The organism is Anaerolineales bacterium (genome assembly GCA_016928575.1).
Lineage (GTDB): Bacteria > Chloroflexota > Anaerolineae > Anaerolineales > RBG-16-64-43 > JAFGKK01.
On sequence record JAFGKK010000024.1, the window covers coordinates 1 to 57,562 of the forward strand.

General features: G+C 63.7%; 56 protein-coding genes. 44 read left to right on the top strand and 12 right to left on the bottom strand.

The window, feature by feature from the left end:
* The 25 genes from JW929_03735 to JW929_03855 form a co-directional block, all read left to right on the top strand.
* On the top strand, positions 1-1,060 hold a 1,060-nt coding region (locus tag JW929_03735; GenBank protein MBN1438498.1), incomplete at its 5' end, for an ATP-binding protein.
* A 196-nt stretch (positions 1,061-1,256) separates the two neighbouring features.
* Positions 1,257-2,333, top strand: a complete 1,077-nt coding sequence (locus tag JW929_03740; protein ID MBN1438499.1) for a hypothetical protein — start codon at positions 1,257-1,259, stop codon at positions 2,331-2,333.
* A gap of 168 nt (positions 2,334-2,501) precedes the next feature.
* The gene (locus JW929_03745; GenBank protein MBN1438500.1) at positions 2,502-2,657 is read left to right on the top strand and encodes a hypothetical protein; all 156 of its coding nucleotides are present in this window, start codon (positions 2,502-2,504) and stop codon (positions 2,655-2,657) included.
* A 60-nt stretch (positions 2,658-2,717) separates the two neighbouring features.
* Positions 2,718-3,221 (top strand): hypothetical protein, encoded by a 504-nt coding sequence (locus tag JW929_03750; protein MBN1438501.1) that lies wholly within the window; start codon positions 2,718-2,720, stop codon positions 3,219-3,221.
* A 341-nt stretch (positions 3,222-3,562) separates the two neighbouring features.
* Positions 3,563-4,702, top strand: a complete 1,140-nt coding sequence (locus JW929_03755) for an MFS transporter (GenBank protein MBN1438502.1) — start codon at positions 3,563-3,565, stop codon at positions 4,700-4,702.
* Between the two features lie 503 nt (positions 4,703-5,205).
* On the top strand, positions 5,206-5,976 hold the full coding sequence (locus tag JW929_03760) for an ABC transporter ATP-binding protein (protein ID MBN1438503.1): 771 nt from the start codon (positions 5,206-5,208) through the stop codon (positions 5,974-5,976).
* Positions 5,973-7,796: a hypothetical protein gene (locus JW929_03765; GenBank protein MBN1438504.1), complete on the top strand. Its 1,824-nt coding sequence runs from the start codon at positions 5,973-5,975 to the stop codon at positions 7,794-7,796. The genes JW929_03760 and JW929_03765 overlap by 4 nt, the downstream gene beginning before the upstream one ends.
* A 216-nt stretch (positions 7,797-8,012) precedes the next feature.
* A complete protein-coding gene (locus JW929_03770) occupies positions 8,013-8,510 on the top strand; it encodes a cysteine hydrolase (protein ID MBN1438505.1) in 498 nt (165 codons plus the stop codon).
* Positions 8,511-8,589: 79 nt separating this feature from the next.
* Positions 8,590-9,618 (top strand): glycosyltransferase, encoded by a 1,029-nt coding sequence (locus JW929_03775; protein ID MBN1438506.1) that lies wholly within the window; start codon positions 8,590-8,592, stop codon positions 9,616-9,618.
* Positions 9,546-9,869, top strand: coding sequence for a hypothetical protein (locus tag JW929_03780; GenBank protein MBN1438507.1), 324 nt, complete (start codon positions 9,546-9,548; stop codon positions 9,867-9,869). Before JW929_03775 ends, JW929_03780 begins: the two co-directional genes overlap by 73 nt.
* A gap of 278 nt (positions 9,870-10,147) precedes the next feature.
* Positions 10,148-10,936 (top strand): SDR family oxidoreductase, encoded by a 789-nt coding sequence (locus JW929_03785; GenBank protein MBN1438508.1) that lies wholly within the window; start codon positions 10,148-10,150, stop codon positions 10,934-10,936.
* 492 nt (positions 10,937-11,428) lie between these two features.
* Positions 11,429-12,658, top strand: a complete 1,230-nt coding sequence (locus tag JW929_03790) for a PLP-dependent aminotransferase family protein (protein ID MBN1438509.1) — start codon at positions 11,429-11,431, stop codon at positions 12,656-12,658.
* A 325-nt stretch (positions 12,659-12,983) separates the two neighbouring features.
* A complete protein-coding gene (locus JW929_03795) occupies positions 12,984-14,210 on the top strand; it encodes an ABC transporter substrate-binding protein (GenBank protein ID MBN1438510.1) in 1,227 nt (408 codons plus the stop codon).
* A gap of 130 nt (positions 14,211-14,340) precedes the next feature.
* Entirely contained in the window at positions 14,341-15,357 is a 1,017-nt protein-coding gene (locus tag JW929_03800) for a branched-chain amino acid ABC transporter permease (GenBank protein ID MBN1438511.1), read from the top strand.
* Positions 15,354-16,454 (top strand): branched-chain amino acid ABC transporter permease, encoded by a 1,101-nt coding sequence (locus JW929_03805; GenBank protein MBN1438512.1) that lies wholly within the window; start codon positions 15,354-15,356, stop codon positions 16,452-16,454. Before JW929_03800 ends, JW929_03805 begins: the two co-directional genes overlap by 4 nt.
* A complete protein-coding gene (locus JW929_03810) occupies positions 16,451-17,236 on the top strand; it encodes an ABC transporter ATP-binding protein (GenBank protein ID MBN1438513.1) in 786 nt (261 codons plus the stop codon). The genes JW929_03805 and JW929_03810 overlap by 4 nt, the downstream gene beginning before the upstream one ends.
* Entirely contained in the window at positions 17,230-17,943 is a 714-nt protein-coding gene (locus JW929_03815) for an ABC transporter ATP-binding protein (protein MBN1438514.1), read from the top strand. The genes JW929_03810 and JW929_03815 overlap by 7 nt, the downstream gene beginning before the upstream one ends.
* Before the next feature lie 226 nt (positions 17,944-18,169).
* Positions 18,170-18,817, top strand: coding sequence for a CBS domain-containing protein (locus tag JW929_03820; protein ID MBN1438515.1), 648 nt, complete (start codon positions 18,170-18,172; stop codon positions 18,815-18,817).
* A gap of 99 nt (positions 18,818-18,916) precedes the next feature.
* A complete protein-coding gene (locus tag JW929_03825) occupies positions 18,917-20,245 on the top strand; it encodes a phenylacetate--CoA ligase (protein MBN1438516.1) in 1,329 nt (442 codons plus the stop codon).
* A 220-nt stretch (positions 20,246-20,465) separates the two neighbouring features.
* Positions 20,466-20,885, top strand: coding sequence for a hydroxyphenylacetyl-CoA thioesterase PaaI (paaI, locus tag JW929_03830; protein MBN1438517.1), 420 nt, complete (start codon positions 20,466-20,468; stop codon positions 20,883-20,885).
* A 126-nt stretch (positions 20,886-21,011) separates the two neighbouring features.
* Positions 21,012-22,625: an indolepyruvate ferredoxin oxidoreductase subunit alpha gene (locus JW929_03835; protein MBN1438518.1), complete on the top strand. Its 1,614-nt coding sequence runs from the start codon at positions 21,012-21,014 to the stop codon at positions 22,623-22,625.
* Positions 22,626-22,647: 22 nt separating this feature from the next.
* On the top strand, positions 22,648-23,124 hold the full coding sequence (locus JW929_03840; protein MBN1438519.1) for a 2-oxoacid:acceptor oxidoreductase family protein: 477 nt from the start codon (positions 22,648-22,650) through the stop codon (positions 23,122-23,124).
* Between the two features lie 65 nt (positions 23,125-23,189).
* A complete protein-coding gene (locus tag JW929_03845) occupies positions 23,190-24,524 on the top strand; it encodes a phenylacetate--CoA ligase (protein ID MBN1438520.1) in 1,335 nt (444 codons plus the stop codon).
* A gap of 141 nt (positions 24,525-24,665) precedes the next feature.
* Entirely contained in the window at positions 24,666-25,097 is a 432-nt protein-coding gene (locus tag JW929_03850; GenBank protein MBN1438521.1) for an ACT domain-containing protein, read from the top strand.
* Between the two features lie 228 nt (positions 25,098-25,325).
* On the top strand, positions 25,326-25,727 hold the full coding sequence (locus JW929_03855; GenBank protein MBN1438522.1) for a PPOX class F420-dependent oxidoreductase: 402 nt from the start codon (positions 25,326-25,328) through the stop codon (positions 25,725-25,727).
* Between the two features lie 137 nt (positions 25,728-25,864).
* Here the strand turns inward: JW929_03855 and JW929_03860 are convergent, their stop codons facing one another.
* The 4 genes from JW929_03860 to JW929_03875 form a co-directional block, all read right to left on the bottom strand.
* On the bottom strand, positions 25,865-26,593 hold the full coding sequence (locus JW929_03860; GenBank protein MBN1438523.1) for a hypothetical protein: 729 nt from the start codon (positions 26,591-26,593) through the stop codon (positions 25,865-25,867).
* 175 nt (positions 26,594-26,768) lie between these two features.
* Positions 26,769-27,980 (bottom strand): hypothetical protein, encoded by a 1,212-nt coding sequence (locus JW929_03865; GenBank protein MBN1438524.1) that lies wholly within the window; start codon positions 27,978-27,980, stop codon positions 26,769-26,771.
* A gap of 19 nt (positions 27,981-27,999) precedes the next feature.
* Positions 28,000-28,881: a hypothetical protein gene (locus tag JW929_03870; protein MBN1438525.1), complete on the bottom strand. Its 882-nt coding sequence runs from the start codon at positions 28,879-28,881 to the stop codon at positions 28,000-28,002.
* 67 nt (positions 28,882-28,948) lie between these two features.
* The gene (locus JW929_03875) at positions 28,949-29,122 is read right to left on the bottom strand and encodes a hypothetical protein (protein ID MBN1438526.1); all 174 of its coding nucleotides are present in this window, start codon (positions 29,120-29,122) and stop codon (positions 28,949-28,951) included.
* On the opposite strand from JW929_03875, the gene JW929_03880 reads away from it, so the two are divergent.
* The gene (locus tag JW929_03880; protein MBN1438527.1) at positions 29,121-29,999 is read left to right on the top strand and encodes an SGNH/GDSL hydrolase family protein; all 879 of its coding nucleotides are present in this window, start codon (positions 29,121-29,123) and stop codon (positions 29,997-29,999) included. The genes JW929_03875 and JW929_03880 overlap by 2 nt on opposite strands.
* Before the next feature lie 70 nt (positions 30,000-30,069).
* On the opposite strand, the gene JW929_03885 is transcribed toward JW929_03880, so the two are convergent.
* On the bottom strand, positions 30,070-31,971 hold the full coding sequence (locus JW929_03885; protein ID MBN1438528.1) for an ABC transporter ATP-binding protein: 1,902 nt from the start codon (positions 31,969-31,971) through the stop codon (positions 30,070-30,072).
* A 114-nt stretch (positions 31,972-32,085) separates the two neighbouring features.
* Between JW929_03885 and JW929_03890 the strand changes: the two genes are divergently transcribed.
* From JW929_03890 to JW929_03925, 8 genes are all read left to right on the top strand, one after another.
* Positions 32,086-32,835: an SH3 domain-containing protein gene (locus JW929_03890; protein ID MBN1438529.1), complete on the top strand. Its 750-nt coding sequence runs from the start codon at positions 32,086-32,088 to the stop codon at positions 32,833-32,835.
* Positions 32,836-32,957: 122 nt separating this feature from the next.
* Positions 32,958-33,437, top strand: coding sequence for a hypothetical protein (locus JW929_03895; GenBank protein ID MBN1438530.1), 480 nt, complete (start codon positions 32,958-32,960; stop codon positions 33,435-33,437).
* Positions 33,438-33,519: 82 nt separating this feature from the next.
* Positions 33,520-33,663: a hypothetical protein gene (locus JW929_03900; protein MBN1438531.1), complete on the top strand. Its 144-nt coding sequence runs from the start codon at positions 33,520-33,522 to the stop codon at positions 33,661-33,663.
* A 347-nt stretch (positions 33,664-34,010) separates the two neighbouring features.
* Positions 34,011-35,516 (top strand): PQQ-binding-like beta-propeller repeat protein, encoded by a 1,506-nt coding sequence (locus JW929_03905; protein ID MBN1438532.1) that lies wholly within the window; start codon positions 34,011-34,013, stop codon positions 35,514-35,516.
* Between the two features lie 24 nt (positions 35,517-35,540).
* Positions 35,541-35,975 carry a GNAT family N-acetyltransferase gene (locus JW929_03910; GenBank protein MBN1438533.1) on the top strand — a complete coding sequence of 145 codons (435 nt, stop codon included), beginning with the start codon at positions 35,541-35,543 and terminating at the stop codon, positions 35,973-35,975.
* A 489-nt stretch (positions 35,976-36,464) separates the two neighbouring features.
* On the top strand, positions 36,465-37,331 hold the full coding sequence (locus JW929_03915) for a hypothetical protein (protein ID MBN1438534.1): 867 nt from the start codon (positions 36,465-36,467) through the stop codon (positions 37,329-37,331).
* Between the two features lie 73 nt (positions 37,332-37,404).
* Positions 37,405-37,938, top strand: coding sequence for a sigma-70 family RNA polymerase sigma factor (locus JW929_03920; protein ID MBN1438535.1), 534 nt, complete (start codon positions 37,405-37,407; stop codon positions 37,936-37,938).
* Positions 37,935-38,633, top strand: a complete 699-nt coding sequence (locus tag JW929_03925; protein ID MBN1438536.1) for a hypothetical protein — start codon at positions 37,935-37,937, stop codon at positions 38,631-38,633. Before JW929_03920 ends, JW929_03925 begins: the two co-directional genes overlap by 4 nt.
* A gap of 38 nt (positions 38,634-38,671) precedes the next feature.
* Here the strand turns inward: JW929_03925 and JW929_03930 are convergent, their stop codons facing one another.
* Positions 38,672-39,694, bottom strand: coding sequence for a hypothetical protein (locus JW929_03930; GenBank protein MBN1438537.1), 1,023 nt, complete (start codon positions 39,692-39,694; stop codon positions 38,672-38,674).
* Between the two features lie 248 nt (positions 39,695-39,942).
* Positions 39,943-41,016: a CAP domain-containing protein gene (locus JW929_03935; protein ID MBN1438538.1), complete on the bottom strand. Its 1,074-nt coding sequence runs from the start codon at positions 41,014-41,016 to the stop codon at positions 39,943-39,945.
* A gap of 373 nt (positions 41,017-41,389) precedes the next feature.
* Between JW929_03935 and JW929_03940 the strand changes: the two genes are divergently transcribed.
* The 6 genes from JW929_03940 to msrA all read left to right on the top strand — a co-directional run bounded on the left by JW929_03940 (position 41,390) and on the right by msrA (position 45,482).
* Entirely contained in the window at positions 41,390-41,896 is a 507-nt protein-coding gene (locus JW929_03940) for a DinB family protein (GenBank protein ID MBN1438539.1), read from the top strand.
* A 344-nt stretch (positions 41,897-42,240) separates the two neighbouring features.
* Positions 42,241-42,693: a peroxiredoxin gene (locus JW929_03945; protein MBN1438540.1), complete on the top strand. Its 453-nt coding sequence runs from the start codon at positions 42,241-42,243 to the stop codon at positions 42,691-42,693.
* Between the two features lie 249 nt (positions 42,694-42,942).
* The gene (locus tag JW929_03950; protein MBN1438541.1) at positions 42,943-43,338 is read left to right on the top strand and encodes a VOC family protein; all 396 of its coding nucleotides are present in this window, start codon (positions 42,943-42,945) and stop codon (positions 43,336-43,338) included.
* 23 nt (positions 43,339-43,361) lie between these two features.
* Positions 43,362-43,805, top strand: coding sequence for a GNAT family N-acetyltransferase (locus JW929_03955; protein MBN1438542.1), 444 nt, complete (start codon positions 43,362-43,364; stop codon positions 43,803-43,805).
* A gap of 151 nt (positions 43,806-43,956) precedes the next feature.
* Positions 43,957-44,769, top strand: a complete 813-nt coding sequence (locus JW929_03960; protein ID MBN1438543.1) for a class I SAM-dependent methyltransferase — start codon at positions 43,957-43,959, stop codon at positions 44,767-44,769.
* 158 nt (positions 44,770-44,927) lie between these two features.
* Positions 44,928-45,482: a peptide-methionine (S)-S-oxide reductase MsrA gene (gene msrA / locus JW929_03965; GenBank protein MBN1438544.1), complete on the top strand. Its 555-nt coding sequence runs from the start codon at positions 44,928-44,930 to the stop codon at positions 45,480-45,482.
* Positions 45,483-45,859: 377 nt separating this feature from the next.
* On the opposite strand, the gene JW929_03970 is transcribed toward msrA, so the two are convergent.
* The gene (locus JW929_03970; protein MBN1438545.1) at positions 45,860-48,238 is read right to left on the bottom strand and encodes a lytic transglycosylase domain-containing protein; all 2,379 of its coding nucleotides are present in this window, start codon (positions 48,236-48,238) and stop codon (positions 45,860-45,862) included.
* A 430-nt stretch (positions 48,239-48,668) separates the two neighbouring features.
* On the opposite strand from JW929_03970, the gene JW929_03975 reads away from it, so the two are divergent.
* The 3 genes from JW929_03975 to JW929_03985 all read left to right on the top strand — a co-directional run bounded on the left by JW929_03975 (position 48,669) and on the right by JW929_03985 (position 52,842).
* Positions 48,669-49,625 (top strand): carbohydrate kinase family protein, encoded by a 957-nt coding sequence (locus JW929_03975; protein ID MBN1438546.1) that lies wholly within the window; start codon positions 48,669-48,671, stop codon positions 49,623-49,625.
* Between the two features lie 135 nt (positions 49,626-49,760).
* Entirely contained in the window at positions 49,761-51,023 is a 1,263-nt protein-coding gene (locus JW929_03980) for an adenosylhomocysteinase (protein ID MBN1438547.1), read from the top strand.
* 283 nt (positions 51,024-51,306) lie between these two features.
* Positions 51,307-52,842, top strand: coding sequence for a glycosyltransferase family 39 protein (locus JW929_03985; protein MBN1438548.1), 1,536 nt, complete (start codon positions 51,307-51,309; stop codon positions 52,840-52,842).
* Between the two features lie 156 nt (positions 52,843-52,998).
* Here JW929_03985 and JW929_03990 read toward each other — a convergent pair whose 3' ends face one another.
* The 4 genes from JW929_03990 to JW929_04005 form a co-directional block, all read right to left on the bottom strand.
* Positions 52,999-54,111, bottom strand: a complete 1,113-nt coding sequence (locus JW929_03990; GenBank protein MBN1438549.1) for a hypothetical protein — start codon at positions 54,109-54,111, stop codon at positions 52,999-53,001.
* A gap of 57 nt (positions 54,112-54,168) precedes the next feature.
* On the bottom strand, positions 54,169-55,212 hold the full coding sequence (locus tag JW929_03995; protein ID MBN1438550.1) for a hypothetical protein: 1,044 nt from the start codon (positions 55,210-55,212) through the stop codon (positions 54,169-54,171).
* A 220-nt stretch (positions 55,213-55,432) separates the two neighbouring features.
* Positions 55,433-56,572: a hypothetical protein gene (locus JW929_04000; protein ID MBN1438551.1), complete on the bottom strand. Its 1,140-nt coding sequence runs from the start codon at positions 56,570-56,572 to the stop codon at positions 55,433-55,435.
* A gap of 12 nt (positions 56,573-56,584) precedes the next feature.
* A complete protein-coding gene (locus tag JW929_04005) occupies positions 56,585-57,367 on the bottom strand; it encodes a hypothetical protein (protein ID MBN1438552.1) in 783 nt (260 codons plus the stop codon).
* Here JW929_04005 and JW929_04010 point away from each other — a divergent pair.
* Positions 57,366-57,562: hypothetical protein (locus tag JW929_04010; protein MBN1438553.1), on the top strand; the 197-nt coding region annotated here is incomplete at its 3' end. The two genes, JW929_04005 and JW929_04010, sit on opposite strands and share 2 nt — an antisense overlap.

A 57,562-nucleotide genomic window follows, 5' to 3' on the forward strand; every position in this document is an offset into this window, starting at 1 on the left:
CCTGCTGGCGGGCCTGATCCGCTCGCAGATCGCCTCGTGCCTGATCTTCGACATGCACAACGATTACGGCTGGGCGGTGCGCGACGAGGCCGGGCGGGAATTCAAAGGCCTGCGCCAGCTGTTCGACGCGCGCGTCGTCACCTTCACCCTGGATCCGGAAACCTCGCGCCACCGCGGAAGCAAGGTGGACGGCATCCTGCAGATCGGTTTGGAGGAGATCGAACCGGAAGACATCGAGTTGATCGCCCAACTGCTGCCGCTGAACGAGGTCCAGGTCGGTTCGCTGCACATGCTGCGCCGAAAGCTCGGGAGAAAATGGATCGCGCGGCTCCTAAAGGAGGAGGCGGACGCGGACCTGCAGGAACTGGTGGCCAGCGAGCGCATCCTCCCCTCCACCCTCGGCGCGATCCAGCGCAAGTTCGAATTGTTCCGCCGGCTCGGGTTTTTGCAGGAGAAGGCGCCGGATAAGGATCCGGTGGAGGAGATCTTCGCCACGCTCGACCAGGGGATCAGCGTGGTGTTGGAGTTCGGCCGGCACGGGAACCGGCTGGAAGCCTATATGCTGGTGGCCAACTACCTCACCCGGCGGATCCACGAGCGCTACGTGGAGCGCAAGAACCGCGCCGCGGGCGGCGCCGCCGCCGAGCCGAAGCCGCTGGCGATCGTGATCGAGGAAGCCCACAAATTCCTCGACCCAGCCCTGGCCCGCTTCACGATCTTCGGCGCGATCGCGCGCGAGATGCGCAAGTACAACGTCACCCTGCTGGTGGTGGACCAGCGCCCCTCGGCGATCGACGAGGAGGTGATGAGCCAGATCGGAACGCGCGTCACCTGCCTTTTAGACAACGAGGCCGACGTGAAGGCGGTGCTTTCGGGGGTTTCGGGCGCCGGCGGCCTGCGCGAGGTGCTGGCGCGGCTGGATACGCGCCAGCAGGCGCTGATCCTCGGGCACGCGGTGCCGATGCCGGTGGTGGTGCGCACCCGCGATTACGACTCCAAGCTCTACGCCGAGCTGGCCGGGATTCAGAAGAAGCCGAAGGGGCTGTATCCGGAATCCTGATCCCGGCGCCCTTCCCCCCGGGTTCATTCGGCAGAGGCCATAAGAGAACGGGGGAAAGGCGATTCCATCAAAGAATTCGGATCGAATAGATGGGGCGCGAATCAGCACCGATGATTTTCCATGGAGGAACGGTCGCCAAGGGCCATTTGCCGGCCGGCGCCGTCAACCCGCAAGCAATGCTTCCAAGGCCTTAACCATGAAAAAATCCGTTGCCGCAATCATCCGCAGGATCGGCGCTTCCCGCAATGCGGCACCTTTCGCCGTCGCGGCCGCAGCCGTATTGCTCAGCCTTGCGACCGTCGCCTGGCAGGCGCGCAGCCTGGGCTTGCCTTATCTGGAAGAGTATCTTCAGATCGAACGCCACACCGCCGTGATCCAGGGCACAGCGGGCAATCCCTGGCAGTACCGCGTGTTGTCGGAATACATCTCCGAGGGTTTGATTCGGTTGTTTCAAGGGGTCGGCGTCCCGCACGCCGTCGCCGCCGCGTTCATCTTCCTGCGCGTGCTTCAGAACATCCTGATCTTTCTCGCCGCGTTTGCGTATTATCGGGCCGTCGGCCTTCCCGCGGCGCACGGGTTCGCGGGTCTCGGCATGCTTTCCTGGAGCATGTTGACCTCGCTGTACAACAGCGATCTTTCCTTTAATACCTACTTCGACGTTTTATTTTTCTTGCTGGCCGGCCTCGCCATTCTCGGCCAGAAACCGCTGTGGATCCTTCCGCTGTCGGTGCTGGCGGCGTTCAACCGCGAAACCGGGGTGCTGATCCCGCTCATGCTGATGGCGGTCCAGCTGCGGCGCGCACCGGGAAAGCAACGGAACGCGGCCCTGGGGGTGGGCGCGCTGTCGCTGGCGATAAACCTGGCCGTGTTTTTCGGCTTGCGGATTGTATACGGACCCCAGGAGATGGTGTTGAGTTTCGTAGGCCTGTCTCCCGGCGCGGAGGTCTTGTCATACAACCTGTTGCGGCCATTGACTTGGGTGATCCTGATCAATATGACGGGAATCGCGCCGTTGCTGGCGCCGTTCTCCTACCCCGGCTGGCGCCCAGAGTTGAAAACCTGCTTTTGGGTCGTGGTTCCAATCTGGCTATTCGTCCATGCAGTTGCCAGCATCATGGCGGAATGCCGGGTTTTCCTGGTTCCGCAGGCGATGTTCTTCATTCCGGGCGCGCTGCTGGTGTTGCACTCTTCCGGCAATCCCCCTCCGGCGCCCGCAGACCGGTTCGCGCCGAATCGGCCGGAACCCACAAGCGGGTTAAGGGGCCGCGTTTGAAGCTGATATAGAAATCCCGCCGCAATGACGCGAGGCCTCGAAGGGATGTTGGGCATGGTTCTTGTCAATACTTCTGCTTTTCTTGCGTCCTTGCGGTAAAAAGGCTTCCCAATGAAATCCGACCGCAAAGCCTGGAACCGATAGCAGACACTCATCCGCCGGATTCTGATGAAGGAAAAAGACTACCGCAAGGCGCTGTCGCTGCTGGTCGAGCACCACGCCGCGGTGCACGCCGCCGGACTCGGAGGACGCTGGTCGTATCAGGAGGACCTCCTCGGTCCGCTGAGCGAAGCCCAATACCGGTTTGTTCCGAAAGCCGGCTAAGGGGTCATCCGGAAAATCTGGCACATTACCCGGATCGAAGACCTGACCATCAACCTGTTGTTGGCCGTCGCCAAACGGTTGATCCTGGACGGCGAGTGGCTGAAGCGGCTCGGAATCCGGCATACGGATTGCGGGAACGGCATGCCGCAATCCAACGCGGCGCGGATGAGCCGGACGAAAAACATCGGGGCGCTGCTGGCTTACCGGAGGATCTTCGGCCGGCGCACGCAAAGCATCCTGCGGCGGTTGAACCCCGAAGCATTGTGGGAGAAACCCGCGCCGGAGCGAGTGGCGCGGATCGTAAAGGAGAAAGGGGTGCGTAAAAACTCGGCCTGGCTGTTGAAGTTCTGGAGCGGAAACCCGTCCGCCGACATCCTGCTGATGCCGATTACGCGCCATCCGTTCGTCCACCTCAACGAAATCGGGCGGATGATGCCGGCGCTGAAGAGAATTCCAGGGCCTCTCTCCGCCAAGCCCGCCTTCGGCACGCGCGGGCTGAGGGCAGGGCGGCCGCAGAGCATCCGCAAAGGGGTACCCGTACCGCCGGCGGCCGACAAACCCTGAAGGCCGCCGGACAGCCCCGCAAGGGCGAATAGAGAACGCCGGTTTTCCGCAAGCGAAATCGGGTTGGCGAAGGAAGCCCGGCGGACGCGCTGCACAAACAGCGCTCCTCGGATATTTGCTTCGTCACCCGGATGGAATTGCCCCGCCTCCTTCGCGCCCCGGTCCGGTTTACGGCCGCGCCCGCAGGAAGCCGCTCCGCGCGAGGCGCAAGCCGAAATGGGGCGTTGAGCGCGCGCGTCGCGGCAAGACCCGGCCATCCCCAAAACAATGCCAATCGGGTTATGATAATCCCCGGTTCAGGAGGCCTTATTAAAACATTCCGGTCGGCCCTTTTCTATTTCTTGTTTTTCGGGGGATACGCCTCGGCCTTTCCCTACATCGTCGTCTATTACCAGGGATTGGGATTCTCCGGCGCGGAAATCGGCCTGCTGACCGGCGCCGTCCCCCTGGTCACGTTCTTCAGCGCTCCGTTCTGGACCAGGCTTGCGGATTCCACGGGCCGCCACCGGCGGATCATGACTCTCACCATCGCCGGAGCCGTCCTCTCCGTCTGTTTGATCCCGCTCCTGCGTTCGTTCGCCCCGATCCTCGTCTGCGGACTGAGCCTGAGTTTCTTCATGGCTCCGGTCTCCTCCTTCGCCGACAACTCCACCATGCAAACCCTGGGCGAAAAGCGGGAGCTCTTCGGCCGCGTCCGCCTGGGCGGGTCGGTCGGTTTTGCGCTCATGGCGGCGGTGGCGGGCGCCGTCGTTCAGACCACCGGTTTGCGGACGGCGTTTTGGATCGCCGGATTCCTGTACTTGCTGGGCTTGCTGGTCAGCCAAAAATTCGATCACGGTTCTTCGGCCGCCAAACCCGGCGCACGCCACGGCCCCGGCGCCCTTCTGCGCGATCCGCGCTGGATCATCTTCCTCGGAATCGCGTTCGCAGGCGGCCTGGCGCTGACCGCCGTCAACAACTACCTCTTCCCGCTGATGAAGGAGCTGGGCGCGAAGGAATCCGTCATGGGAATCGCGCTGAGCATCGGAACCGTCCTGGAGTTTCCCATCCTTTTTTTCAGCAACCGCCTGATCCGTTTTTTCAAGCCCTACGGACTTTTTTTGCTCTCGATGGTGTTCACCGGGGCGCGCCTGCTTCTGCTGGGGTGGAACACCTCGCCCGAGCTCGTCCTGCTGATCCAGCTCTTGAACGGACTCTCCTTCCCGGTGATGATCATCGCGGGCGTGGCCTACGCTCACGAACGGGCCCCCGCAGGATACACGGCCACCGCCCAGGGAATGTTCAGCGCGACGGTGTTCGGGATCGGCTGCGCGGCCGGCGGCTTCCTCGGCGGACCGCTTCTGGAGACGCTCGGCGGACGCGGATTGTTTTTGGTCTACGGCGCGATCACCACGGTGATCCTTGCGGCCGGGGCGCTTCTCGGCCGAATGCTCCCTGCGCGAAGGCCCGCCGCCGGCTCCGCAATCGGAAGAATTCCCTGACGCGGGCGGAGGCCTTTCTACTCGTCGTTCCAACCGGCGTGCCCCAAAAACCCGCAATCCCCCCGGAATCGCACCGCAAGGGATCGGATCCGCCCCGGCGATTGGAGTACACTGTCTTGAGGAACGGCGGAGAACCGTCGGGGAATCCAAAGCAAGGCCAAACAACCACAGCTTCAACCCGGCGATCCTCATGCCGGCACCCGCTCTCGGCTTTTTTCGCCGGGGGCGGATGATGGGGGGGAAGAATTGGGCGGTTTTTTTTGTAAGTTCTTCAATACCGGCAACAGGCTGAGCAGACATAAAAGAGGAAAACTTTATATAGGAGTCGGCCGTATGTAGTACAGTAAGCGCCTAATCCGCCGTTGCGGAGCTTTCAAGAAGCCCGGCGGCGGTCGCGATCCTCACAACAAACGCCGTGCGGCCGCTTCTTCCGGTCTCCGGCGGGGCGGTTTCCGGGCCTGATCCCAAGCCGGCCGTTGGTTTTTCACAGGAGCGAGGTTTTCATGGATGCATCTTCCCCCCTGATCCAGACCAGCCATTTGGTGAAGAAGTTCGGCGAGAAAACCGCCGTCAACGACGTTTCCTTCGCCGTCCACGGCGGCGAGGTGTTTGGATTCCTCGGGCCCAACGGCGCCGGCAAGACCACCACCATTAAAGCGATCGTCGGCCTCCTGCAGCCCACCTCCGGCACGGTGACCGTGGCGGGATACGACGTGCAACTGCAGCCGACGCAGGCCAAAGCGGCGATCGGCTACGTCCCCGACACGCCCAACCTGTATATGAAGCTTTCGGCCCGGGAACTCCTGCGATTCGTAGGCGACCTCTACGAGCTGCCGCAGGCCAAAGTCCGGGAGCGGATCGACGAACTGCTGCGGCTGTTCGACCTGGCCGATGCCGGCAACGACCTGATCGACTCCTACAGCCACGGCATGAAGCAGAAGGCGGCCCTGGCCGCGGCGCTGATCCACGATCCGAAGGTGCTGGTCCTCGACGAACCGACGGTCGGACTGGATCCGAAATCCGCGCGATTGATCAAGGACATGCTGCGCCAGCTGGCCGACCGCGGCGCGGCGGTGTTCCTCTCCACCCACATCCTCGAGATCGCCGAGCGGATGTGCGACCGGATCGGCATCATCGACCGCGGAAATCTCGCGGCGGTGGGGACGATGGACGAACTGCGGGCTTTGGGCAAAGGCGAGCGCAGCCTGGAGGACATCTTCCTCGCCGTGACCGGCGGGGCCGAGGAGGCCGAGATCGCCGAGGTGCTGAAATGACGGCCGTCCGTCCCGCCGGCTGGAAGGAGCCCTTCCATCCCGAGCATTCCCTGTGGCACCATGTGTGGCGCCTGCTGGGCCTGCAGGTCCGGATTTCCTGGAGCACGTTCCGCGCCGCGAAATTGCGCCGCAAGATCGGCACGGTCGCCCTGGCTGTGGTGATTCTGGTTTTCGCCGGCGGCGTCTTTGCCTTGAGCTGGTTCCTGCTCAGCCTGCTGCGCTCCCCCGAGCTTGCCGAAGTGCTCGCCGAGCAGAACCAGCCTTCGATGGCGCCCTTTTTGGAAAGCGTGCCCGTCCTGATCCTGGCCGGCGCCTTTGCGGGGATCCTGATCACCAGCTTTGGCGTCCTGCTTTCGGCCCTATATCTCTCCGGCGATTTGGATTTCCTGCTCTCGGCGCCGGTGCCGATCCGGGCCGTGTTCGTGGCCAAGCAGCTGCAGGCGATCCTGCCCAACTTCGGCTTCATCGCCCTGTTCGGCCTGCCGATCCTTTTCGGACTCGGCGCGGCGGGAGGCTACAACTTCCTCTATTATCCGTTGGCGGTGATCGTCCTGGCGCTGCTGGCGTTGGCCGCGGCGGGGATCGGCAGCCTGCTGGTGATGGGCGTATGCCGGATCTTCCCCGCCCGGCGGGTGGCCGAAATCCTCGGCGCGATCGGCGCGACGTTCTCGATCCTGTGCTCGCAATCCGGCAACTTCGTGAACGCCATGAACCTGGAGGAGCAAAACCTCGGCCCGCAGCAGATCCCGATCGGCGCCATCACCCGCTTCAATTCCCCTTGGATCCCGCTTTCCTGGGCCGGGCGCGGATTGGTCGATCTCGGCGAAGGACGTTGGCTGGGCGCGGCCCTGTTCCTGGGGCTGACCATCACGCTGACCGTCGGCCTGTTCCTGCTTTCGCTGGCCGCCGCCGAGCGGCTGTATTACAGCGGTTGGGCGAGCATGCAGGCCGGCGGCCGCAAGAAGCGCGCGGCGAAAGCCCGTTCCCCTCAAGCGGGGAAGGCGCCCTCCGCCCCGGCAAAGGCCGGCGCCGCCGCATCCTTCCTGGCGGAATTTATCCCGCAGCCCGTGCTGGGAATCTTTCAGAAGGATTTTCTCACCCTGCGCCGCGATCCGCGCAACATGGGCCAGCTGATCACCCCGATCATCGTCGCCGTCGTCTACATGTTCGTCATCTTCCGCCCCGGCAGCCCGGCGCTGGAAGGCCAAGGCGAAGCTCCAGCGTGGTTCATGCAATTAATCGAAACCGCGATGTATTACGGGAACGCCGCGATTGCGCTGTTCGTGGGCTGGTCGCTGATCTCGCGGTTGGGGATGATGGGATTTTCCCAGGAGGGCCGAAATTACTGGATGCTGAAGACGGCGCCGGTGGGGGCCGCCGTGCTGCTCGGCGCGAAGTTCCTGGTAGCCTATCTGCCCGGCTTGGTCCTCGGCGTGCTGACGATGGCGGTGATCACGCTCGTGCGCGGCGGATCGATCCCGCTGCTGCTGTTCGGCCTGGCGGTGGTGGCGCTGGCGGACACCGGAGCGGCCGGAATCAACGTGGCCTTCGGCGTAACCGGCGCGAACCTGACCTGGGAAGATCCGCGCCGGATGAACGCCGGCTGGTCAGGCTGTTTCGGGATGCTGTTCAGTTTTCTGTACCTGGGAATCGTTGCGGCATTGTACTTCGGGCCGCCCCTTCTGCTTTCGGCCTTCGGCCTGCCCGATTTGGTCGGCTATGCGGCAGGCATCCTGTTGGGAGGCGCCTTTAGCCTGGGATGCACTGTTATTCCTCTGCGGTTGGTCGCCGGCCGTGTGGCGCGGATCGGGAACACCTGATCGGATATCGGGACGTTAAAAGGGGGGAGAGTTACTAAGTAGCCCCAACGCTTCTTACGGGCGCTGGGAACCCCCCGGCCGATATCGCGGTCGGCCGGCGCTGAATCCCCGCGCCTTTTAAACACCCCGGCAGAGCCCCATCCGCTCGCGGCCTTTGCGATATACTCGACCAATCCCGAAGGAAATTCCTTCGCCGTCCGCTCAACGGGAGGTGCGATGAAACCCGCCTTGCTCGTCATCGACGTGCAGAAAAAGTTTTTCGGTGGCAATGCCCGCCTCGCCGAGGAACTGCGCGAAGCTTCGGAATACATCAACGCCGCGATCGACCTGTTCCGCAAGAAGGGCTTTCCGGTGGTCTGCATTCAGCACACGGACCCGGACAACGATCTGGTTGCCGGCCAGCCCGGCTTCGACGTCCCGGAGATTCTGAAAATCCTTCCTGGCGATTTGCACATCCACAAGACGTACAGCAACTCCTTCACCAAAACGGGGCTGGCGGAAAAGCTGCGCGGACTCGGCGCGGACACGATCGTCGTGACCGGATTCGCGGCGGAATACTGCGTCCTGGCCGCCGCCCGCGGCGCGGAGGATCACGACTTCACCGCGGTAATCCTGCGCGATTCGATCATCGGCGGCAGGCCGGGCAACGCCAAACTGATCGAAAGCATCTGCAACATCGTCTCGTACGATGCGCTGGAAAAATTCTTAGAATAGCGATTCCGGCGGATGCGTTCAGTCGGACCGAGTAAAGCCGCGTCGGCCGCCCGCCGGTTGTTCCCCGGCAAGGAACGCCGTGAACGTCACCATCGGCACGGTCGGTTCGCGCGGCGACATCCAGCCGCTCCTGGCGTTGGCGCTGGGCCTGCAGCGGGCCGGGCATCGCGTGCGGCTGGTCGCCCAGCGCGATCTGGAGGATTGGATCCGGCCGTACGGCGCGGCCGTGCACCCCATGCAATTCAGCGTCCGGGAATTCATGAGCCGGCCGGACGTCGTCGCGCTCTTCAAGAGCCGCAACATGCCGCGGCAGCTCCGGACGATCCGGCGCGTCCTGGACACGCTGGTCGGCGGGGTTCTCGACGAAACGCTGCAGGCGGCGCAGGGCGCGGACTTCCTGATTCTGCCGATCACCGAGTGCGGCGGGGTGGACATCGCGACGCAAGGCAGGATCCCGATGGCCTACGCCTCCCTGCAGCCGATGTATCCCCCCACCCGGGCCTTCCCGTCGTTCTTCCTTCCGCTCCGGTTTTCTTCCAACGCCCGGATCAACCGCCTGACATATTCCGCCTTTCTGCGCATGGCCTGGCCCTTTCTCGGCGGATCGTTCAACCGCTGGCGCGCCGACCGCTTCGGCCTTCCGCCGTGGCGCACGATGCGGGAGATGCTGGAAGCCCGCCGCGGATTCGGAACGCCGTGGCTGTTTGCCTTCAGCCCTTCGGTGGTCCCGAAGCCGCCGGATTGGGAGGATTTCCACCACATCACGGGGTATTGGTTTTTGGATGCTCTCCGGATTGGAGGCCGCCGGACGGGCTTGTGCGATTTCTCGAAAGCGGTCCGCCGCCGGTGTATATCGGCTTCGGGAGCATGCGCGACAAGGATCCGGAGGGCCAGGCACGAACGGCGCTGCGCGCGCTCGGCCTCGCCGGGCAGCGGGGCGTGGTCTCCACCGGCTGGGGCGGGATCGCCCGGCTGGAAACCGGCGCCGAAGTTTTCTTCGTCGACGACGTTCCGCACGGCTGGCTTTTTCCGCGCATGGCCGCCGTTGTGCATCACGGCGGCGCGGGCACCACCGGCGCGGTTTTTCGTTCCGGCGCGCCGAGTCTGATCACGCCGTTTGCGGCCGACCAGTATGCCTGGGCGGAGCGGGCGGTGAGCTTGGGAGTCGGACCGCGGATGCCGGACGTGAAAAACCTTTCGGCTGAAAAATTAGCGCGGGCCGTCGCCGCCGCGGTGAACGACGCGGGGATGCGCGCCAATGCCGCCGCGCTCGGGGAACGCATCCGCGCCGAGGACGGCATTGCATGCGCGGTCGAGATCATCGAACGCCATGCGAGGCAATTCCGGCAACGGGGTTGACTATCGCCGCGATTCCCGACTCGTCCGATCCGGGCGATACGCGGAACGGCAGGCAGGCGATCCCGCTTAGGGAAGGGCGGCGGAAAATCGCCGCCGACAGTAGAATTCTTCGGCGGCATGGCGATGAGGTTCCGCCGATTCCGCGTTTCGGCGGGACCGACACAGCAATCCGCTAATTGAGGATGAACCGCGAAGGCAAGAGAGCGCTTCGTCGACCCGGCCGCGCCGGGTCGACGCGCGAAGACGAACACACACAAAAAAAAACGGGAGATACCACCATGGCTGCTTCACCGTTGCAAGGCAAGACCGCGCTGGTCACCGGCGCCTCGAGCGGCTTGGGCGCGGATTTCGCGCGCGAGCTGGCGGACCGGGGCTGCAACCTGATCCTGGCCGCCCGGCGGGCGGACAAGCTGGAAGCGCTGCGGGATGAAATCCGCGGCCGGAACGGCGTGCGGGCGGAGACTGCCGTGACGGATCTTTCCGCCCCCGACGCGCCGCAGGAACTGTACGACCGGATCCGGTCGGAGAACCTGACCGTGGACGTGCTGGTCAACAACGCCGGATACGCCTTGTACGGGGAATTCCGGTCGGCGGACTGGGCCGTTTGCCGCCGGATGCTCGAGCTCGACGTCGTTGCGCTGACCCACCTGACGCGCCTGTTCGCCGCCGACATGGCGGAGCGCCGCTTCGGATACATTCTGAAGGTGGCCTCGAACGGCGCCTTCCAGCCTACGCCGCTATACGCCGCCTACTGCGCCGCCAAATCCTACGTGCTCTACTTCGGCGAAGCGCTGCACCACGAGCTGCGCCCGCACGGCGTGGGCGTGACGGTCCTCTGCCCGGGTCCGACGCGCACCGAATTCTTCGAGGTCGCCGGCCAATCGCTGACGCTGTACCAGCGCCTGACGATGATGAACAGCCCCGACGTGGCGCGGATCGGGATCCGGGCGATGCTCCGCAAACGCTCGTGCGTCGTGGCCGGGCCGCTCAACGCGGCGGTGGCCGGGCTGGCGCCGCTCCTGCCGCGCCAGTTCATGGCCGGCATGGCGGCCAGGCTGATGCGCTGAACCTCCCCGCCGGCGGCGCGCCGTCCGGGGTTGTCTCCGGATCGTCATGCCCGCGCCTGCCCTCGCGGAGCGGGGGTGTTCGTAGCGGGCATCCAGCCTTGGAAACCCTGGATTCCCGCCAAACCAACCCCCGGCGAAGAACGCGCCGAGGGCCGGCGCGGGAATGACGATCTGTCTCCGCCAAGGAGTTTTCCACAAATACCATTGATTCACTTTATAGACGGACCCGGATAAGAGGGTGAGGGGTGAAAAGGAAGCCCGACGAAGCGATCCTGCGCTATTTTGAAGCAGGAGATTGCTTCGTCGGGCCGGAGAAACGCCGCCTCCCGGCCCTCCTCATAATGACAACATTCTTCGTCCCTTTCGCCGGCCTTTCTCGTCTTTCCTCCACCGCCTCCGGCACCGATAATTTTTGCGCCCCGGTTTATAATAGCTCCGCAATCCATTCCGCAGGCTTCCAGTAAACCGCCGCAGTTAAGAAAGGATCCGCCCATGCCCACCCCCTGGCAGCAGCGCTTCGCCCAGAACGCCAAGTCCACCCAATCCTCCGCCATCCGCGAACTGTTCAAGGTCACCGCCAATCCGGAGGTGATCTCCTTCGGCGGCGGCCTGCCGGCGCCGGAGGTCTTTCCGATCGAAGAATTCAAAACCGCCTGTGAAAAAGTCCTCACGGCCGACGGGCCGAAGGCGCTGCAGTACAGCAACTCCGAGGGGTATGCCCCGCTGCGCGAAATGATCGCCCGCCAGATGGACGCCTTCGGCTTGAAGCTGACCACGGAAAACATTCTGATCACAACCGGCACCCAGCAGTCGATCGACCTGATCAGCAAGATGCTGATCAACAATGCCGAGCGCATCTTGGTGGAGGATCCGACGTTCCTCGGGGCGCTGCAGGTGTTCAGCGTCTTCGGCGCGCGCTACATCGCCGTCCCGATCGACGCCGACGGCATTCAAACCGAGCTCCTGCCGGAGGCCTTCCGCGCCGGCCCGCGGTTCATGTACATCATCCCCACCTTCCAGAATCCGGGCGGGGTGACCCTCTCGCTGAAGCGGCGCGAGACTCTGATCGCGCTCTCGGACCAATACGGGATCCCGATCCTCGAGGACGATCCCTACTGCGCGCTGCGCTTCGAAGGCGAAACGCTTCCCCCGCTGATCGCCTTGGACGCCAAACGACTGGGGACCGCCGACGGCTATCCGGCTGGGAACGTGATGTACTGCGGATCGTTCTCGAAGACCCTGGCGCCGGGCTTGCGCCTGGCCTGGATCGCCGCCCCGCCCGAGGCGATCGCCAAGCTGGTCCAAATCAAGCAGGGCGCCGACCTGCATACGCCGATCTTCGTCCAGATGGCGGCTTACGAGTGCCTGCGCGACGGCTTCCTCGAGCGCCACATCCAGAAAATCCGCGATGTCTACCGCGATCGGCGGAACGTGATGCTTGCGGCGATGGAGCAGCATTTCCCGAAGGGCATGGAATGGACCCGCCCGGAGGGGGGCCTGTTCCTCTGGGCCAAGCTGCCGGAGGGCATGGCCAGCATCGAGCTTCTGCGGACGGCGATCAAGATGAACGTCGCGTTCGTTCCAGGCAACAGCTTCTTCTCCGTCGACGACAAAGCGGGCGAACGCTATTTCCGACTGAATTTCTCCAATATGAAGCCGGAACGGATCCAGGAAGGGATCCAACGGCTTGGCGGGGCGATCAGCGAAGCGATGAAATCCTAAATCCGGGAATTGGCGCCACGAAAAAGGTTTGATACAATTATCCCCTATCTTCCAACCGGACTGATTTGTGGCTTGATGGCCCGATTAGAATTCTTTTTCCTGTTTATCGACCCGGCAAGTCAAACGACTTGTCGGGTCTGATTTGTTCCCTCCAAGCGCCCTCCGCATCCCTATTCCGCCTCGGCATCATCCGGCCGCCCTTGCGGGCGATTCCAGTTTTTCCGGCCCGGTTTCGGCCGGCTCTCCAGACACCAAGTTACAAGCATTCGGGATTCCCCCTTCCCCGTTCCAGGGGTGGGGATTCTGACCACCTTCGGAGGAGAATATGTCATCCAAGCGCATTGTGAAACTCATTCCAATCTGCATCCTCGCCTTGGCCGTCCTCGGCGGATGCGGCGCGGCAGGCTCGAAGGAAGGAAGCGTCTATAAAATCGGCTTCAGTTCGGCCGCCACCGGCAACTACGCCTCGCTCGGACTGCCCGAGGCCAAGACCGCCGAAATGATTCAAAAGCAGATCAACGACCAGGGCGGAATCACCGGTCCGGACGGAGTCAAGCACGAGGTGGAAATCATCATCCTCGACGACGCGAACGAAGCCGACAAGGCGGTCTCGAACGTCACCCGCCTGATCACCGAGGACGAGGTCATCGCGGTCGTTTCTTCCACCGGCAGCGGCACGAGCGTCGCCCAGATCCCGGTCTGCGAGGAAAACGAGACCCCGTGCGTCTCGATGGCCTCCGCCGCGACGATCACCACCAATCCCGATACCGGCGCGGAATATAAATGGATGTTCAAGACGCCGCAGACCAACGGGCACGCCGGCGAATGGCAGGCCGCCTACCTGAAGGCCAAGGGCGTGAAGAACATCTGCATCCTTTCCACCAACGACGGCTATGGGAAAGACTGCCTGGCCAATTACAAGGCGACCGCCGAAGCCGCGGGCTTGACGGTGGTCTATGAAGGCAACTACGCGGCGACCGACACCGAATTTTCCGCGCAGATGGCCGGCGTGCAGGCCAGCGGCTGCGAAGCGGTGGAAATCGGCTCCACCCCGCCGGTGGCGTCGCTTGCGACCATCGCCGTCCGCAACGCCCTGCCCGACCTGCCGGTCACCCTCGGCCACGGCGTGTGCAACCAGTCCTACATCACCACCGCCGGACAGGCGGCCGACGGCGCGGTGTTCCCCTGCGGCAAGGTCACCGTCGTCGACCAACTGCCCGACAGCGATCCGCAGAAGGCGGTGCTGACGAAATACATCGCCGACTACACCGAATTCACCGGCGGCGAAGCCGTCAGCACCTTCGGCGGCCACGGCTGGGACGCGCTGGAAATGATCGTCGACGCCCTGGAAAGCTTGAAGGACGGGATGTCGCTGAAGGACCAGCGGGCGGCCGTGCGCGACTACCTGGAAAACAAGGTTGTCGATTGGCCGGGCATCAGCGGGACCTTCACCATGAGCCCCTCGGATCACACCGGCCTGACCAAGGAATCGCTGCTGTTCGTGACGGTCCGGGACGGCAAGTGGGTCGCGTTCCCCGAAGCGGATTGGTAAACCCGTCCGCCACCGGATTCACACTCCTGCCTCCAAACCTGACCTGTCAGGTCCCGAGGACCTGGCAGGTCAGGTCCGTCCCCTCGCCCGGACCAGGGGATGACCACATCGAGAAACGCCGGAAGTGACCATGCATCGAAAGCCGCGGCGCCGCCCCATCCATATCCTCCTGACCGCGCTGGTGATCGTCGGTTTGGCCGGGGTGAGCCTTCTGCTCGGATCCCAGAAAAACCTCCAACCCCAGCATTACGTCCAGCTGGCGATCGACGGCGTGCGCGCCGGGTCGATCTACGCCCTGATGGCGCTCGGATTCGTCGTCGTCTACAGCGTCACCGGAATCATCAATTTCGCCCAAGGCGAATTCGTGATGCTGGGCGCGATGATCTGCCTGACCGTCAACGACCTGAACCTCCCCCTGCCGCCGGCGCCCAAGCTGGCGGCCGCCGTCGCGTCCGGGGTGCTGGTCACCACGCTGATCGGCGCGGCGATGGAGCGGCTGACGATCCACCCGGCCCGCCGCTCGCCGCCCGTCACGCTGATCATCATCACCATCGGCGTCACGATCACCCTGCGGGCGGCGGCCCTGCTCGTCTGGGGGGCCGATCCGCACGTCCTGCCCTCCTTCACCACCTTCGCCCTCGAAGATAAACTCTTCCGCCTCGGGCCGATATTGATCCAGGCCCAGAGTCTGTGGATCTGGGGCACCCTGGCAGTGATCCTGGTTCTGCTGTACTTCTTTCTCGAACGCACCCTGGCCGGCAAAGCCCTGCGGGCCTGCGCCGTCAACCGGCGCGCCGCCCAGCTAATGGGAATTAACCCGGACCGCATGTCGCTGTTGTCGTTCGCGCTGGCGGCCTTGCTCGGCGCGGTCGGCGGGATCGTCCTGGGCCCGGTCACCCGCCCGATTTACGACATGGGCGTGATGCTCGGCCTGCGCGGATTCGTCGCCGCGATCATCGGCGGCCTGGTCAGCGTTCCGGGAGCCGTCGTGGGCGGGCTGCTGCTCGGCGTGGTGGAGAACATCGCCGCCGGCGTAACCGATCCCGCCCTTAAGAGCGCGGTGTCCTTCATCATCCTGATCGTCCTCCTGCTCTTCCGGCCGCAGGGGATCGTCGGAGGCGGCGAGAAGCCGGCCGAAGAATTATGAAAAAGGCGCCCTTCCGAAACCTTCTGCGCGCGCATCCCAACCTGGCCGGGGTCGCCGTCCTGGCTGCGGTCCTCGCCGTCCTGGGAGCGGTGGATCTGATCCGGCCCTTCGGTGTGCGCTTCAGCGACCTCTCCGGCCGGGTGGTGACGATGGACACCATGATCCGGATCGGGATTCTGACCATCGTCGTGGTCGGCCTGAACCTGCTGATGGGGTACGCCGGGCAGGTCTCGCTCGGGCAGGCGGGGTTTTACGCGCTCGGCGCGTACGCCTCGGGGATCCTGACGACGCTCGCCCCGCGCCACGGCCTTCTGACCGGGATCGCCGACACGTGGTGGTGGCCCTGGCTGGCGGCCGCGGCCGGGATGCTCCTGACCGGCGCCTTCGCCTACCTGGTGGGAAAACCGATCCTGCGCCTGAAGGGAAACTACCTAGCGATGGCCACCCTCGGGCTGGGATTCATCATCAACATTTTCAGCGGCCAATTCTCCGAAATCACCGGCGGGTACGACGGGTTGACCGGCGTGCCCCGCCTGCGGATCGGCGACTTCGCGCTGTGGCCGGCACAGCGCTACTACTTCCTTGTCTGGGGGGCGGCCATCGCGGTGATCGTCGTGGCGCTGAACATCGTCCATTCGCGCGTCGGCCGCGCGTTGCGCGCGATCCACGCCAACGAAACCGCGGCCGAAACCAGCGGAGTGGACACCGAACGCTACAAGATCCAAGCCCTGGTGATCAGCGCCATGTTCGCCAGCCTGGCCGGCAGCCTGTACGCCCATTTTCAGAGCGCCGTCTCGCCCAGCCCGTTCGGGTTCAAAGCCTCGGTCGAATTGGTGACGATGGCCGCGGTCGGGGGACTCTCCAGCATCTGGGGCGCGCCGCTCGGGGTGGCGGCGATGTTCCTCGTCGGCAACTTGATCCAATCCCAGATGGAAAGCGTGTTCCACATCCGGGGCGGCGAATACGAACTGATCCTCTACGGCCTCGTGTTGGTGCTGATCATGATCTTCATGCCGCAGGGCATGATCACCAGCCTGCGCGCCGCGCGCGCCTTCGGAAGGCGGCCGGCGCAACCCGACGGAGAACGGACGGCATGACGGACCGGGCGGCGGAACTCGAAATCACCGACCTGCGGAAGGATTTCGACGGCCTGATGGCCGTGTTCGACGTTTCCTTTTCGGTCGGGGGCGGCGAAATCGTCGCGCTGATCGGCCCCAACGGAGCCGGCAAGACCACCATCTTCAACATGCTCTCGGGGGTCCTGCCCGCCACCGGCGGCTCCATCCGCTACCGCGGGCGGTTGCTCAACGGCCTCCGGCCCCACGCGATCAACCGGCTCGGGCTGGCGCGCACCTACCAGAACGTGCGCCTGTTCGGAACCATGACCGTGCTGGAAAACGTGATGGTCGGCCGCCATGCCAAGGCGGAGTACGGCGTCCTCAGCACCGCCTTCCGCCTGCCCGCGGCCCGGCGGCAGGAGACGGCAATCCGCACGCAGGCGCTGCGCCAGCTGGAAAGGGTCGGACTGGCGGACAAAGCCGAGGCCGAGGCGCTCAGCCTGCCCTTCGGCCAGCAGCGGCTGTTGGAGATCGCCCGCGCCCTGGCCACCGAGCCGCGTCTGCTCCTGCTCGACGAAGCCGGGTCCGGACTCAACCGGCCGGAGAAGGACGAACTCCAGCGGCTGATCCGCTCCATCCGCGACGGCGGAGTCGCGGTCCTGCTGGTGGAGCACGACATCCCGTTCGTAACCGGATTGTCGGACCGAATCGTCGTGCTCGAGCACGGGGTCAAGATCGCCGAAGGCACGCCGGCCGAAATCCGCAGCGACAAGCGCGTCATTGCGGCGTACCTCGGGGAGGATGTCCGGGACCTATGCTGACCGTCGAGCAACTCAGCGCCTTTTACGGGCGGATCCAAGCCTTGGATGAAGTCACCCTGCGGGTCGCCGAAGGCGAGATCGTCGCCGTCATCGGATCCAACGGGGCGGGCAAATCCACCCTGATGAACGCGATCTCCGGGCTGATCCCATCCCGCGGCGGAAGAATCCTATTCGCCGGGCAACCGATCACGAACCTCCGCGCCGACCGGATCGTGCGCCTGGGAATCAGCCAGGTTCCCGAACGCCGGCAGATATTTTCGACGATGAGCGTGGAAGACAACCTGATCCTCGGCGCCTACCACCGCTTCGGCCGCGACGGCCGCAAGGCGGTCGAGCGGGATCTGCAATCCGTGTTTGATATTTTCCCCCGCCTGCGCGAGCGGATCCACCAGACCGCGGGAACCCTTTCCGGCGGCGAACAGCAGATGCTCGCCCTGGGCCGGGGCTGGATGGCGAAGCCGAAACTTCTACTCATGGACGAGCCCTCGTTGGGGCTCGCGCCGCTGATGGCGCGCGAGATCTTCCGCGTGTCCGGGCAGCTGCGCGAGCGCGGCACGACGATCCTGCTGGTGGAGCAAAACGCGCACGCCGCGCTCGATCTGGCGGACCGCGCCTACGTTCTGGAATCCGGCCGGGTGACGTTCGAGGGCAAGGCGTCCGAACTCGGGAGCGACGAACGGGTGCAGAAGGCCTACCTGGGGAGGTGACACGCCCGCCTTCCCGCAGAAAGCATTACACTTGACGAGGGAGAACGGCCGCCGAAAACCTCCCCGCTTGTCGGTTTTTGATATCCGGGGAATTGAGGGCTCCGCCCAGAATCCCTGCCCGCCGGCCGGTTTATGATTGGCGGGGAGGCCGAAGGCGGGGGAGCCCCTTGCACAACCGCATACTCCTCCCCCCATCCGGAGACGTCAGGAAAATCAGGAGGCTTCCATGCTTGTCAAAGACCGAATGACCCCCAATCCGAAAACGATCGCCCCCGATGCCTCGCACCCCGAAGCTCTGCGGATGCTGCACAAGGAGAAGTTCCGCTACCTTCCGGTGGTCGAAAAATCCGGCAAGGTGGTCGGGATGGTGACGGAGACCGACCTGTTGCACGCGGCCCCCTCCTCCGCCACGTCGCTCTCGATTTACGAAATGAACTACCTGCTGGCGAATTTAAAAATCCAGGAAGTGATGAGCAGTCCGGCCGTCACCGTGCAGGAAGACGTGCCGCTGGAGATCGCGGCCAAGATCATGATCGACAAGGAAATCGGCTGCCTGCCGGTGATGCGCGGTGACAAGCTCGCGGGGGTGATCACCGAGACCGACATCTTCAAGACCTTCGTGGAGATCCTCGGCGGCGGGGAAAAGATCCTGCGGGTCACCCTGCGCTCGCCGAACGTGCCCGGCGAGCTGGCGCGCCTGGCCGGCGTGATTGCCGGGATCGGCGGCAATTTGCACTCGATCGCCGCCTTCCACGGAGAGGATCCGCAGCACGTCTATTTCACCTTCCGCCTCGACGGAGTCGAGGAGAAAACGCTGGTCCCGGCGCTCAAAGCGGCGGGCGAGCAGGTGATGCACGTGTACATGGTGGATTGACCCTTCCTCACCCCTTTCCCCTGCGCCCCTTCCCTCTCTCCGACCGTAAGTCCGGAGAGGGGAAAGGGGTTGGGGGATGGGGGCGAGGCGGATAAGACCATGCCGGAAAAGCCCATCCGTTATTGGAACAAGCAAGCCGAAACCCTTCCGCGGCCGAAGCTGGAAGCCCTCCAGCTCCGGCGCCTCCGCCAGACCGTGGGGCGGGTTTACCGGACGGTTCCGTTCTATCGCGAGGCGCTGGATCGCCGGGGATTGACCCCGGCCAAGATCCGCTCCCTCGCCGACCTGCGGCGGATCCCCTTTACGACGAAAACCGACCTGCGCGAACACTATCCGCTGGAGTTGCTGGCGGTGCCGAGGGACGACGTGGTGCGCGTGCACTGCTCCTCGGGGACGACCGGCAAGCCGACCGTCACCGCCTACAGCGCCGAGGACTTGGACATGTGGGCCGAGGTGATGGCGCGGGTCTACACCATGGCCGGCTGCACCCGGCGCGACGTCATCCACAACGCGCTCGGCTACGGGCTGTTCACCGGCGGCCTGGGTTTTCACCTCGGCGCGGAGCGGATCGGCGCGATGGCCGTGCCCTGCTCGGGCGGAATGTCGAAGCGCCAGATCATGCTGATGGAGGATTTCGAAGCCACGGTGCTGGCGGCCACACCCTCCTACGCGCTCGTGCTGGCCGAGACGGCGCGCGAGATGGGCGTGGATTTCCGCGAGCGGATGAGGCTGCGGGTGGGGCTGTTGGGGGCCGAGCCCTGGACCGAGGAGATGCGCCGCGAACTGCAGGTGCGGATGAACATCGAAGCCTACGACAGCTACGGGCTGACCGAGATCGTCGGCCCGGGAGTCGCGCTGGAATGCCCCTACCACGACGGGCTGCACATCTGGGAGGACCATTTCCTGCCGGAGGTGGTGGACCCCGATAGCGGCGCCCCGCTGGAGGACGGCGCGGAAGGCGAATTGGTGATCACCACCATCACCCGCCGGGCGATGCCGCTCCTGCGCTACCGCACGCGGGACCGGGTGGCGCTGAGGCGCGAACGGTGCCGCTGCGGCCGGACGATGGCGCGAATGGGCAAAGTCCAGGGGCGGACCGACGACATGCTGATCGTCCGCGGCGTGAACGTCTTCCCGTCACAGATCGAAGAAGTGGTGCTGGCCGAATCCGGCGTGGAGCCGCACTACCAGATCCTCGTCGACCGGCCGAAGAACAAGCTCGACACGCTCGAGGTGTGGGTGGAAGCGGCGCCGGCGCTGTGGGGGCTGGGGCCGGAGGCGGTCCAGCGGGCGGAACAGCAGATCGCCGGAAAGATCCACGATTCGCTCGGCCTTTCCACGGCCGTCCGCGTGGCCGCGCCGAACGCCATCCGCCGCAGCGAGGGCAAGGCGCGGCGGGTCGTGGACAAGCGCGATTTGAACGCGTAGGGGCAGGCCGTTTCCGGCGGGTGCCGGTTCCGCCGGCAAACAGACGATAGACGACGGACGATAGACCATGGACAACGGACGATGGTCGAAAATGATCATTCGACCGCATCTCGTCCGCCAAAATCGAAACGCCCGACAAACCGATCGACCATGGCCCATCGTCTATGGTCCATGGTCGCCCCCTCCGAGGGCGGAGATTCTTCCGCAGGAAGGATGGAAAATGGTGACCATGGAAGACCCCTTCATGAAACTGCTCGGGCTGGAGGCCCGCTCCGACTCGCCGGGAACGGCGCGGGTGCGGGGCCGGGTGCTTCCGGAGCATCTGAACCTGCACGGCACCACGCACGGCGGATTCCTCTACACCCTGGCGGACACCGCCTTCGCGCTGGCGGCGAACTCGCACGGCGTGCCGGCCGTCGCCCTGGCGACGCACATGGACTACCTCCAGCCGGGCAAACCCGGCGAGGAGGTCGAAGCCGTCGCCGGCGAGGTGCACCTCGGCCGCTCGACCGGAGTGTACCGGATCGAGGTTCGCGGCGGGGACCGGCTGCTCGCGACCTTCACCGGGACGGTTTTCCGGAAGCAGACAACGGCGGAATCCGCGAATACCGCGAAGGAAAATTCAAAGGGCGCAAATTGAAGAAGCATTAGGCTTGCCAACGTGTTCCCTCCTACCAAAAGCACGCCCCCCATTCTTTCGGAACGGGGGTTGAGAACCGAGGGGACGGGGTCCGCGGAATAGAACAACGATCTGGAGGAAGTATCTATGGCACTGAAACTGGCGGAGAAGATGCTGATTCACGGCGACGAGGCGCTGGCAGTCGCGATGCTCGACGCGCGGGTCGCACTCGGAGCCGGGTATCCCGGGACGCCCTCGAGCGAGATCCTCGAAACGTTCTCCCAAATCGGCGGCCGCGGGGAATGGGCGCCGAACGAGAAGGTCGCGCTCGAGGTCGCCCTCGGGGCCGCCTTCGGCGGGGCGCGGGCGGTGGCGGCGATGAAGCACGTCGGGTTGAACGTCGCCGCGGACCCGTTCTTCACCGCGGCCTACACCGGCACGGCCGGCGCGCTGGTGGTCGTCTCGGCCGACGATCCGGGCATGGCTTCGAGCCAGAACGAACAGGACAACCGGCGCTACGCCGAGGCGGCCGGCGCGCCGATGCTCGAGCCCGCGGACGCCCAGGAAACCTACGATTTCTTCTTCACCGCGCTCGAGATCGCCGAGCGCTGGCGGATCCCGGTCCTCTTCCGGATGACGACGCGGGTGTGCCATTCCAAGAGCGTCGTCGTCCGACGCGGCGCTCCGCTTCCGCCGCCGGCCTATGGCTTCGAGCATGACCGCCGGGGCCGGGTGATGGTGCCGGGAAACGCCCGCCCGGCCCACCGCCGGCTGCGGGCGAAACTGGCCGAGATCGCCGAGTGGAATGAGGAAAGCGGCCCCAACCTCGAAATTTCCGGCTCGCGGGATCTCGGGATCATCACCTCGGGCGTCAGCTTTCTGCACGTCCGCGAAGCCGCGCCCGAGGCGAGCGTACTCAAGCTCGGGATGACCTACCCGTTCCCGTTCCGGAAGATCCGCGCGTTCGCCGCGGGATTAAAACAGATCGTCGTCATCGAGGAGGGCGACCCATTCCTAACGACCGCCATACGCGCCAACGGCTTGCCGGCCGAGGGCAAAGCCGAGATGTACCGATTCGGCGAACTCTCCGTCGAGCGCGTGCGCCGGATCTTGGCAGGCGACGCCTCGCCCGAGCCCGCCCCGCCGCCCGGCAAGCCGCCGCAGTTCTGCGTCGGCTGTCCGCACCGCCGCACGTTCGAGATCCTCGGGAAGATGGACCTGATCGTCGCAGGCGACATCGGCTGCTACACCCTCGGGGTGCTCCCGCCCTTCAACGCGATGGACAGCTGCGTGTGCATGGGCGCCTCGATCGGCGTGGGCCTCGGCCTGCGCCACGTCCTGCCGGAGGACCAGGCCCGGCGGGTGGTGAGCGTGATCGGAGACAGCACCTTCGCCCACAGCGGCCTGACCGGCTTGGCGGAGATGGCCTACAATCCGCCGAAGACCGGCCACGTGCTGCTGATCCTCGACAACGGCACGACCGCGATGACCGGCCTGCAGGACCACCCCGGAACCGGCTACACGCTTGGGGAGTGCGCCACGACGCGCATGGATTTCGAAGCGGTGGGCCGGGCGATGGGGATGCACAAGGTGCACACTGTCACCCAGAAGGATTCAGCCGAGGATTTCGAGCGGCTGCTGCGCGATTCGCTGGCGTCGAACGACCTGACGCTGATCGTCGTGCGCAACCCGTGCCTGTTGGCGGCGAAGAAGCTCCGCGCCCGCGGGCGGGCCGCGGCGGAACCGCCGGCGGCCGGATGAGCGAGGGAGAGGAGACACGGCCATGGAAAAAACCGTCAACGTGAAGATCGCCGGACTCGGCGGACAGGGCGTGATCCGCGCCTCCGACATTCTGGCGGAGACCGCATTCCGCGCCGGCCTAGCGGTGAAGAAGAGCGAATTGCACGGGATGAGCCAGCGCGGCGGATCGGTCTCGAGCGACGTGCGCTTCGGCCGGGAGGTGCTCAGCCCGATGATCCCGGCGGGCGAATCGGACTATCTGGTGGTCGTTTCGTCCGACCAGGTGGAGAACAACCTGCCGTCGCTCAAGCCCGGCGGCGTGCTGATCCGCCCGGAGATGATCGACGAGAACGCCCTGACAAACAAGAAGAGCTTGAACGTTGCGCTGCTCGGAGCGCTCAGCACGCGCCTCGAGCTTCCGGAAGCCCTCTGGCTGGAGACGATCCGCGAGGCGTTCAAGCCGGAACTGTTCGAAGCCAACGCCAACGCCTTCCGGCTGGGCCGGAGCGCGAAGGAATAAACCTACGAGACCGAGGCGGTCTCCAAGACCGCCTCGGTCTCGGGAATTCGGAGGAGGAATCCCACATGACGATCGAACAATGGAACGACATACCCGGAACGTTTCACCCGGCGTGTACGCCGGACTTCCTGCCCCTGCCGCAGCTGCGCGAACTCCAGCTGCAGCGGCTGCAGGCCACCGTCCGGCGCGCCTACGCCAACGTCCCGCTCATGCGGAAACGCATGGACGAAAAGAAGGTCAAACCGGAAGACATCCGGACCCTCAAGGACATCGAGCGGATTCCCTTCACGGTGAAGGCGGACCTGCGCGACACCTACCCCTTCGGCATGTTCGCCAGCCCGATGCAGGAAATCGTCCGTCTGCACGCCTCCTCGGGCACGACCGGCAAACCGATCGTGGTGGCTTACGCGCGCGAGGACATCGAAGTCTGGACGAACGTGATGCTGCGCTCGTTCGCCGCCTGCGGCCTGCACCAGGGCGACATCGTCCAGAACGCCTACGGGTACGGCTTGTTCACCGGCGGGCTGGGCGCGCATTACGGGGCCGAAGCGCTCGGCGCGACGGTGATCCCGATCTCCGGCGGCAACACCGACCGGCAGATCATGATCCTGAAGGATTTCGGCGTCACGGCGATCTGCTGCACCCCGTCGTATTTCATCCACCTGATCGAACGGGCGGGGGAGATGGGGGTTAAGATGAAGGAATTGCCGCTGCGGGTGGGGGTCTTCGGCGCGGAACCGTGGTCCGAATCCATGCGCCAATACATCAAGGAGAACTCCAACGTCGAGCCCTACGACATCTACGGCCTGTCGGAGATCATCGGGCCGGGGGTGGGGATCGAATGCTCCGCCCATCAAGGATTGCACATCTTCGAGGACCATTTCCTTCCAGAGATCATCGATCCCGAGACGGGCGCGGTGCTCCCGGACGAGGCCGAGGGCGAGCTGGTGCTGACGACCCTCTCCAAGAAGGCGATGCCCATGCTGCGCTACCGCACGCGGGACATCACCACGCTCGCGCGCGGGCAATGCGGCTGCGGGCGGACCATCTGCCGCTTCCTGCGCGTCGGCCGCCGCAGCGACGACATGTTCATCATCCGCGGGATCAACGTCTTCCCCTCGCAGGTGGAGCACGCCCTGCTGCGGGTGGAGGGCACCTTGCCGCACTACCAGATCGTCCTTACCCGCGACAAGGGGCTGGACAAAATGGAAGTGCAGGTGGAGGTGACCCCCGAGGTCTTCGCCGACACGGTCGGGGCGATGGAGGCCCTGCAGAAGAAGATCGCCCAGGCGCTCAACCAGACGATCAACCTCAACGTGGCGGTCCGCCTGGTGGAGCCGCACACCATCCAGCGCAGCGAGGGCAAAGCCAAGCGCGTCATCGATCAGCGCAAGATGTAGAAAGTCGAACCGCACCCGCGGCCGCACGGCAGGCCGTGCGCATCAAGACCCATGTCTCGACGGGAGAACGGCCTTGATACGGGTGTGCGGCGGAAGAACGCCGCGGGTCCACTCGACCACCTGAAAGAAAAGGAGACTCTCATGAAACTCCAACAACTTTCCGTATTCCTGGAAAACAAACCCGGATCGCTCAAGAAATCCCTCGCCGTGCTGGCGGACGCCAAGATCAACATCTCCACCCTCGCCCTGGCCGAGACCAAGGATTACGGCATCTTGCGCCTGGTGATCAAGGACTGGGAGAAAGCCAAGTCCGCCCTCGAGCAGGGCGGATTCACCGTCCGGCAGACGGAAGTGCTGGCAGTGGAGGTGGAGGACCGGCCGGGCGGGTTGGCGACGGTGCTGGCGCCGGTCGAAGCCGCAGGGGTAAACGTGGAATACATGTACGCCTACTCGACCGGGACCAAAGCCAAGGCCGTGCTGATCTTCCGCTTCAGCGACCTCGACAAAGCGATCGCGGCGCTGAAAGGCGCGGGGATGAACGTGCTGGAGAACCTCCAGGTGTTCGGCCCGTAATTTGCGCCCCGACTTGGAAAACGAACGCCGGGATCGCTCCCGGCGTTCGTCGTTAAGCGCGGATGGACCGGAGTCGGCCGGCAATTCATAAAGGAGAAGCATGCCGGGGACCGCCTCCGCGCCGTCCGGGTTTTTTAATGCTCCTCCACCCGCAAAGGCATATACTTAAATCCGCGTACCGCGCAACAGCAGTTCTTTTCCGTATCACCCGAGGTTTGCGAAGACGCTATGGACAATCCCATCCCCAAAGGCTATGAGGATTTGCTCGCGCCGGAACGCCGGGCCGTCGCCTGCCTCGCGCTGGCGCTCAGCGACGGCACACCGCAAGCGACCCCGGTTTGGTTCGATTGGGGCGGAGAATGCATCGTGATCAACACGGCGCGCGGGCGGGTAAAGGACAGGGTTCTGCGGCGCCGCCCGGCCGTCGCCCTGCTGATCATCGATCCGGCCAATCCCTACCGCTACCTCCAGATCAAAGGCCCGGCGGTCTATGAAGCCGAGGAGGGCGCCTATGAGCAGATCTGCGATCTGCAGCTTAAATATCGCGGCGACCGCAACTATCCCAAGCGTCCGGGGGAAACGCGCGTGGTCTACAAGATCCGTCCGGAGAGAAGCCAGGCGCGGGGTTGACGCCGAAGGCATTTGCGAAGGCGGAGGTTGCCGGACAGCGCAAAGAAAAACCGAGGCCGGGAATCCCCGTTCCCGGCCTCGGTTTTATCGACAGTCGACGAACGATCGCCGGCGTTCGAGTTTCGGCGGCCGGCGGCTTACAGGATCAGAATGTAATTCCACCCTCCGCTGCCGCCCATTCCCGAAAACGGAAAGAATTTATTCGCGGAGCCCTTTGCCGCCAGTTGGCTGTAGGATACGGTGATGGTGCGCGGTTCCTCGAGCGGTTTGAGCGGGAGCGGGATCGGCACCTCCTCCTTGTCGTCGCCTTCGCCGCACAACATCGTCACCTGACCCTCCTCGTAATACTCCTTAATGATCAGGGTCAACGTATCGTCCAGGCAATTGCCGCTTACGTCCGCGTGCATGGAGGTCGTGCCGGTCCCCTTCTCGCAGTTTTCAAAATCCTCGGCGGTCAGGCGGACGGTGAGCGGCCCGGTGTCGATATTGCTCACCCCATGCCGCTCGCCCCCCTGGGTGTAGCTGATGCTGTGGATAATGTTGATCTTATAGGTGCCGGACACCGTGACCCCGAAGCGGCCCATGCCCTCGACCCCGAATTTTATATCGTGGTTGAAGGTCAGCGAGGCCGTGGTGTAGTCGCTCGGGCAGGTGAGCGGAAGAGGCGGGTAATCCTCCGGGGCGTCCGCCTGCCCCTCTCCGCCGCCGGAAGCCGGGGCGCCGTCGGCGTCGCCGGATTCCTCGGCACTGCCGCCGCCGAGCCCGGCCGGGAGCGAAAGCGGCAGGCTGCAGGCCAACAGCAGAAATCCAGCCGCGAGCAATGCGGCCGCGCGCCGCGCGCCATGGGGGGAAAATTCTGCGGTCATCTCCACCTCCTCCAATCGAGACATCTTGGCCGTTCTTTTCTTTCCTACCCAATATACGCCGGGATCGGCCCCCAAACCTCCAGAAAACCTCTAGAGAATTTTCCCGCTGCGGATTCCGACCGGTACGGCAAAAGCCGGGAAAACCACAAGCCTCGAAAAGTAAAAAAAACGCCCCTCATCCGTTCCAGGTTTCCAGGGCTTCCACCGCACGCGGCGGGCCGCCGAGGGCGCAGATCTTCTCCCCGAGCCGCGCGGCGGCCGCGGCGTACGCCTCTCGCCCGCTCATCACTTCGCCGATCCAGCGCGCGTTGAAATCCGGAGCCTCGCCGAAGCGCCCGGCGCCCGCCGCCTGCACCCTTTCGGCGTTGAAGCGCCGCTCGAAGATCGGACCGGGGAAGAGCAGGAGCGGAACCTTGTGGGCGAGCGATTGGATGATGGTGTTGTGTCCGCCGTGGCAGAAGGTCCAATCGCAATGCGGCAACAGGTTTTCCGCGTCCCAAAACGGGCGGAACACCACCCCGCCGATCCGCTCCTCCTTTTGCAGAGTTTGGGAGCCGACGAGGCAGAAGAGCCGGGGAGTCCCTCCCCCAGCCGAATCCGGAAACACTTGCGGCAAAACTTTTCGCATAACGGGCAATCCCACCGAACCGGTGCCCAGATACGCGAACGCGTACCGCCTTCCCGGCTCGGCCTGGAAAGAGGAATCGGCCGCCGCGCGGAATGAACGGAAAAGGCTTCCGGTAAAAACATAGTCGGGCGAGGCAGCAGCCTCCGGCTCCAATTCGGGGATGGACGGGACGATCTTAAGCGTGCGGCGGTCCAGGATCATTTCCTGCGGCTCGACGCTTTCCTTGCCGAAATCCCGCAAGACGCGCCCGGCGGCGGCGTGTACCATCCGCCAGGCGAACCCGCCGATGCCGACCTTGAGCATGCCGGCGTAGGTGCAGGCGATGGGGATTCCGCGGATCCGGGAGACGAGAAACGCCCCCGGATCGACCTCGGTGAAGAGGAAATCCGGCTTGTACTCATCCACCGCCGCCAGTTGGGAAGAGACCAACCGACGGAGGTAGCCGTAACGGGCGATGCCGGTGATCATCAGGACGAGCCAGATGCTGCCGATCGAACGCCCCGGCGGAACGGGGGGCACGACGTTTTGGCTGCGGGCTGAGAAGGCATCCGAAAGCGGCTTGGGCAGGCCGAACATCGTCGTCTGCGGCATGCGGAAGACCAGATGGCCGAGCGCTTCCAAACGGTCCGCCAGATACCCGGCGGCGCAGAAGGCGACCGCATGGCCGCGGACGACGGCCGCGCTTCCGAGCGCCAACACGCGGGTAAGGCTGCCCCAGGTTCCGGTCGGCGGGGAAAAGAGCGGGATTAAAATTTTCATGGATCCCCATGCATGGGGGTTATTCGCCGTCTTCGGAATAATAATACAAAAACAACATCCCGGCCGACACCGCAGTCAGGAAATGCCACACGACGTGCCACTGCCACAGGCTGGCGGGGGCGCAGATCGCGCCGCTTTCATCGGCCATGTTAAGCGCGTAGGCGGCAAGGAAGCAACCCAGCGCGCCCAGCAGATACCGCGTTCGGATCCGCAGCAGCCGCCGGATCCAATGAGCCCCGACCTCCACGGCGGTCACGCCCACGATCAACCCCCCCAACAGCGGCCGCCGCATTCCGGGCGCGGCGAACCACAGTCCGCCGCATGCCGCCAACAGCAGAAAGTAGGCGGCGAGGAAAGCCGCATCGCTCCAGCGGCGCAGACGGGCCAGACCGTAAAGCAGGGCGTAGCCGGCGAAGGCGTACATGCCGAGGTAGTCCAACCACCGGCCGGCATGGGTCAAGGATACGTGGAAGAAGAATGAGGTCACCCCGATGAATATCACCGCCAGCCCGAAACCGGCGGCGTACCCGCGATGGCGGGTCATCCGGTTCGCGCGCGCCGGAAACCATGCCGCCCCGCTCGCGCCGAGAATCAGCAGTCCGGCCAGGAGATAAAAAAGGTTGGAATAGCTGGAGAGCGGCTGGACGACCCCGCCGGCGCGGAACGCCTCGCAGAAACAGCCGGGGTAACAGGAGGCGAGCTTCCAGCCCGGCCAGGGGAACGGCAACGCCTCGAGGCCGAGGGTCATGGCGGCGATGAGCGCGAAGGCCGCCAGCGGAAGAAAAAACGGCTTGAGGAACCTCATCCACCCCGAATTGTATCCGGGATGGGTCGGTCCGGCCATCGGCCCGCGGGAGGGAAACAGGTCATCTTGAAGCCCGGCCGCAGGACGCGGTATCATCCGAAAACTCTTCCGGGAAGGAACCGGGCGCCTTGCGCATGGCGGAAGTCACCCCTTGCAGTCGAATTCACAGCCGGATGACGGCGCATCCCCCGGGCCAGCCCCGGCGGGGCAGGGTTGCGCGGGCGGGGATTCTTGTAGCCGCCGCCGCGTGCGCGCTCGGATGCAGGTTGTTGGCCGCCGAAACCGCCCCCGCGCCCGCGCTCGAACCCGGCGGCACGGCGACGCGGACTCCGTTCATGCCGCGTTTCAATTGGCCCGGGAATTCCCCACCCGCCGACAGCCCGACCCCGTCCGCCACCGCCACCGCCACCTCCACTCTCACCCCCGCCCCCCAGGCATGGTACGACTACCCGATCATCCCCGCCATCAGCGACCGGGCGCGGGCGATCTTTGCGCACGGTCGATCCCTGGGCAACACCCCCAACGCCTTTTCGGTGATCGGCGATTGCGAAGGAATCCCTTCCCGCTTCCTGGGCGTGTTCGACTCCCACCCTTCCTACTATCGTCTGGGGGAGTATGCCTACCTGCAGCGAACCATCGAACACTTCCGGGGATATTTCGGCCGGATCAGCCGCGCTGCGCACGACAGCTTCACCACATCGTCAGTGCTCTCTCCGCTCTGGGCGCATCCGGCGTACTGCCTTTCCGGCGAGACTCCGCTGGGATGCGAATTGCGAATCAACCGCCCCAGCTTCGCCTTGGTCACGATCGGGACGATGGATTACCTTAACCCGCCGCGTTTCGAGCCGCAGATGCGGATCATCATCGAGACCCTGATCCAAAATGGGACCGTCCCGATCCTTTACACCAAAGCCAGCAATTACGAAGGAAATTGGAGCATCAACGCTGCGGTGGGGCGGCTGGCGTACGAGTACGACGTTCCGCTGTGGAACTTTTGGCGGGCGGTCCAGCCCCTGCCTTCGCACGGCCTGCAGGCGGACGGACTGCATCTGACCTGGGCCTACAACTACTTCGACGACCCCTGGTCGATGCAGCATGGATGGCCGTGGCGCAACCTCACCGCCCTCCAGGCGCTCGACGCCGCCTGGTTGGCGATGGCGGACACCCCGCCGGTGGATCTTTCCGGCCCGCCCGCCATCGGGGCTTCCGGCTGACTCCGGCTTTCCAAACCCCCGACGGCCGTGCGGCCCCAAGGCTCCTTCGGAGGAACCGTCCGGCGGCGTCTCAGGTCCGGAACTGGGTTTCGTACAGGCGCGCGTACAATCCGTCGATCGCAAGCAGTTGCCCGTGCGTGCCGCGCTCGACGATCTTTCCGCGGTCCATCACCAGGATCGTATCGGCCGAGAGGATCGTGCTCAGGCGGTGGGCGATGACGATGTTGGTCCGCCCGGCCATGACGCGCCCCAGCGCCTCCTGAATCAGCGCCTCGGACTCGCTGTCGAGGTGGCTGGTGGCCTCGTCCAAGACCAGGATTGGGGGATCCTTCAGAATCACCCGGGCCAGCGCGATGCGCTGTTTTTCGCCTCCCGAAAGCCGGTAGCCGCGCTCTCCGACGATCGTGTCGTATCCGTCCGGAAGCCCCGCGATATAGGCGTGGATGTTGGCGGTCCGGGCCGCCTGCTCGATCTCCTCCTGCGATGCGTCCGTCTTGGCGTAGGTCAGATTGGTGCGGATGGTGTCGTGGAAGAGGTACGCCTCCTGGGTCACCATCCCCACCGCCGCCGAAAGCGAATCCAGGCGCAGATCGCGGAGGTCGTGCCCGTCGAGGAGGATCCGCCCCGCGGCCGGGTCGTACAGGCGCGGGATGAGATAGGTCAGCGTGGTTTTTCCCGCGCCGGAAGGCCCGACCAGCGCGACCAGCTGGCCGGGCGCGGCGCGGAAGGACACGTCCTCGAGGGCCGATCCCCTCGCCGGCGGGGCGCCCTCCTCCGCCGCGGGCCGCTCCGCCTCCTCCTTCGACATCACCGCCGTGACGGCGTCCATCCCGAACCGCTTCACGTCGGCCAGCAGTCCGCGTTCGTCCGCCGAATACCGGAAAGAAACGTTTTCGAACGCCAACTCGCCCCTCACTTCGCGGAGGCAGAGCGCGTTCGGCTTTTCGGGTACGTCCTGCGGCAGATCGAGCACCTCGAACACGCGCTCGAAACTCACCACCGAAGCGGAAAATTCCACCGGCGCGTTGGCCAATCCCTGCAGTGCGCCGTACAGGCCGCTCAGGTAGGAACCGAAGGCCACGATCGTTCCGACCGTGAAGGCTTTTTGAACGACCAGGTAGCCGCCGAAGCCGTAGACGAACGCGGTGCCGACCGCTGCCAGGAGGCCGACGAAGACGAAGAAACTCGCGCCGATCAGCGCGCGGCGGATCCCGAGGTCGCGCACCCGGGCCGCCCGGTCGCGGAAGCGCCGCCCTTCGTCCTGCGCGCGGCCGAACAGCTTCACCAGCAGCGCGCCGCTGATGTTAAGGGTCTCGTTCATGTGGGCGTTCATCCGCGCGTTCATGTCCATCTGCCGCCGGGCCGCTTCCCGCAGGCTTCCGCTCAGCCGCCGGGAGACCAGCACGAACAGCGGCAGGATGCAGACGCTGACCAGCGTCAGCCGCCATTCGAGCGCCAGCATCACCCCCAGCAGCGCCGCGGCCTGGACAGTGTTGGTGACAAGGTTCACCACGGTGTTGCCGATCGCATTCTGCGCGCCGACCACGTCGCTGTTCAGGCGGCTCATCAATTCGCCCACTTTGGTGTTGGTGAAGAACCGCAGCGAGAGGCGCTGCAGTTTGTCGAACAGCGCCACCCGCAGGTCGTAGATCACGCCCTCGCCGACTCCGGCGTTCAGCCGCCGCTGGAGGACACCCGCGGCGCCGTGCAGGACCGGGATCAGGAACAGCCCCAGCGCGAGCCACGCCAGCCGCGGAAGATCCCCGGCGGGCAGGACCCGGTCGATCATCTCGCGGAAGATGAGCGGGGTGACAAGCGAAAGGGCTGCGTTGAAGAGGATCAGCAGCAGCATCCCGGCGATCGCCCTTGCATACGGGCGCGCATAGGCCGTCACGCGCAGCAGCAGCGCGCGGCTGACTTTCGGCTGCCGATCCTCGGGGTTTAACATCGCCACCCGGCCGAAACCATGCATGGGATTTTTCTTCTCCTTCCCAAAGGATCCGGGAGTGCGCGTCCGGACAGGCCCTCCCGGACGCTTTCATCATCTCACTTTATAATATATATCAGCCGCCGCCGGGAGAAGGCCATGAATCGGACCACGCTGAGCATTGCGATCGTCATCGGAGGAAGCCTCGCGGCCTGCACTCTGGCGCCGGGCGCATCCCCGACGGCGGCGCCAACGGCGACTCTACCGCCAGCGGCGACCGCCACCGAGCGGCCGCCCCCCACCGTCACTCCGACCTTCACCCCGACCGACACGCCCACGGCGACGCCGTTCCTCCCCTTCGAAATCGCCATCGCTTCGACCGACGCCGCCAACCTGCGGGCCGGCCCCGGATACCTGTTCCTGATCCTGAAAATCCTGCCGCCGGGAACCAAGGTGCAGCTGCTCGGCCGCGCCCCGGGCAGCGAATGGTTCCTCGTTCAAACGGCGAACAACCTGGAGGGCTGGGTGTTCGGAAAACTGCTGCGCCGGGACGAGGAATTGCTCCACGCGCCGATCGTCGAGCCTTCCGATGCCGGCGTCATCCGCGGAAGGGTGCTCGATTCCGCCGGCACGCCCATGCTCGGGATCGGGTTTACCGTTTCCCGCCGTGCGGCTCCGGCCGAACCCGGCAACCCGGTGGTGACGGACGCGAATGGGGAATTCTACTCTTTCCAACCGTACAAAGGCGGCGTGTGGACGGTCACCTTCACCGGAGTCGCCTGCGAGAGCAACGCGTGGCTGGACGCCGGGTGCACCTACTACAAGGAAGGATACCGGGGAGCCGTCGAACCCCTGGCCCGGGACGTCCGCCTGCCGCAGGAGGGAATTCTGGAATTTACGTGGATGTGAAATCCCGCCCGGCCCGCTCCTCCGACGCGGCAGATGCGGAAAGGACCGGAGCAGCCGCCCGGGCGGATCCAACCGACCGAAAAAGCAGATACCATCCGCCACTTGCGCAGAGGAGCGAACCGATGAACATCAAGAATTTGATCCTTGTGAGTGTGATCGGCGCGGCAATCAGCGTGGTTTTTTCCAATGTGTCGTTCCTGAATTTCACCGTCTGTTTCTGTTGCGCGCCGTATTGGGCCAGCGCGATCTTCGCCGTGTGGCTTTACCGGCGGATGACCTTCCCCGGCTCGTTGACCCTCGGCCAGGGCGTGATCATCGGTCTGCTGATCGGCCTGCTGGCCACCGCGGCCAGCTTGGCCTTAAGCATGCTCGGCCTGTTCAACACCGCCGAGTTGATGAACCGGGTCCAATCCTTTGTTCCGCCCGATTCGAACATCAGCATCCCGATGGAGATCAATACGGAATACCGCTTCGGATGCAGTTGCGGAGTCGAAGTGATTTTCTGCCTAATCGGCGGTCTGATCGGCGGCGCGCTCTTCCGCACGGACAAGGGAACTCCTCCGCCTCCGCCGGATTCCTCCCTGCCGCGGATGAATGTATAACCCGGCGCCGGACGACGGGAATTCTTCCGGCCGACGCGCTGTTTGGGGCGAAGAAATGTTACGGAATTCGGAACCCTAAGGGTTGTCCGAACCCTTGGGGTTCCCCTTTTCCGGGATGGAGGCGATCCATACCGAGGCCGGGAACCGGCAGGGCGCGCTCGCCGCGATCGGACGGCGCGATCCCGATTTGGCCGAGCGGGGCGCGCGGTTCGCCCGCGACGGCTGACGTTGGCGCGGAATTGAAACGCAAGCCCGATCGCTCGCCGCGCAGGCCGGGGTCACCTTCACCGGTTTCTACCTTCCCTGGAAACCGATCCTTCGCCGGCGACGCTGCAAATCCGTCCCGGGGACCGTCCCTCCGAGCACCGCAGCAGTCGGTCCGCGGGAGACGGGGAAACGCCGCGCGCCGCAACCCAACGTGCTATGATTTTCTTTTAATCCATCAGGAGACGGTCTATGCCTGAATCTCAGCCGTCAAAATCCGTCTGTCCCTCCTGCGGCGGGTCGATGGTTTTCGGGCCCGGAGAGATCTCCGTCCGCTGTCCGTTCTGTCATGCGACGGTGGAGAGGCCCTTGCAAACCGAGGGACCGGCCAAGGTAAGGACCGAATCCTCCCGGGTTTCCAGCCGGTTCCAACCCGCAACGCGCTCCGCCGAGTCGAATCCCTCCACGGTGTTCGCCCGGGGAATGTGGGTTCTGGGATTGTCCGTCGCCGGTTTGGCGGTCGCGCTGGCGGCGGTCCTGATCGCCCGGCGGGCCTCCGAATCCGGCCTAGCCCTGCGGATCAGCGGACCGACCGCCGTGCTTTCCACCGACACGCCCGGCGAGCCGGAGTTCATCTCCCTAGTCTATGATTCCACCGCGGAAACATACTTGTTCACCCGGTTGAATCCGGCCCGGGGCAAGGTGATCTGGCGCGGTAAGCCATTTGACGAGATTTCCGATGTCGACCGGATCGCGGCCGGCGACGGAAAATTCTTCACGGTCGAAGGAACCAAGCTGTATGCCTACCGCGCCGCGGACGGCGCCGAACTGTGGCAGGCGGGCCTTTCCGACCAACTCGGATATTGCGATGAATGCCTGAGCGCCACCCACAGCCGTGTGATCGTTCTGACCGCGGATTACAATCTCCAAGTTTTCGACGCCGAAACCGGCGCCTCCGCCTGGAGCCGCTGGATGGACGGCTATACCAAAGGCTTCACCCTCGCCGACGGCGGATTGTGGGTGATCGATAAAGTCGGCGGCGCTTCCCGCCTGGTGTTCCTCGACCTTGCGGACGGCTCCGTGCTGAACCAGATCACGCCCGAATGCCGCCGCTCAGACGGCCTCGTGAGCTCGCCCCTGGATTCCATTTCGCCGTTCCTCCTGGATCCATCCCCTTCCGTCCGGTCCTCCGAGCGCTCGGTGTACCTGCTTTACGGATGGCACCCCGGATGCATCGAATGCCGGGACGCCGCTTCGGGAACCCTGCTTTGGCAAACCATCAGCGAAGAGGGATTTTCGCCCTCGCGGGATTTCGCCGTGCTGATGACGACGGAGACTCTGTTTTTCGCCTACCAGGACACGCTCTGGTCCGTCGGCAAATCCGACGGCGGACTTCGGGTGGTTTCCACGGGCGGTGATTATCACTTGGCGCCGCTGGCGCTCGAGCGGGGCGTGCTGGTCCTGCGCACCAAGCGCACTCGCGGGACAACCCAATTCGGCTTGCGCGGCGTGGATCCGCTGCGCGGGGAAACGCTGTGGGAATATCCGATCCCCGGCGGCAATCCCGCCGATCCGCCGGAAGCCGTCTACCGCCACGTCGACCAAGACGCGTCGATCTGGAGTTGGCGGATGGTCGACGGCCGGATCCGGCTGTTTCTCTTCCAAGCGGATCCGAGCCGGATCACCTTCGACGCCATCGATCCGCAAACCGGAACCGTTTCGGATCACGCAGTCCTGGCCCTGCCGATCGACGGCGATTCCTACTTCGGGCCGGAGATCCTGACCTGGCACGGAACGACCATCTGGTTTGTGGCGGACGGAACCCTATTGGCGGTCGACGTTTCCACAGCGACGCTCGCCCACCGGTTCTTATGACCCGCGCGGCCCGGACGGCAAGCCATGATCACCTACAAACAAATCACCACCGCCGATCCGGAATACGCCTCCGAAAAGGACCTGCGCAACCGCGTCTTGCGCCTGCCCCTCGGTCTGGTCCTTTCGGAAGACGACGTGCGCGGGGAGGATTCGCAAATCCATTGGGTGGCGGCGGACGACGGCGGCCGGGTGGTCGGCTGCGTCCTGCTCGCCTTCCCCGGCGGCGGAACGGCCGACCTGCGCCAGATGGCGGTGGACCCGGCCTGCCGCGGCCGGAGGATCGGCGCCGGATTGATGGAGCGTGCGGAGCGCACCGCCCGCGAACGCAAGCTTTCCAAGGTGACGCTGTGCGCACGCCTGTTTGCCCGCGGATTCTACGAGCGCCTGGGGTACCGCGCCTTGGGGAAGGTGTTCACCGCCGTCACCATTCCGCACATTCGGATGGAGAAGGAATTGTAGCGGGGCATCCCCCTGCGGGGGATGCCTGACGCAGAAATACAGCCGGGGGCAGACCCGTCCTTGTCATTGCGAGGAAGCCCGGAACGGAGCGCCTTTCTCCGTTCCGGGCGACGAAGCAATCCCCTGCGCAAACGAATATCAAAGGCTGTTGAGAGTGCTTCTCCGCCCCTGGATCATCGACGCAGAAACACAGCAAGGGGGAACACCCGTCCTTGTCATTGCGAGGAAGCCCGGAACAGGGCGCCTTTCTCCGTTCCGGGCGACGAAGCAATCCCCTGCGCACAACGGGTTCCTTCGTCGTTGCCGAGCCGACGGGAAAAAAATCCCTGCGAGGGCTTATTCCCAAGGCCGAGGAGATTGCTTCGTCGGCTCCGCCGAACACCGCCGGCGGAGCCTCCTCGCAATGACACAGGAGAAATTCTTTCATCCGAGGAAGCCCCTTCGTCGCCCATCCCTCTTTTCCATGAAATCCTGTGGTATCCTCGGCCCATGATCTATCGCCATCCTGTAACGGAATTAATCCGCCGACGGTTTTCCTGCCGCACGTTCGCGCCGGAGCCGATTGAGATCGAGGACCGGCGAACTTTAGAGGCGGCCGCGGCCGGGATGCGCTCCGGCCCCCTTGGAAGCCCTCTGCGGTTCCGCCTGGTCGCGGAATCCGACGAGGATCAAGCCGCGCTGAAGGAACTCGGCACCTACGGATTCATCCGCGGCGCGGCCGGCTTCCTGATCGGCGCCGCGCCCCGCTCGCAAACATCCCTGGAAGACTGCGGATACCGCCTGGAAGAGCTCGTGCTTTTGGGCACCGATTTGGAATTGGGATCCTGCTGGCTCGGCGGAACCTTCACCCGGAGCGGCTTCGCGCGGAAAATCGGCCTCGCGCCGGACGAGGAGCTTCCGGCGGCGGTTGCCCTGGGGCGGATCGCCGATCCGGAGCGCGCGAAACGCGGCGTCATCCGCCGGGCGGCCGGCTCCGATACGCGGCTGCCCTGGGGCATGTTGTTCTTTCAGGATTCGTTTTCCGTGCCGCTTCCCCGCGAAGCGGCCGGCCCGTACGCCGAGGCGCTGGAGACGGTCCGCCTCGCTCCGTCCGCCTCGAACAAGCAGCCCTGGCGGATCCTCCGCACGGACGGCGGCTGGCATTTCTACCTGCGACGGACTCGGGGTTACCACAAAGGCTTCTTGCAGAAAGCGCTGGGCGTGGCGGACCTGCAGCGGATCGACATCGGAATCGCCATGTGCCACTTCGAACTCGCCGCGCGCGAGGCCGGCCTGCACGGGGAGTGGACCGACCGCGAACCGGCCGTGGAAACAGAGAACAGCCAGACGGAGTACCGCATTACCTGGTCTGACTGAGACAGCCTCCCCCGGCGCTCGTATCCGGACTTCCTGTAATACTTCGACCCCTCCTCCGTATAATGGATCGATGATGACCAGACCGCGCATCCTTCCATGGCCCCGGACGAAAGCCGCCGAAGAGGATTTCGAGGCGTCGTACCGCGCCGAGCTCCCGCGGATCTACAACTTCTTCCGCTACCGCGTCGGGGACGGCCCGTTGGCGGAGGATTTGACGTCCGAAACCTTCGAGAAGGCTTGGCGCAGGCGCGGCAGTTACGCCCGCGACCTTGCCGCCTTCTCCACCTGGCTGTTCACCATCGCCCGGCGGGTCGCGATCGACCATTACCGCACGCACAAGGTCGAGGCGCCGGTCGAACCGCTCGCCTGTACGGCCGGGGAGGAAACCCCGGAGGACCTGGCCGAACGGAGGGATGATTTCTCCCGCCTGTCGGTTCTCCTGGCCCGGCTTGCAGACCGCGAGCGGGAGCTGGTGGCTTTGAAATACGGCGCCGGCCTTACCAACCGCGCCATCGCAGATCTCACCGGGCTGGGCGAATCGAACGTCGGAGTGATTTTGTTCCGCACCCTGAACGCCCTGCGCAGCCGATGGGAGGAAAACCCATGAACGAGGAATTTCTCGCCCGCTGTCGCAAATCCCCCCGCCCGGAATTTGCCGAGGAGCTCTTTCGGAGAATCAGCCGGCCGGCGCCGAAGACGGGGCTCGGTTCCACAGCCCGCGCCGCGCTGGCCGCGTTCTTCGTGTGCGCCGCCCTGGGGTTGACCCTGCTTGCCTCGCCCGCCGCGCGCGCCGCCGGACTTGCACTTCTCCGCGACATCGGCGGAGTCGCCTTTATCCAAACCGCGGACTACCCGGGAGGGGACAACCCGGCCGTCGTCCCCGATGAAATCATGAGTCTGGAACAGGCACAGGCCGAATTGCCGTTTGCGATTCACCTGCCGGCTTGGGTTCCGGCGGGCTACGTCCGCGACAGCGGCGTCCGGATCCTGCGGTTTTCCGCCGACTGCACGCCCGCGACGATCACCTGGCACGGCGTCAACCTTAACGACCTGCTCGAACTCACCATCGTCCAATCCGGCCGGGGATGGATCGCCGGATCGGACGAGCTCGAGACGGTCCGGATCCACGGCCGGGACGCCGCGCTGGTCCGGGGGATGTGGAACGCCGATGCAAAAGAATGGGACGCCGAAGCGCCGACCGGCCTGGCTTTGTATTGGAGCATGGGAGACACAACGTACATTCTCTGCTCGCCGACTCTCCCGCGGAAGGATTTGATCCGGATCGCCGAATCCATCCCCTGATCCGCTTCCGAAAAAAACCCCGCCGCAGCGGGGATTTTTCATCGGCTGAACTGGATCGTCCAATAATACCGGTAGGGCGAACCCACCACCCAGGCGTACCCGACGCCGCATTTGTAGTAATACCGTCCGAGGATGTTGTCGTGGTGCGGCTTGCTGTTCCACCACCAATTCCAGGCCTCCTCGACGGTGTTGTAGCCTGCCAGGATGTTCTCGTACACCCCGCCGGTATGGGCGAAATACCGGTTGCAGCCCATGTCGATGCTGTGATACCGGGCCCCCTCGGCCAAAGGACCGTACCACGAGAGCGACCACAATCCCGCGTCGGCGCGCGCCTGATTAATCCGCGCGTAGATCTGGTTTTCGAAATCCACGTTCAGGGAATAGGTGCAACCCGGGAACGGATTGGTGGGCTCGGGCGTGGCGGCGCTGGTCGGGGTTTGGGTGGGAGAAGCCGTGGGAGTCGGCGATTGGGTCGGCGTCGGCGTTTCGGTGAAGGTCGGCGTTGCCGTCTCGCTCCCGGAAAGGGTCGGCGTCACCGTCGGGGAGAGAGTCTCGGTCGGAGTGGCGCTCGGCGTGATGGGCGTGACCGTGGGCGTTTCCGTCGGCGATGGGCCGGAGGTTGCTTTCGGCTTGGAGGTCGGATACGGGGTGACGGTCGGATACGGCTTGGGAGTGCTCTGCTTGCCGGACGGATTGCCGCCGGCCGGTTTGGAGGTCCGAGTCACCGACGGCAGGATGACGACCGTCAGCGTGGCGGTGGGCCGGTCCGTCGCGGTCAGGATCTCGACCACGGTGAAGGTCGGCGTGTGGGTGACCGCGACGGTCGGGAACGCGGTCGCCGAGGGAAGCAGAGTCGCGGTGCGGGTGTAGAAATCGGGCAGGAAAGGGGTGTTGGAGGGCGGGAGGAAAGCGTTCTGGTCCTGGATGGAGGCATTCCGGTAACCGCCGGAAAGCGTTTCCGCGGCGAAGGAGCATCCCGTCGCCGCCATCAGGGGGATAAACCACAGCCACCACAGGATCCGTTTCGGCGTGAGCACTTTTTCCTCGCGGGGGGAGGCCAACGGCCTCCCCGACGGGCATGAATATCGTAATCCGAAACCGGACGACGAAGATACTTTCTTTCCCTTACGTTCGTCTTGTTTTTCCGGAATGGACGACGCCGGCGGGACGAATGGGTCAAACCGGAAGTACCGGTCGGCGGACGGGTCGGCCGAAAATTTACTTTAGTACTACGGAAGGAGAGCCTGCGAATCGCTCGACGATCCATCCGTCGGACAAATAAAAAATACATCTTGTGGGAAAATTCTGATTACGGCGCGCCGAAATCCACGGTGAACCAACCCTGGCCGGGGCAATAGGCGTATCCGACTCCGTAGTCCACGTACGGCCAATTCGTCCCCAGGACCATGTCGCGGTGGCCCGGCTCGTTCATCCACCAATTGACCGCGATGGTCGGGGTGCCGCCGCCGATGATCTCCCCCCAGTAGCGGCCGTAGTAGCCGGCCCGGCGTTCCCGCTCCTGCGGGGTGGAGCCGTCGGATCCGGTGTGCGACATAAATCTATTGACCACCATGTCCACGCTGTGGGCGCGGGCGGAGTTGGTCAACCGGTCGTCGAGTCGGAGCGCGTACTGGCCGTATTCCGCGCGCTCCTCGTTGATCATCACCGCCACCTGCTCCTCCCACTCGAAGTTGAAGGTGGCGCATCCCGCGGCGGTCGGTCCGGCTGTGCGCGTCGGAGAGGGCGGAGGGGTTTGGGTGACCGTCGGCGTGGGGGTAATGCTCGGAGTCGCGGTTGCGGTGGGGGTGACGGTGGGCGTCGCGGTTTCCGTGCCGGTCGGCGCGGCGGTTTCACTGCCGGTGAGAGTTACGCTCGGAGTGGGGCTGCGCGGGTTCTCGGTCAGCGTGGGCGTCTGGGTCGGTTGAGGCGTCGCCGTCGGAGTCGGCAGCGGAGTGGGAGTGCCCGTCAGGGTGATCTTCACCTGCGGCTTGGATGTGGGGCTGGGATGGGCCGCGGGCGGTTTGGATTTGGTGATCGTCGGCGAGAGGTAAGCCACAGGCTCCGCGGTGAGTGTGGCGGATGGAAGGATGGTCAGGGTCAGAGTCGGGGTCGGCGTATCGGTCCCGGTCAGGGTGAAAACGATCGTCAGCGCGGCCGCGGGCGAATCCGCCGGGGGAAGCCCGGTGAGGAAAAAGGCGGTCGGACTCGGCTCGCCGCGGGCGGGCAAAAAGGGGGTGCTCGACGGGGGTTGAAAGGCATTGAGATCCCGGATGGCCTCCTGCTTCAAGGCACCCGGCACCGACCCGGCCAGCATCGTACAACCCAGCGCCAGCATCGCGGTCGCCAGAAACAGGAGCCTGCGGTTATCGTCTGCTCGTTGCATCGGTTCAACCCGTCGGGCGTTGCCTCCCAGTAATTAACTATGACCATAATAATTCGAAACGATACGACAAAGATAATCTCTTTTCGTTACGTTAGTCTTATTCTTCATTTCCGACCCACCCCCTTAGTACGAATGGGGAGAGTAAAAAGTCCCATTCGCCTGAAAAACGGGAACGGCCGAGGAGAAACCGGGGGGATGCGTCCGTCTGCGGATCATCGGGAAAGTGCGTGCCCGCCTCCGATGCGCTTCCTCATCCATTCCGACTCCGCAAGAATGGCCTATAATCCGATGGTCCGTCCGCCGCCTGTCTGAAATCCCGCAAGTCGGCGCGGAAACGCGGACTGTTTCTCGCCGTTCCACCGGAAAGGATACGATGACCCACCCATTAATCGATCAACTTCGGTTTACCCGCAACGAATTCCAGCGCGGGCTGGAGAGCCTCTCGGAGGCCGACGCCGCGCGCCGCCTGCCCCCCTTGAACTGCATCAGCTGGAACGTCGGGCACCTGGCCTGGCAGGAGCAGCTCTGCTTTTTGTACGGAGGCCAAAAGCGGATCCTGCTTCCGGACGTCAACATCGCCTACGCTTACGGCGCCCCCGCCTGCGCTCCCGGCCTGGCGGAGGTACAGAACGCCTGGAACGCCGTCACCGCCGCGGTCGACCCTTGGCTGAATTCGCTCGTCGAAGGCGACATGACGACAATCCTCGACCGGGGAGAGGATTTCGGGCGCTATTCCATCGGCAACCTCTTGCAGCGCGTGATCTACCATTACTGGTACCACAACGGAGAAAACCTGGCCATCCGCCAGGCGCTCGGGCACACCGACCTGCCGCAATTCGTCGGCGACATCGACAACCTGGCGCCGTACCGGCCGGCCTAGCCGAACCGCGGCGGACCTGACAGGTGCGGACCTGACAGGTGTCGACCTGTCAGGTCCGCACCTGTCAGGTCCGCATTTGCGAATCCCGGAAAGCCGGAGGTACGGGTAACGAACGCGCAGAATTAATTATCGATGAGTCCGGCTTTCTTGCCGGAAGAAATTCCGGCTATTTGCGAATTATGGACACGACCCTCCGAATAAACGGCTTTGCTTTAATGTATATTTTTAATGGGTTGAAAAAGAACCAGCTCCCGCTTACCCCAGACTCGCGTCTTAATCCGCCGGATCCGGTACGCAGACATGGGGAACGGGATGCCAGAGCGAACTCATCCAAGGAGGCCGCCATGAATGCCAGAAAACTATCTATCGGCGATCCGGCCCCGGATTTTGTACTCCCCGGCGATTCCGGCCGGGCTGTCAGACTGTCGGAATTCCGCGGCCGGCGCGTCATCCTCTACTTCTACCCGAAAGACGACACCCCTGGTTGCACCGCCCAGGCTTGCGGATTCCGAGACCAATTTCCCCGGATCGAGGAACAAAACGCCGTCGTGCTGGGCGTAAGCCCGGACGGCCCCGAATCCCACCGGGCGTTCAGGGAAAAACACAACCTGCCCTTTTCGCTCCTGACGGACGCGGATCACCGCGTCGCCGAATCCTACGGCGCTTGGAGCGGGCTGGGGATCATCCGCAGCCATTTCGTCATCGACGAGCACGGCAACCTGGCGGATATTCAAATCTCGGTCAGCCCGTCCGACAGCGTGGAACGCGCGGCGAAAGCCGTCGGCGCGGGAGGATGACGCACGGGCCGTCGGAATGGAAAAGTTGGGATTTAGTCCTTGCCAGGGGCGGCGCTGAAATCTCCGGGGCGGCGAAGCAGTTCCCTTTTTCCAGAAGAACTGGGTCGCTTCTTCGCGGCGGGGCGGAACGTCGCCGCCCCCGCCGCTCTTCGCAATGACATCGTTCGTTCCATTTCCCGGGTGGTGTTTGGTCGTTCTTTCCTTGGCGTCGTGCTACAATCCTGACATCCTTCCAGGAAAATCATCTCCATGAAGCCTCTACTGCAGAAACCGGATTGCGTCCGCCTGCCCGTGCCGGATCTGGAATCCGGACTTTCTTTCTACCGCGACCGGCTCGGGCGCCAGCTCCTCTGGCGCACCGAGGACTCGGCCGCCCTGCGCCTTCCGGATTCCGATTGCGAGCTTTTGCTCTTCACGCGCGGACCGGACGAGGCGCTGGATTGGCGGGTGGATTCCGCGGACCGGGCCGCCGATTCATTCGCCGCCACGGGAGGCTCGATCGCCATGCCGCCCTTCGACATCCCCGTCGGCCGCGCCGCGGTGGTCCGCGACCCGTGGGGCAACACGCTTGTCCTGCTCGACTTGAGCAAAGGTACGTTCGTCACCGACGCCGAGGGAAATGTCACCGGTGTGAAGAAAGCCTGAGGCCGACCTGCGCCGGGAACGCCATGGAAGAGATCACCCTGTCCGAAGAATCCCCCAGCCCCGCGGAATACGCTGCCCTGCGAGCCCTGGTCGGATGGCGGAACCCGGATCCGGCCGCGATCGCGCCCTCGCTTCGCAACTCGCTCTACTGCGTCTGCGCCCGCTCGCAGGGAAGAATGATCGGCATGGCGCGCATCATCGGCGACGGCGGATTGACCTTCTACATCCAGGATGTGATCGTCGCGCCGGACCGCCAGGGCGAGGGAATCGGCGCACGGCTGATGGAGCGCGCCATGGAATACATCCGCCGCACCGCCGCGCACAACGCGGTCGTCGGATTGATGGCCGCCAAGGGCAAGGAGGAGTTTTACGAACGCTACGGATTCACCCGCCGCCCGAACGGGGAGCTCGGCGCCGGAATGACTATCTTCTGGAGAAACCCTGACCTCCCTGCCCCCCTCACGTAAGCGCTCTGTCGGTCAAAAACCGTCTGCGCGCCATTGGAGGACAGGTCCCGTTGGCAGAGTGCCGCCCCCTCTCCCGCCCCAAATCGGGAGAGGGGGCGGGAGTGCTGGGGAAGCACAGGAAGCGGGAAGCCCAAACGGCAAGGAGCGCATCATGCCCGATCCGAAAGAAAAGGTCCGTCTCACCGCCGAGCAGGAAACGCTGATGATCACGCTCTACTGCAAAACCCTCGCGGCGCCGAAGGGGGCGTTCTCCGACGCCGAGGCGTGGAGGGTCGTGGAGCGGATCGATTACGATTTCTCGCGCCTGAAGCTCAAACCCGGGACGCGTCTGACCGTCTTCATGCGGGCCAAGCGCCTGGACCATTACGTCCGCGGGTTCCTTTCCCGCGCGCCGGACGGAATCGTGCTGCACCTCGGCTGCGGGCTGGATACGCGCCATGCCCGCGTCGACAACGGCTCCGTCCGCTGGTTCGACCTCGACCTCCCGGACGTGATCGCACTGCGCCGGAAGCTCTTCGCCGAATCACCCCGCTACCGCATGATCGCCTCGTCCGTCACCGATTTCCGCTGGCTGAAGGAAATCCCCCGCGGCAAACCGGCGTTCATCGTCGCCGAAGGTTTACTGATGTATCTCGCCGAGGAAAAGGTGAAGGAACTCTTGCTCCGGTTGCGGGACGCGTTTGCGGGATGCGAAATCGCCTTCGACGCCTTCAGCACGCTGACGGCTCGGAACATCAAGCGCGCCGACGTGCTGAAGACGACCGGCGCCACGGTCCGTTGGGGGATCGACGATCCGAAATGGATCGAAACGTGGGCGCCCGGGATCCGCCTGAAGGAAGAATGGACCTTCATGCAATCGGAAGATATCCGTAAACTGGGGGCGGCCAATTTTCTGATGTTCAAGCTGGCCGGACTGTTCCCCGCGGCGGCGAAAGCGCATCGGATTCTGTATTATTCGCTGTAGACCGCGATCGAGAAAAAATGAAACACTACATAGAAAATCCACGGAGAATACGGAGCGGCACGGATTTTCATTCCGTGGATCTCCGTGTCCTCCGTGGATAACGCCGGCATTACCGTCGTTCTAAATGTACGCGCCGGATGAAAAATGAGGCCTCAATGATCGACAAACTCGAAACCGCCACCTTCGCCGCCGGCTGCTTCTGGTGCGTGGAAGCGGTGTTCCAGGACGTGCGCGGAGTGGAACGGGTCGCATCCGGATACGCCGGCGGGGAAAAAGCCGATCCCACCTACGAGGAGGTTTGCACCGGGACGACCGGGCATGCCGAAGCGGTGCAGATCACCTTCGACCCGGCGGTCGTCTCCTACACCGACCTGCTCGACATCTTCTGGCACACGCACGATCCGACCACGCCCAACCGCCAGGGCGCGGACGTCGGAACGCAGTACCGCTCGGCGGTTTTCTACCACGACGAGGCACAGAAGCGGGCGGCCGAAGAGGTGAAACGGAGGATCGAGGAGGAGCGGCTGTGGCCCCTGCCGATTGTGACCGAGATCGTTCCGTTCACGGCTTTCTACCCAGCCGAGGATTACCACCAAAATTACTTTAAAACCAACCCGCACCAGATGTACTGCGCGCTGACGATCAATCCGAAAGTGCGGAAATTTCGGATCGCCTTCCGCGAGAAATTAAAGAACCCGGGGGATTATCCGTAGCGTAGGTCAGGTTGGCCGCTCTGGACCAAGAATATTCCGGGGCGATAGAATCCGTCATGGGACTGTCCGGAAAGAACGTCACGCCGTCTCGGGATCGTCATCCCGGGCTAATCCCGTGGCAGGTGCCTGCGCTTGCTTCCCTGGAATATTAAGGTTCCCGGTGATGGGGAACCGGAACAACCTTGGAGCGAGAGGCCCGTTAAGGTCATCTAGTGGCCAAGATCCTGGATTCCCGCCAAGACCACGCGGGAATGACGAACAAACGACTGCATGGAATTAACCCATCGAGCAGTTCGCTTGCTTTATAGCCAACCCCGTCCCAAATTCGAATGGAAAAAATGGATCTCCGCTAAAAACACCCCTTGCGAAATAAACCCTTACCCCGCCTGGTACAGATCGGAATAGATGACGTAATTCTCATACACCCGCCGCACGTAATTCCTCGTCTCGTCATAGCGGATCACTTCGACGAAAAGATCGTCGTCGCCTCCGGCGAGGTCGCGCCAAAAGGATGCACTGCCCGGTCCGGCGTTGTAGGCGGCAAGCGCCTGGAACAGGCTGCCGCCGAAGGAATCCCGCTGGGCTGCGAGATAGGCCGCCCCGAGCTGGACGTTGATCACCGGCCGGTAGAGGTCGCCGACGGTCAGGCCGGCCATCCCAAGCTCGGCGGCGACCGCCTCGGCGGTCGAGGGGATCAACTGCATCAGCCCGTGGGCGTTCGCGGCCGAGGCGGCGGAGATCCCGAAGAGCGATTCCTGGCGAACCAGTCCGAAGAGCAGCAGCGGGTGGAGCGAGAAACGCGCCGCCTGGGGGACGATCAGATCCATGAAGTAGGGGCCGAAGCGGACGTGGTTGAAGTAGGCCGGCGCGGCGAGAGTCTGCGCGTCGTTCAATCCGGCGGCGTCAAGCACCTGGCGCGCGGCCTGGGTCGCGCCCGGATAGTAGCCGATCGCCTCGAAGCGGCGGCTGAGGTAGAGCGAACCGGCCGGATCGTTCGCGGCCGAAAACCACAAACCATCGAACTCCGCCCGCGCCTCGTCGTACAGACCGATGTCCCATAACACGCCGCCGCGCGCCAGGCGGGGATCGTTCTTCACCCCCGCGTACCGTTGTTCGATCGGTTGATCCGACGCGAACACCGACTGGACCCAGGCTTCCGCCTGCAGGTATTCGGCGTCGAGGTCGAACGCCAGGTTGATCTCGAAGCTGCGGGAGAAGGCGCGGTTTCCGGCCAGGATGTCGGCCGCCCGTTCGGAATAGTAATCGGTCGGCGAGGCGGCTGCGGCCTGCTCCAGCGCGGACCGCGAGCCCTCCGGATCCCCGCGCATCCCGCGCGCCTTGGACGTCCAGAACAGCGCCCGGGAGCGGGTCCAGCCGTCGCCGGAGGAAGCGCCCGCCGCCCACGCGGCTTCCGCGCCCGCGTAGTCCCCGAGCCGGTAGAGGGCAATGCCCGCCAGATGCCGCGCCTCCGCGGCGCCGGAATCGGCCGGGTAATCCTGCGCCATGCGGGTCCAGAGTTGCGCGGCCAGGGTCAGTTCCCCACCGCGCTCGGCGATCCGCGCGGCGGTATACAGCGCTTCCGGGGAGCGTGGGTGAGCCGGTATCGCATCCGCCAAGCCGGCGAGAATCGAAACCGCGCCGGCGGTATCGTCGAGCCAAGCCCAGCGGGTATACGCCAGCTCGAACAGCGCCGAATCCCAAAAGCCGGTTTCAAGACCGAGCGCCGCCGCGGCCTCGAAATCCGCCGCCGCCTCCCCGGGCCGGTCGAGAGCGCGGGCGGCCAGGCCGCGGAAGTAGAGCGCCTTGGCCGGTTCGGCGGGATCCGCCGCGAGGTAGTCGGTCAGGACAACCAGCGCCGTGTCGTGCACGCCCGCGTAATAATCCACGATCCCGCGGATCAGGTTGTCGACGGAGCGTCCGGCGTAGATCAATTCCGAAAGGCACAGGAAGGCGTCGTACGCCGCGGGGTACTCGAGCGCCGCCTCGTAGCGGGCGTAACCCTCCTCCGCCCGCCCGAGGGCGATCAGCGCGCCGCCGATCTTGCGCTGCAGCCGCGCCTTGGCGTAGGTGCTGGTCACCCCGGCCAGCACTTCCTCGTAAATGGGGATCGCCGCTTCGGCCTGTTTCGCGCCCGAGAGCGCGTCGGCCTCCTTCTCCAAGAGCCGCAGCCGGTTGGCCGGATTGGAGGCGTCCGCCGCGGCGGCATACGCCTGGACCGCCTGATCGGTCCACCCGCCGGCGAGCGAAGAATCGCCGACCCGCTCCTGGACGAAATCGTTCAACAACCCCGGGGCAAGCAGGAGAAAATTCTGATACGCGGCGACCGAGGCGGCCCAATCCGCCTGCGAAGCGGCGACCTCGCCGAGGAGCAATTGGGCGCGCCCGGCGAAGGCGCCCGCCGGATATCCGCCGATCAGGCTCTCCAGCATCGAACGCGCGCCGGCGAGATCCGCGGCATGGTACATCGTGCGCGCCAGGAAAAACGCCGCGCGTTCCGGCTCCGCTCCGGCGGCCAGCGCCGCCTGGTAGTGCGCCGCCGCGGCGGCCCAATCCCCGTTGAGCAGGGCGCGGTCTCCGAGCAGGAGGCTTTCATTCAAGGACGGCGTGGCGCTCGGCGCGACCGTCGGTGAGGGGACGGCGGTCGCGGTCAAGGTCGGCCCGGCCGCAGTCGCCGCATGCGGAATCTCCGCGCGCGGAAGCGCACATGCGGAAAGCGCGAGGAGGAGTGGAAATAAAAACGGAAATCGGCGCGTCATTTTCATCTCGTAGTGTACTTCACTCGTCCGGCATCCGCGGGGGAGAAATCCTCCTTCCGCCCCTCAACCGGCCTCCCGTCGCTTCGCTCCGGGACAGGTTCGGCCGCCTTCTCCCAGCACCTGCCCTCGCGCCCGCCCTCGGCATGGTTTTCGCCGGGGGAAGCAGGGGTATGCTGAAAGAAGGCCGGGCTGAGGGCGGCACTGATGATCCATCACGGAATAGGAATTTCGACGCACTCCTTCGCCTTTTCAGGGTTCAGGACGGCTTGGAACAGAGAGAGGCGGCCGGGGCTTGATCGGCTTCCGATACATTCCCTTGTCCCTCTCCGACGAGAAATTGACCCTCCGATTTTGACAAAGCCGCCTGCGCATGTTACCATACTCCCGCGGCGCTCTCGCGAAGGGAGCGCTTTTTGCGCGGGAGCAGAACATGAACATCGTCCTCACCGGATCGGTCGCCTTCGACTGCCTGATGACCTTCCCGGGCTTGTTCCGCGAGCAGATCCTACCCGAGAAGCTGGATTCGCTCAGCCTCTCATTCCTGGTCGACGGCCTAGCCCGCCATCGCGGCGGGACCGCCGGCAACATTGCCTACACGCTGGCCCTGCTCGGCGAACGGCCGCGGCTTATGGCGACCGCAGGCATGGATTTCGGAGAATACCGCGCCGCGCTGGAAGCGGCCGGGGTGGACACCTCGCTGACCAAGCAGTACGACGATTGCTACACCGGATCGTTCTTCGCCACCACCGACAAGGCCAACTGCCAGCTGGCTTCGTTCTATCCCGGCGCGATGGGCCGCGCGGCGGAGTTGACCTTGCGGGACGTTTCGCCGAAGCCGGACCTCGCGGTGATCTCGCCCAACGATCCGGCGGCGATGGTGAAGTACGCCCGCGAATGCCGGGAGCTCGGCCTGCCGCTGATGTACGACCCCTCCCAGCAGGTCGCCCGGATGGACGGCGCGGACGTCGCGGCGGGAATCGACTCCTGCCGGATCCTGATCTGCAACGAATACGAGTTCGGGCTGATCTCCAAGAAGACCGGGCGCAGCGAGGCGGAGCTGGAAGCGGGTATCGAGACCGTGATCGTGACCCTCGGGGAAAAAGGTTCGCGGATCAAGGCTGGGAATTCGCAATTCGAGGTTCCGGTCGTTCCGCCGCGGCGGATCGCCGATCCGACCGGGGTGGGCGACGCCTTCCGCGGCGGCCTGCTGAAGGGAATGGCGCACCAAGCCCCATGGGATACCTGCGGCCGGCTGGGGGCGCTGGCGGCGACCTATTGCCTCGAGGAAGTGGGCACGCAGAACCATCAATATGCGCGCGCAGAATTTCTGGCGCGGTACGAGCAAGCGTTCGGAAAAGACAATACGGTGGAAAAAATTCTGACCTGACCCTTCCCCTCCATCCCCTGCCTCATCTCCTCCCCTTCACCCCTCCCCTTCTCCTAGCGTAAGCCAGGAGAAGGGGAGGGGACGGGGACGGGGTTGAGGAGGGATGGGGGTTAGGACAGCACTCAAGGAGCCTGCATGAAACGCGAATTCGACATCAAGAACCCCAAACTGGCGGACGGCGGCCGTCTGCGGATCGAATGGGCCGAACAGGAAATGCCCGTCATGCGCCAAATCCGCGAGCGGTTCGCCAAGGAGCGCCCGCTTTCCGGGCTGCGCATGGCCGCCTGCCTGCACGTCACCACCGAAACGGCCAACCTCCTGCACACCCTCCAGCTGGGCGGGGCGGATGTGGTGGTGTGCGCCTCGAACCCGCTTTCCACCCAGGATGACGTCGCCGCTTCGCTGGTGACGCATTTCGAGATCCCGGTCTTCGCGGTGAAAGGCGAGGACCACGCCACGTATTACCAGCACATCTACGCCGCGCTGGATACGCACCCGCACATGACGATGGACGACGGCGCCGATCTGGTGTCCACGCTCCACAAGGAACGTCCGGATCAGTGCAAAGAGGTGGCCGGCGGGACGGAGGAGACCACCACCGGCGTGATCCGGCTCAAGGCGATGGCGGCCTCCGGGGCGCTGCGCTTCCCGGTGATCGCGGTCAACGATTCGATGACCAAACACCTCTTCGACAACCGCTACGGCACCGGCCAATCCACCATCGACGGGATCGTGCGCGCCACCAACGTCCTCTTGGCGGGCAAGACCTTCGTCGTCTCCGGCTACGGCTGGTGCGGCAAGGGCCTGGCGATGCGCGCCCGCGGGATCGGGGCGAACGTGATCGTCACCGAGGTGGATCCGGTGGCAGCGGTGGAGGCGGTGATGGACGGCTTCCGGGTGATGCCGATGGACGACGCCGCCCCGATCGCCGACTTCTTCTGCACCGTCACCGGCGACGTCAACGTCATCGACGGGCCGGATTTCGAGAAGATGAAGGACGGCGCGATCGTCGCCAACTCCGGCCACTTCAACGTGGAGATCAACATCCCGGCGCTGGAAAAAATGGCGAAGAGCAAGCGCAAGGTGCGCGAATTCGTCGACCAATACACGCTTCCCAACGGCCGCAAGGTCAATCTCCTGGCCGAGGGCCGGCTGATCAACCTGGCCGCCGCCGAGGGACATCCGGCGAGCGTGATGGACATGTCGTTCGCCAACCAGGCGCTCAGCGCGGAATACATGGCTCAGAATTCCGGCAAACTCGAGAAAATCGTCCACCGCCTTCCGGAGGAACTCGACCGCGAGATCGCGCGGATCAAGCTGGAAGGCATGGGCGTGCGGATCGACACCCTCTCCGCCGAACAGCATAAATACCTGACTTCGTGGGAAGAGGGGACGTGACTCCTCCCCTGCCAAAGGGCTGTTAAAAATTGGTTGGATCGCGTTTCTAAATTATTCCATCCAGTTAGTTGTTCGTCATTCCCGCGTGGTTCCAGCGGGAATCCAGGTTTTCTGCGGCCTCATGCCCGCTAAGAACACCCCCGTTCCGAGGGCAGGCGCGGGCATAACGGTCCACAGACGGAGTTCGGCGGCCTTCCCGGCCGCTTTGTTTTTTACCGGGCACCGATTGCGTTTTCCGGACAATTGGCGCACAATTGCTCGGAAACCCCGGAAGGATAATCGCATGACGCAAAGCGCAGAAAAGAAGATACCGGCGCTATCCCGGTTTCCCATCCGGGAAATCCTCCTCTGCGGATTCCTGGCGGCCTGCGCCCTGCTTCCCTCCTCGCCCCTTTTCCAGCGCTTCCCGTTCCGGGATTCGGGCGCATTCCTCTACACCGGCTGGCGGATGCAAGAGGGGGAAGTGCCCTACCGGGACGTGTGGGACCATAAACCGCCGCTGATCTATTTCATCAACGCGGCCGGCCTGACGCTCGGCGGCGGATCGGCTTGGGGCGTATGGGCGCTCGAATGGATTTCGCTCGGCGCGGCCTGCCTGCTGGCGTACCGCCTGCTGAAGCAAACCTTCGGCCCGTGGCCGGCCGGGATTTGCCTGCCGTTGATGCTGGGCGCGTTTTTCGTTCTGGCGATGGGCGGCAATCTGGCTACCGAATATGCGCTTCCGATGCAGTTCGCCTGCCTCTTCCTGGCCGCGGGTATGGGCGATGACCGGCCCGAACGCGGCCGGATGTTCCTTCTCGGTATCCTCGGCGGCTGCCTGTTCCTTTTAAAACAAAACCTGATCGGGATCCCGGCCATCGTCGCGGCGTACCGGATTCTGTCGTCGCTCCGCCGCAAACAAGGAATCTCCGCCCTGCGCGAAACAGGCTATGCGGCGGCCGGCGCCGCCCTGGCCTTCCTCCCGGCGCTGGGCTATTTCGCCGTCCACGGCGCGCTGACCGATCTTTGGGACGCGGCGTTCCGCTACAACTTTTTTTATGCCGAGACCGGAGTTGCGGCCGCAGGAAAAAGCGTCGTCCGCGGGCTGGAAGCCGTCTCGGAAGCGGGTTTCGGGATCCTGGGTTGGATCGGTTGGTCGGCGGGAGCTTGGCTGTGGGCGCGCGGCAATGGGATCTTCCGCACTTCAGGCGGCTGGCTGAAGGCGGCGCTTTTCGCATTGCCGGTCGAACTGCTCCTGGCCGCGCTTCCCGGCCGGGTGGAGACGCATTATTACTTGAGTCTACTTCCGGCGTTTTCGGTCTTCGCGGCGCTCGCGCTGTGGGCGCTGCTGCGCGGCGCGCGGTTCCACGAGCTGTCTTTTCCGGCGCGGCTCGCCGGCGCCGCGCTGCTCTCCGCGGGGTTGTTCGCCGCCTCGGCGCCGGCCATGGTCACGCAGGCCGGCGCCTGCCGGGCCAACGATTATTCGGACGTGACGGATTATTTGCGCGCCAACAGCACCGCGCAGGACGGCGTCTTGTTCTGGGGCGCGGAGGCGGGGTTGAACTTCGCCACGCAGCGCGCGAGCCCGACCCGGTACGCGTATCTATACCCGCTCTACCATTCAGGATATGCGCAGGAGGCGGACGCCGCGCGGTTCTTCGCCGGGGTGCGGGCCGATCCGCCGTTGTGGATCGTCGATACCAAGAATCCGGTGACGCCGTTCCTGGAAATCCCCGCCGGCGGAGCGGCCCAGGCGGAATTCCGGGAGTGGTTCGAAGGCAACTACGCGTTTGCGGCGGAGATCCACGGGTGGAGATTTTACAGACGGAAGAGCTCATAAGCGACGACCAATCCGCCTGCATTACATAACCGAAGCGGTCCCCGCTTTGAACACATACGCTGCGCGAATGTCGGAGCGTAGATGATGGGCCGTGCCGATTCTGCATTTTTCTTTACGCCGAGGCGGGCTCTACGCCCGTCTCGGCGTTTCACCCCCCTACCTCGTACACCCGTCGATCTCCGCCGAGTTGCATAGCGTCGAGATCAGGATATAGACGGTAAATTTGCTGCCTTCTTTCTCATATCCATGGCCCGGATAAATATGGGTATTGGCATTCATCCAATTCGGCTCCAACCTTTGTCCGTTGTAATACTTCGCCGGGTTTACCATCACACTCACTCCGACATACCACACCCCGGGAAGGTCCATCGGCGCATTGAGCAGATCCAACCGCAGGTAGGTTATTCCCGGTGCGTCCAAGTCGGCGTTGAAAAATCCTGTCCCGGGAGTCATCTGACTCAGGTTGGTCGCCGTCTGACAGCGCGCATTCTTCATCCCCGGCCGCTCGATCAGACACGCGCCCTCCAGCGTCGTCCAACCTTGGGTGTACCAGTTGATAAACTCGCCGTACAGCGCCAGCACCCGCTTCCCCGCCCCCTCCACCGGATCCTGAGCCCTCACCAATGCATGGGTGGGGATATCTTCCGGACGCGGATCGCCCTTCAGGAATTCGAACCCGGGATTTGCCGCGATCAGCGCGTCGATCTGCTCCTCGGTATAAATAAAATCTTCGCCGACTGTTGTGTACCCTTCCGGCGTCCAGGTCCCCAACGACCACTCCTCCGGAAACATGTAGCGAAGGGGATATTCTTTCACCGCCAAATAATCGATATTCCAACCAAGCCAATCTAATGTTTCTTCCGATGGTTCCAGCCAGACCTTCAACGAATTACCGATGATTGTCCGACGGACCGGCTCGCCTTTCACCTCCACGCATTTTCTGACCTTCGTCAGGAAATAATGCGGCGGGCAATCGTCATCGTATCCCCTCCGGGTTCTATCCTCGACGCACTCCTCCACCTCGACCGGCGCCCAGTACGTGACCGTCATCGGCAGGGATGCAATTTCCACCGTAATGCTCACACCCGTTTGCTCCTCCATGTCCTGCCCGATGACAATCGGGTATTCCGGGGTCGTCTTTTTCGCCAGTGTGATTTCAAAGCCAAACTCTTCTTTATCCGGAAAAGTAACTTTCACCGGATACCCCTCACACGGGTCTGCCGCCTGCGCCCGTGCCGGTGCGGTTTTCATCAACGCAATAAAAAACAAACCCGTCAGCAGAGACCATTTGTTTATTTTCATTTCGCACCTAAGAATTGAATGTCACTACAACTCTTTGCTACAAAACGTGTAATCGGATATCTCGTTGAATATCCTAACTCGTGCTACTCGCCCAAGCTCCTCTTCGCCCAGATACGCATACGATTCCCAAATTTGGTTTTCGATATCCGGAGTCTCCCACCATTGATATTCGGCCATTGGCGTTTTTCCCGCAAAAGAAGGATGTTCAATACCAATTCCATAATACTGGTTTTCACCGGTGGCGTATCTTAGTTTTTCATATAATACATTAATTATTTTCCCTTCGATATCATACAGGATTATCCACGAAGGAAATGTGTAAAATGGTTGATATTCAACACCGGGAGGGATGTTTTTGCTGTCGAAGCGTATCGCCATAATGGATCCGCGGATTTCGTACTTCACCTTTTCCGGCAGCGGATGGTACCCCTCATAGATCGTCGGCGAGTATCCACGCCAAGATAATTTTTCGTATATCTCATCCCAGCGCAAGTAAAAGGCTTCGTAATTGTTTATCCGATACCCCAAATGCGGCGGCGGAGTGTCCAATTCCCCCCATTCCCCCGGACAATTCGATTGACCGCCGCTGCAATAATTGGAAAGGTCAAATGCGATCACCCCAACCTCTCCCGGATATAGGACGCAATTCATCCTCTTATCGTCTGAGCCGGGTTTGACATAAACGTCTTCCAAAATATGAAAGTAATATCCTCTGGATTCCCACCATCCTTCCACCCCAAGCCGCAGCGCCCACTCCATTCCCGGAAAGATCATCGCCTCGCTGGTATTATTACGCATCTCGGCCATGAATATCGTCCCCAGCGGGCCCTCGGCGAAGGTCACGTTCAGCAGTTCCAGGTCCGGCGCCGGGCCCGGGCTGGCCGTCACCACCGGCTCGACGGTCGGGATCTCCATCGCGGTCGGGGTCGGCGTGGGCACCCCCGTCGGCGTCCTGCTCGGCCGGGGCGTGTTCGTCGCCGCGGCGGACGGATTTGCCGGCCCAGCCGAGCAGGCGGCGGTTGCCGCCAGAAGAATGCACACGATGCTGAGGACGCCCTTCTTGTTCATTATCACTCCCAGTAGCTATCCGTCCCAGCTTTTTCTCGCTTGATCCATCACACTCCCCCCTGGGCTCCTCCAATTTCTGAGTGCGGTTTCAATTCCCCCATCCCCGAAGGGATGGGGGGAAGTGCGCTTGGGGGGTGGAGGGAAAGTGGTGTACCATATCGGTATATCTATGTGTCATAAGACCGAGGCGGTCTTAAAGACCGCCTCGGTCTTTTCATTTTCACATCGTGCATCCGTCGACCTCCGCCGAGTTGCAGAGGGTGGAGATCAGAATGTAGACGGTAAATTTGCTATTATCTTTCCTATATCCATTGCCCGTGTCCATATGCAGGTTCGCGGGGGATGGTTCCGTCCTGGTTTCATGATAGTACTTCGCCGGATTTACTTTGACGCTTACCCCGATGAACCACTCCCCGGGCAGATCCATCGGGACCTGACGCAGATCCAGCCGAATGTAAGTAATACCCTCCGCGTTCAGGTCGGCATTAAACAACTCCGTCTCCGGCGTCGTCATGCTCAGGTTGGTCGCCGTCTGGCAATAGCCGTCCGTTATTCTGTTGTCCACCAGGCACGGTCCGTCCGCCGTCGTCGGCGCCCCGGTGTACCAATTGGTGAATTCTCCATAGAGCGCCAGCACCCGCTGCGCCCGCGCCGCGTCCGTCGTGGGGTCCTGCACCCTCGTCAGCGCATAGGTCGGGATGTCCTCCGCGCGCGGATCGCCCTTCAGAAACTCGAATCCGGGATTTTGCGCGATGATCGCGTCGATTTGCGCCTCGGTGAACATGAAATCGCTGCCGACCGTCGTAAAGCCCTCCGGAGTCCAGGTCCCCAGCGCCCACTTCTCCGGAAACACGTAGCGCAGAGGGTAATGATTATCATCATCCGTACTCCATCCAAGCCACTTACGCGTAACCTCCGCAGGCTCCAGCCACACCTGCAACGAAGCTCCGATGATCGTCCGGCGCACCGGCTCGTCTTTCACCTCCACGCATTTTCTGACCTTCGTCATGAAATACTGCGGCGGGCAATCGTCATCGTACCCTTTCCGGTTTTTATCCTCGACGCATTCCATCACCTCGACCGGCGCCCAATACGTGACCGTCATCGGCAGGGATGAGACTTCCACGGTCAGGTCCACCCCCGTCTTCTCCTCCATGTCCTGCCCGATGACGATCGGATATTCCGGGGAGATCTTCTTCGCACCGGTAACCGCGAAACCATATTGTTGCTCGTCGCCGGGAAATTTGACAGCAACAGGGTATTCTTCGCACGTAATGTCTTCCTCTGCGTACACAATCACAGGCTTCAGCGCCGCAATGGAGAGGAGGACAATCCACAGGCACGATTTCATCTTTTTCATATCGCATCCCCCTCAGCCGTGTTGACTTTGCAGGTCTTTATAACAAAAATTGAAATCCGCCAACTCGTTGAACACCCTGATGCGGGAGATCCTCCCCCAATCCGCTTCGGACAAGTCCGCCATCGGTTCCCACCACTGGTTGTCGATCGTCGGTGTTTCCCATGGCATTTGTATCTCCGCGCCTCCGATTCCGTAGATGTGAATTTTTCCGGCGAATCTGGATGTCTTTTCAAACCGTAGATCCGTACGTAAGATGTTTATGATTTTCCCCGCCTCATCATAAAGGATTATCCACGATGGATCGAGATAAGCGGTTCGCAGATCCGGAAGCGCGATTTCCAAATCGTAGTTTATCACCATATTTTCACCCCGGATTTCATACTCCAGGTTCTCCGCCGGCGGGTGGTACCCCGGGTGGATCTCCGGCGAATACTTATAACCCTTTCTTACTCCTACTTCATATATATACTCCCAGCTTCGGTAGAAGGCTTCATAACTTATCAGCCGCATGCCGAGCTGGGGGGGAGGACCGGATAATTCCTCGCTTTCAACTTTACAAATATTTCTATCCGAACACTCTAAGGAAATGCTAAACATCGCCACGCCCGTTTCTCCCGGATAGAGCAGACAATTCATCCTATCCGCCTGTATCTCGGGTTTTAAATACACATCATATTGATGATGATAATAAGGATAATATCCGCCACCCACCCATTTCTCCAATCTCAGATGCAGCGCGTCTTCCCGCCCCGGGAAGATCATCGCCTCGGCTGTGTTGTTGCGCATCTCCCCCATGAAGATCGTTCCACTCGGACCTTCGGCGAAGGTTACGTTCAGCAGTTCCAAGTCCGGCGCCGGGCCCGGGCTGGCCGTCACCACCGGCTCGACGGTCGGGATCTCCGTCGCGGTCGCGGTCAGGGTCGGCACCCCCGTCGGCGTCCTGCTCGGCCGGGGCGTGTTCGTCGCCGCGGCGGACGGATTTGCCGGCCC

What these genes read in the sequence shown, in the direction of transcription:
- JW929_03920 (MBN1438535.1), top strand. Translation starts at nt 37,405, where the DNA reads ATGACCAGACCGCGCATCCTTCCATGGCCCCGGACGAAAGCCGCCGAA.
- JW929_03880 (MBN1438527.1), top strand. Translation starts at nt 29,121, where the DNA reads ATGCCGCGTTTCAATTGGCCCGGGAATTCCCCACCCGCCGACAGCCCG.
- JW929_03765 (MBN1438504.1), top strand. Translation starts at nt 5,973, where the DNA reads ATGACGGCCGTCCGTCCCGCCGGCTGGAAGGAGCCCTTCCATCCCGAG.
- JW929_03865 (MBN1438524.1), bottom strand. Translation starts at nt 27,980, where the DNA reads ATGAAAATTTTAATCCCGCTCTTTTCCCCGCCGACCGGAACCTGGGGC.
- JW929_03925 (MBN1438536.1), top strand. Translation starts at nt 37,935, where the DNA reads ATGAACGAGGAATTTCTCGCCCGCTGTCGCAAATCCCCCCGCCCGGAA.
- JW929_03820 (MBN1438515.1), top strand. Translation starts at nt 18,170, where the DNA reads ATGCTTGTCAAAGACCGAATGACCCCCAATCCGAAAACGATCGCCCCC.
- JW929_03870 (MBN1438525.1), bottom strand. Translation starts at nt 28,881, where the DNA reads ATGATACCGCGTCCTGCGGCCGGGCTTCAAGATGACCTGTTTCCCTCC.
- JW929_03910 (MBN1438533.1), top strand. Translation starts at nt 35,541, where the DNA reads ATGATCACCTACAAACAAATCACCACCGCCGATCCGGAATACGCCTCC.
- JW929_03790 (MBN1438509.1), top strand. Translation starts at nt 11,429, where the DNA reads ATGCCCACCCCCTGGCAGCAGCGCTTCGCCCAGAACGCCAAGTCCACC.
- JW929_03945 (MBN1438540.1), top strand. Translation starts at nt 42,241, where the DNA reads ATGAATGCCAGAAAACTATCTATCGGCGATCCGGCCCCGGATTTTGTA.
- JW929_03995 (MBN1438550.1), bottom strand. Translation starts at nt 55,212, where the DNA reads ATGAACAAGAAGGGCGTCCTCAGCATCGTGTGCATTCTTCTGGCGGCA.
- JW929_03810 (MBN1438513.1), top strand. Translation starts at nt 16,451, where the DNA reads ATGACGGACCGGGCGGCGGAACTCGAAATCACCGACCTGCGGAAGGAT.
- JW929_03975 (MBN1438546.1), top strand. Translation starts at nt 48,669, where the DNA reads ATGAACATCGTCCTCACCGGATCGGTCGCCTTCGACTGCCTGATGACC.
- JW929_04000 (MBN1438551.1), bottom strand. Translation starts at nt 56,572, where the DNA reads ATGAAAAAGATGAAATCGTGCCTGTGGATTGTCCTCCTCTCCATTGCG.
- JW929_03815 (MBN1438514.1), top strand. Translation starts at nt 17,230, where the DNA reads ATGCTGACCGTCGAGCAACTCAGCGCCTTTTACGGGCGGATCCAAGCC.
- JW929_03770 (MBN1438505.1), top strand. Translation starts at nt 8,013, where the DNA reads ATGAAACCCGCCTTGCTCGTCATCGACGTGCAGAAAAAGTTTTTCGGT.
- JW929_03835 (MBN1438518.1), top strand. Translation starts at nt 21,012, where the DNA reads ATGGCACTGAAACTGGCGGAGAAGATGCTGATTCACGGCGACGAGGCG.
- JW929_03970 (MBN1438545.1), bottom strand. Translation starts at nt 48,238, where the DNA reads ATGACGCGCCGATTTCCGTTTTTATTTCCACTCCTCCTCGCGCTTTCC.
- JW929_03780 (MBN1438507.1), top strand. Translation starts at nt 9,546, where the DNA reads ATGGCCGCCGTTGTGCATCACGGCGGCGCGGGCACCACCGGCGCGGTT.
- JW929_03825 (MBN1438516.1), top strand. Translation starts at nt 18,917, where the DNA reads ATGCCGGAAAAGCCCATCCGTTATTGGAACAAGCAAGCCGAAACCCTT.
- JW929_03940 (MBN1438539.1), top strand. Translation starts at nt 41,390, where the DNA reads ATGACCCACCCATTAATCGATCAACTTCGGTTTACCCGCAACGAATTC.
- JW929_03950 (MBN1438541.1), top strand. Translation starts at nt 42,943, where the DNA reads ATGAAGCCTCTACTGCAGAAACCGGATTGCGTCCGCCTGCCCGTGCCG.
- JW929_03855 (MBN1438522.1), top strand. Translation starts at nt 25,326, where the DNA reads ATGGACAATCCCATCCCCAAAGGCTATGAGGATTTGCTCGCGCCGGAA.
- JW929_03860 (MBN1438523.1), bottom strand. Translation starts at nt 26,593, where the DNA reads ATGACCGCAGAATTTTCCCCCCATGGCGCGCGGCGCGCGGCCGCATTG.
- JW929_03985 (MBN1438548.1), top strand. Translation starts at nt 51,307, where the DNA reads ATGACGCAAAGCGCAGAAAAGAAGATACCGGCGCTATCCCGGTTTCCC.
- JW929_03915 (MBN1438534.1), top strand. Translation starts at nt 36,465, where the DNA reads ATGATCTATCGCCATCCTGTAACGGAATTAATCCGCCGACGGTTTTCC.
- JW929_03960 (MBN1438543.1), top strand. Translation starts at nt 43,957, where the DNA reads ATGCCCGATCCGAAAGAAAAGGTCCGTCTCACCGCCGAGCAGGAAACG.
- JW929_03745 (MBN1438500.1), top strand. Translation starts at nt 2,502, where the DNA reads ATGAAGGAAAAAGACTACCGCAAGGCGCTGTCGCTGCTGGTCGAGCAC.
- JW929_04005 (MBN1438552.1), bottom strand. Translation starts at nt 57,367, where the DNA reads ATGGGGGAGATGCGCAACAACACAGCCGAGGCGATGATCTTCCCGGGG.
- JW929_03955 (MBN1438542.1), top strand. Translation starts at nt 43,362, where the DNA reads ATGGAAGAGATCACCCTGTCCGAAGAATCCCCCAGCCCCGCGGAATAC.
- JW929_03785 (MBN1438508.1), top strand. Translation starts at nt 10,148, where the DNA reads ATGGCTGCTTCACCGTTGCAAGGCAAGACCGCGCTGGTCACCGGCGCC.
- JW929_03840 (MBN1438519.1), top strand. Translation starts at nt 22,648, where the DNA reads ATGGAAAAAACCGTCAACGTGAAGATCGCCGGACTCGGCGGACAGGGC.
- JW929_03795 (MBN1438510.1), top strand. Translation starts at nt 12,984, where the DNA reads ATGTCATCCAAGCGCATTGTGAAACTCATTCCAATCTGCATCCTCGCC.
- JW929_03885 (MBN1438528.1), bottom strand. Translation starts at nt 31,971, where the DNA reads ATGCATGGTTTCGGCCGGGTGGCGATGTTAAACCCCGAGGATCGGCAG.
- JW929_03760 (MBN1438503.1), top strand. Translation starts at nt 5,206, where the DNA reads ATGGATGCATCTTCCCCCCTGATCCAGACCAGCCATTTGGTGAAGAAG.
- JW929_03740 (MBN1438499.1), top strand. Translation starts at nt 1,257, where the DNA reads ATGAAAAAATCCGTTGCCGCAATCATCCGCAGGATCGGCGCTTCCCGC.
- JW929_03895 (MBN1438530.1), top strand. Translation starts at nt 32,958, where the DNA reads ATGAACATCAAGAATTTGATCCTTGTGAGTGTGATCGGCGCGGCAATC.
- JW929_03875 (MBN1438526.1), bottom strand. Translation starts at nt 29,122, where the DNA reads ATGAACGGAGTCCGCGTCGCCGTGCCGCCGGGTTCGAGCGCGGGCGCG.
- JW929_03935 (MBN1438538.1), bottom strand. Translation starts at nt 41,016, where the DNA reads ATGCAACGAGCAGACGATAACCGCAGGCTCCTGTTTCTGGCGACCGCG.
- JW929_03850 (MBN1438521.1), top strand. Translation starts at nt 24,666, where the DNA reads ATGAAACTCCAACAACTTTCCGTATTCCTGGAAAACAAACCCGGATCG.
- JW929_03800 (MBN1438511.1), top strand. Translation starts at nt 14,341, where the DNA reads ATGCATCGAAAGCCGCGGCGCCGCCCCATCCATATCCTCCTGACCGCG.
- JW929_03805 (MBN1438512.1), top strand. Translation starts at nt 15,354, where the DNA reads ATGAAAAAGGCGCCCTTCCGAAACCTTCTGCGCGCGCATCCCAACCTG.
- JW929_03845 (MBN1438520.1), top strand. Translation starts at nt 23,190, where the DNA reads ATGACGATCGAACAATGGAACGACATACCCGGAACGTTTCACCCGGCG.
- JW929_03890 (MBN1438529.1), top strand. Translation starts at nt 32,086, where the DNA reads ATGAATCGGACCACGCTGAGCATTGCGATCGTCATCGGAGGAAGCCTC.
- JW929_03980 (MBN1438547.1), top strand. Translation starts at nt 49,761, where the DNA reads ATGAAACGCGAATTCGACATCAAGAACCCCAAACTGGCGGACGGCGGC.
- paaI (MBN1438517.1), top strand. Translation starts at nt 20,466, where the DNA reads ATGGTGACCATGGAAGACCCCTTCATGAAACTGCTCGGGCTGGAGGCC.